Origin of the sequence: Pontibacter beigongshangensis, assembly GCF_014332515.1 — a bacterium.
In the GTDB taxonomy this organism is placed as follows: Bacteria; Bacteroidota; Bacteroidia; order Cytophagales; family Hymenobacteraceae; genus Pontibacter; species Pontibacter beigongshangensis.
This window is the reverse complement of sequence record NZ_VFSD01000012.1, coordinates 57672-115342: the sequence shown is the minus strand read 5'-3', so window position 1 is coordinate 115342 and position 57671 is coordinate 57672. Positions and strand designations below refer to the sequence as shown.

The 57671-nt window shown below is 49.6% G+C and carries 39 protein-coding genes (1 of these 39 only partly in view); 25 read left to right on the top strand and 14 right to left on the bottom strand.

The features are described 5' to 3' along the window. A protein-coding gene (locus FJM74_RS11345) for an Mrp/NBP35 family ATP-binding protein (RefSeq protein ID WP_187262717.1) crosses the window boundary here: on the bottom strand, nt 1–313 show its 5' portion. Its footprint begins 791 nt before the window's first position; only the first 313 of its 1104 coding nucleotides appear in the window; it begins with the start codon at nt 311–313; its stop codon lies off the left edge, out of view. A 193-nt stretch (nt 314–506) separates the two neighbouring features. Between FJM74_RS11345 and FJM74_RS11340 the strand changes: the two genes are divergently transcribed. The 11 genes from FJM74_RS11340 to FJM74_RS11290 all read left to right on the top strand — a co-directional run bounded on the left by FJM74_RS11340 (nt 507) and on the right by FJM74_RS11290 (nt 22126). Further along, nucleotides 507–998 carry an META domain-containing protein gene (locus tag FJM74_RS11340; RefSeq protein WP_187262716.1) on the top strand — a complete coding sequence of 164 codons (492 nt, stop codon included), beginning with the start codon at nt 507–509 and terminating at the stop codon, nt 996–998. Nucleotides 999–1573: 575 nt separating this feature from the next. After that, nucleotides 1574–3496 (top strand): DNA primase, encoded by a 1923-nt coding sequence (gene dnaG / locus FJM74_RS11335; protein ID WP_187262715.1) that lies wholly within the window; start codon nt 1574–1576, stop codon nt 3494–3496. A gap of 988 nt (nt 3497–4484) precedes the next feature. Further along, nucleotides 4485–5501: a GntR family transcriptional regulator gene (locus FJM74_RS11330; RefSeq protein WP_187262714.1), complete on the top strand. Its 1017-nt coding sequence runs from the start codon at nt 4485–4487 to the stop codon at nt 5499–5501. 749 nt (nt 5502–6250) lie between these two features. Continuing rightward, complete coding sequence (locus FJM74_RS11325) at nt 6251–8389, top strand: fasciclin domain-containing protein (protein ID WP_187262713.1); 2139 nt, start codon at nt 6251–6253, stop codon at nt 8387–8389. Nucleotides 8390–8426: 37 nt separating this feature from the next. Beyond that, complete coding sequence (locus tag FJM74_RS11320; protein WP_206684034.1) at nt 8427–11705, top strand: SusC/RagA family TonB-linked outer membrane protein; 3279 nt, start codon at nt 8427–8429, stop codon at nt 11703–11705. Between the two features lie 34 nt (nt 11706–11739). Further along, nucleotides 11740–13212, top strand: a complete 1473-nt coding sequence (locus tag FJM74_RS11315; protein WP_187262712.1) for a RagB/SusD family nutrient uptake outer membrane protein — start codon at nt 11740–11742, stop codon at nt 13210–13212. A gap of 17 nt (nt 13213–13229) precedes the next feature. Next, on the top strand, nt 13230–14909 hold the full coding sequence (locus FJM74_RS11310) for a fasciclin domain-containing protein (RefSeq protein WP_187262711.1): 1680 nt from the start codon (nt 13230–13232) through the stop codon (nt 14907–14909). Nucleotides 14910–15026: 117 nt separating this feature from the next. Further along, a complete protein-coding gene (locus tag FJM74_RS11305; RefSeq protein ID WP_187262710.1) occupies nt 15027–16475 on the top strand; it encodes a fasciclin domain-containing protein in 1449 nt (482 codons plus the stop codon). A gap of 20 nt (nt 16476–16495) precedes the next feature. Next, complete coding sequence (locus FJM74_RS11300) at nt 16496–19672, top strand: SusC/RagA family TonB-linked outer membrane protein (RefSeq protein WP_187262709.1); 3177 nt, start codon at nt 16496–16498, stop codon at nt 19670–19672. Between the two features lie 36 nt (nt 19673–19708). Then, nucleotides 19709–21445, top strand: coding sequence for a RagB/SusD family nutrient uptake outer membrane protein (locus FJM74_RS11295; RefSeq protein ID WP_206684033.1), 1737 nt, complete (start codon nt 19709–19711; stop codon nt 21443–21445). Between the two features lie 495 nt (nt 21446–21940). Further along, nucleotides 21941–22126 carry a CsbD family protein gene (locus FJM74_RS11290; protein ID WP_187262708.1) on the top strand — a complete coding sequence of 62 codons (186 nt, stop codon included), beginning with the start codon at nt 21941–21943 and terminating at the stop codon, nt 22124–22126. A gap of 198 nt (nt 22127–22324) precedes the next feature. Here the strand turns inward: FJM74_RS11290 and FJM74_RS11285 are convergent, their stop codons facing one another. From FJM74_RS11285 to FJM74_RS11255, 7 genes are all read right to left on the bottom strand, one after another. After that, nucleotides 22325–23650 carry an FGGY-family carbohydrate kinase gene (locus tag FJM74_RS11285; RefSeq protein ID WP_187262707.1) on the bottom strand — a complete coding sequence of 442 codons (1326 nt, stop codon included), beginning with the start codon at nt 23648–23650 and terminating at the stop codon, nt 22325–22327. 108 nt (nt 23651–23758) lie between these two features. Further along, nucleotides 23759–25042: a sugar isomerase gene (locus FJM74_RS11280; RefSeq protein WP_187262706.1), complete on the bottom strand. Its 1284-nt coding sequence runs from the start codon at nt 25040–25042 to the stop codon at nt 23759–23761. Between the two features lie 240 nt (nt 25043–25282). Next, nucleotides 25283–27409: a bifunctional aldolase/short-chain dehydrogenase gene (locus tag FJM74_RS11275; RefSeq protein WP_187262705.1), complete on the bottom strand. Its 2127-nt coding sequence runs from the start codon at nt 27407–27409 to the stop codon at nt 25283–25285. A 283-nt stretch (nt 27410–27692) separates the two neighbouring features. Further along, nucleotides 27693–28763, bottom strand: a complete 1071-nt coding sequence (gene rhaT / locus FJM74_RS11270; RefSeq protein ID WP_187262704.1) for an L-rhamnose/proton symporter RhaT — start codon at nt 28761–28763, stop codon at nt 27693–27695. Nucleotides 28764–29104: 341 nt separating this feature from the next. Beyond that, nucleotides 29105–29293, bottom strand: coding sequence for a hypothetical protein (locus tag FJM74_RS11265; protein ID WP_187262703.1), 189 nt, complete (start codon nt 29291–29293; stop codon nt 29105–29107). Nucleotides 29294–29325: 32 nt separating this feature from the next. Continuing rightward, nucleotides 29326–30735 (bottom strand): purine-cytosine permease family protein, encoded by a 1410-nt coding sequence (locus FJM74_RS11260; protein WP_194349989.1) that lies wholly within the window; start codon nt 30733–30735, stop codon nt 29326–29328. Between the two features lie 763 nt (nt 30736–31498). Continuing rightward, nucleotides 31499–32521, bottom strand: a complete 1023-nt coding sequence (locus tag FJM74_RS11255; RefSeq protein WP_187262702.1) for a helix-turn-helix transcriptional regulator — start codon at nt 32519–32521, stop codon at nt 31499–31501. A 117-nt stretch (nt 32522–32638) separates the two neighbouring features. On the opposite strand from FJM74_RS11255, the gene FJM74_RS11250 reads away from it, so the two are divergent. The 10 genes from FJM74_RS11250 to FJM74_RS11205 all read left to right on the top strand — a co-directional run bounded on the left by FJM74_RS11250 (nt 32639) and on the right by FJM74_RS11205 (nt 43434). Further along, nucleotides 32639–35644: a SusC/RagA family TonB-linked outer membrane protein gene (locus FJM74_RS11250; RefSeq protein ID WP_241739080.1), complete on the top strand. Its 3006-nt coding sequence runs from the start codon at nt 32639–32641 to the stop codon at nt 35642–35644. Between the two features lie 117 nt (nt 35645–35761). Then, a complete protein-coding gene (locus FJM74_RS11245) occupies nt 35762–37282 on the top strand; it encodes a SusD/RagB family nutrient-binding outer membrane lipoprotein (RefSeq protein ID WP_187262701.1) in 1521 nt (506 codons plus the stop codon). 445 nt (nt 37283–37727) lie between these two features. Continuing rightward, nucleotides 37728–38252 (top strand): hypothetical protein, encoded by a 525-nt coding sequence (locus tag FJM74_RS11240; RefSeq protein WP_187262700.1) that lies wholly within the window; start codon nt 37728–37730, stop codon nt 38250–38252. Nucleotides 38253–38324: 72 nt separating this feature from the next. Further along, a complete protein-coding gene (locus FJM74_RS11235) occupies nt 38325–38753 on the top strand; it encodes a hypothetical protein (RefSeq protein WP_187262699.1) in 429 nt (142 codons plus the stop codon). A gap of 347 nt (nt 38754–39100) precedes the next feature. After that, nucleotides 39101–39724: an acetate uptake transporter gene (locus FJM74_RS11230; protein WP_206684032.1), complete on the top strand. Its 624-nt coding sequence runs from the start codon at nt 39101–39103 to the stop codon at nt 39722–39724. Between the two features lie 103 nt (nt 39725–39827). Continuing rightward, the gene (locus FJM74_RS11225) at nt 39828–41069 is read left to right on the top strand and encodes a peptidase U32 family protein (RefSeq protein ID WP_187262698.1); all 1242 of its coding nucleotides are present in this window, start codon (nt 39828–39830) and stop codon (nt 41067–41069) included. Then, entirely contained in the window at nt 41069–41314 is a 246-nt protein-coding gene (locus FJM74_RS11220) for a ferredoxin (protein WP_187262697.1), read from the top strand. The genes FJM74_RS11225 and FJM74_RS11220 overlap by 1 nt, the downstream gene beginning before the upstream one ends. A gap of 217 nt (nt 41315–41531) precedes the next feature. Continuing rightward, a complete protein-coding gene (locus tag FJM74_RS11215; protein ID WP_187262696.1) occupies nt 41532–41744 on the top strand; it encodes a DUF308 domain-containing protein in 213 nt (70 codons plus the stop codon). Between the two features lie 493 nt (nt 41745–42237). Further along, the gene (locus FJM74_RS11210; protein ID WP_187262695.1) at nt 42238–42852 is read left to right on the top strand and encodes a hypothetical protein; all 615 of its coding nucleotides are present in this window, start codon (nt 42238–42240) and stop codon (nt 42850–42852) included. A gap of 123 nt (nt 42853–42975) precedes the next feature. Continuing rightward, a complete protein-coding gene (locus FJM74_RS11205) occupies nt 42976–43434 on the top strand; it encodes a hypothetical protein (protein ID WP_187262694.1) in 459 nt (152 codons plus the stop codon). A gap of 200 nt (nt 43435–43634) precedes the next feature. Here FJM74_RS11205 and FJM74_RS11200 read toward each other — a convergent pair whose 3' ends face one another. From FJM74_RS11200 to FJM74_RS11190, 3 genes are read right to left on the bottom strand one after another with little or no spacing between them, the layout of a single operon-like run. Further along, nucleotides 43635–44222: a LutC/YkgG family protein gene (locus FJM74_RS11200; protein ID WP_187262693.1), complete on the bottom strand. Its 588-nt coding sequence runs from the start codon at nt 44220–44222 to the stop codon at nt 43635–43637. Continuing rightward, entirely contained in the window at nt 44219–45613 is a 1395-nt protein-coding gene (locus tag FJM74_RS11195; RefSeq protein WP_187262692.1) for a LutB/LldF family L-lactate oxidation iron-sulfur protein, read from the bottom strand. Before FJM74_RS11195 ends, FJM74_RS11200 begins: the two co-directional genes overlap by 4 nt. Continuing rightward, on the bottom strand, nt 45610–46347 hold the full coding sequence (locus FJM74_RS11190; protein ID WP_187262691.1) for a (Fe-S)-binding protein: 738 nt from the start codon (nt 46345–46347) through the stop codon (nt 45610–45612). The genes FJM74_RS11195 and FJM74_RS11190 overlap by 4 nt, the downstream gene beginning before the upstream one ends. A 373-nt stretch (nt 46348–46720) precedes the next feature. Here FJM74_RS11190 and FJM74_RS11185 point away from each other — a divergent pair, with 373 nt between their 5' ends. The 3 genes from FJM74_RS11185 (at nt 46721) to FJM74_RS11175 (ending at nt 51790) form a co-directional block, all read left to right on the top strand. Further along, a complete protein-coding gene (locus FJM74_RS11185) occupies nt 46721–47590 on the top strand; it encodes an AraC family transcriptional regulator (RefSeq protein ID WP_187262690.1) in 870 nt (289 codons plus the stop codon). A gap of 621 nt (nt 47591–48211) precedes the next feature. Beyond that, a complete protein-coding gene (locus FJM74_RS11180; RefSeq protein ID WP_187262689.1) occupies nt 48212–50611 on the top strand; it encodes a TonB-dependent receptor in 2400 nt (799 codons plus the stop codon). Nucleotides 50612–50614: 3 nt separating this feature from the next. Next, a complete protein-coding gene (locus tag FJM74_RS11175; RefSeq protein ID WP_187262688.1) occupies nt 50615–51790 on the top strand; it encodes a PepSY-associated TM helix domain-containing protein in 1176 nt (391 codons plus the stop codon). A gap of 180 nt (nt 51791–51970) precedes the next feature. Here FJM74_RS11175 and FJM74_RS11170 read toward each other — a convergent pair whose 3' ends face one another. The 3 genes from FJM74_RS11170 to FJM74_RS11160 form a co-directional block, all read right to left on the bottom strand. Then, the gene (locus tag FJM74_RS11170; protein ID WP_187262687.1) at nt 51971–52270 is read right to left on the bottom strand and encodes a hypothetical protein; all 300 of its coding nucleotides are present in this window, start codon (nt 52268–52270) and stop codon (nt 51971–51973) included. 35 nt (nt 52271–52305) lie between these two features. Further along, nucleotides 52306–54117, bottom strand: a complete 1812-nt coding sequence (locus FJM74_RS11165; RefSeq protein WP_187262686.1) for a T9SS type A sorting domain-containing protein — start codon at nt 54115–54117, stop codon at nt 52306–52308. Nucleotides 54118–54739: 622 nt separating this feature from the next. Further along, entirely contained in the window at nt 54740–56185 is a 1446-nt protein-coding gene (locus FJM74_RS11160) for a glycoside hydrolase family 28 protein (RefSeq protein WP_187262685.1), read from the bottom strand. Nucleotides 56186–56589: 404 nt separating this feature from the next. Between FJM74_RS11160 and FJM74_RS11155 the strand changes: the two genes are divergently transcribed. Continuing rightward, complete coding sequence (locus tag FJM74_RS11155) at nt 56590–57552, top strand: Gfo/Idh/MocA family protein (protein WP_187262684.1); 963 nt, start codon at nt 56590–56592, stop codon at nt 57550–57552. The last annotated feature ends 119 nt before the right edge of the window (nt 57553–57671 follow it).

The window sequence follows — 57671 nt, the reverse complement described above, 5'->3', positions numbered from 1 at the left end:
AAGCCACGGCAATAATATTTTTTACGCCTTTCAGCACGTCGCCGCCGCCGGTGCGGCCGGAGGTAACGCGCGAGGTCATGTTCACGGTTACGTTGGCCTCCTTGTCTACCATGGTATGGATGGCGGTAATACAGGCATTGCGGATCAGGTCCTTCAGCGGACAGGCGGGCGTGGTCAGGATAACCGTGAAGCTGACGTTTTTGCCATCAACCTCTACTTGCTCAATCATGTTCAGGGAAACCAGGTCTTTTCCCAGATCCGGCTCCTCCACATAGCTGAGGGCTTTTAATATATCTTCTTTTGTAATAGCCATATTTTTGGGGCGACTTTCAACATGTGTCAGAACAAAGATACAAACAAAATTCCTGAAAGCATGACCAGAAGCTGTTTAATGCCGCGTGGTGCCGCTTTAACAAGAAGCAATATTTTTTTGCCCTGCTGATGCCTGGCTTGCAACCCTTTTCCGCCTTTAAGAATCTAATAAATAAACACTTCCTGACCCTGCTATGAAAAATACGCCGGTACTTTACCAGTTTAATGTGTTTGCGCTGCTGCTCTGCATTGCGCTCGTTACCTCGTGCCTCGAGATGGGAGATCCGGAGCTTAAAACCTCTGATGAGCTGCTCGGCAGGTGGTACCTGGTGCGGGTAGAGGAACCGGTTAAAACAGTGGCTCCCCCTGCCGACAGCCTGCAGGTATGGCTGGAGTTTGCCACGTCGGGGGGCAGCCTGGAGCAGCGTACGGGTGCTTCGTTTAGTGTGCGCGGCGAAAACCTGGTAAACCTGTATGCAGGCTCCGCTATTTTTAACAGTGCCGAGCAAGCCGGTAAACTGACCATCGGCAGCCTCGGCACGACCAAGCGCGGCGGCCCTGTGCGGCACATGGCCTTTGATGAGTACTACCTGCGGCTGCTGGAAAAAGCTGTCTCCTTCTCCATTAAAGACGATACGCTCCTTATCTGGACTGAAAATGAAGAGATGCTTCTTTTTGTGAGGTAGGGTTAATGTGCTGATGTGCTAATTACTAGATGGTTAAATGGCTGAATTGTTAAATGGTTGGTTTTTTAATTTGAAGGTTTAGGGATTTGAGAATTTGAAGATTTGGAAATTTGAAATCTGAAGATGTGGAAATGAATAAACCGTTACGACTAAGAAAAATCGCTGGGCGTAGTTTCTGACTACGCCATTTTTATGTCAGGTAGTCTCCAACTACCTTTGCTTCACAGAAGCAATAGGTACGCATTGCTAAATTTCCAGGATTATTTTTGACATCACAGTTTTGTGCTGCTCTGGCAGCGAGGATACTCGGAGGCTAACCGGTATAAAAAGGGCATAATTTCCGACTACGCCCGGCACCGAGGACGATGTTTTAAACATTCCTGCACTCTTACTTTCTGTAAATTCCTGGGGTAGGGGCCTATAGAATGGTTCCGATAAAAAAGGTCTACCATCTATAGCAGCAGCGGAGCCTCCGGAGGTCATTTTTCATTCAAATAATTCATCCATTACAAATTCACCCATTCACTCATTCACAATTAAACCCTTATCTTTGTAATCCTGCAAAAGAGTAAAGCATGTCCCTGATCCCGAAAGAAACAGTTGACCAGATAATGGCCCGCGCCGACATTGTGGAGGTGGTGGGAGAGTTTGTGTCGCTCAAGAAGAAGGGGCAGAACATGTGGGCCTGTTGCCCTTTCCACCACGAAAAGTCGCCGTCTTTCTCGGTTTCGCCGGCAAAGGGAATCTACAAGTGCTTTGGCTGCGGCAAGGCCGGCAACCCGGTGCAGTTTATCATGGATGTGGAAGGCACCAGCTTTCCGGAGGCGCTCAAGTACCTAGCCAAAAAATACGGCATCGAGATTCCGGAAGAAGCCCCCTCGCCGGAGAGCAGCCGCGAACAGAACGAGCGCGACAGCCAGTTCATCATCACCGACTTTGCCAACAAGCATTTCCAGCAGAACCTGCATGAGCACGAGCAGGGCGGCATCGGAAAAGCTTACCTGAAAGAGAGAGGGATTTCGGCCGCCATCGTTAAAAAGTTTGAGCTGGGCTACAGCCTCGACGCCTGGTCCGACCTGACCGACGCCGCCCTGAAAGCCGGTTATAAGCAGCAGTACCTGGAGGCGACCGGGCTTACCATTGTAAAAGACGACAAGCGCTACGACCGGTTCAGGGGGCGCGTCATGTTCCCGATCCACAATGTGTCGGGGCGCGTGGTGGGCTTCGGTGCCCGTACCCTCAAATCGAACGACAAAAAGAGCCCCAAATACCTCAACTCGCCCGAGTCGGAGATCTACCACAAGAGCAATGTACTCTACGGGCTGTACCAGGCGCGGCAGGCCATGCGCATGCAGGACATGTGCTACCTGGTGGAGGGTTACCTCGATGTGCTCTCGTTGCACCAGGGCGGCATCGACAATGTGGTGGCCTCGTCGGGCACCTCGCTCACCGATGGCCAGATCAAGCTCATCGGGCGCTACACCCAGCACATTACCGTACTCTACGATGGCGATGCGGCCGGAATAAAAGCCTCCTTGCGCGGTATCGACCTTATCCTGGAGAATGGGCTCAACGTGAATGTGGTCACCTTTCCGGAAGGAGAGGACCCCGACTCCTACATACAAAAAGTTGGCGATACGGCCTTTAAGAACTATGTGCAGCAGCAGGCGCAGGACTTTATCTCGTTCAAAGCCAGCCTCTATGCCGCCGATACCAAAGACAATCCTGTAAAGAAAGCCGAGGCCATCCGCGAGATTGTGGCCTCCATTGCCAAAATCCCGGATTCCATTAAGCGGTCGGTCTTTTTCAGGAGCTGCAGCCTTATTTTCGATATCGATGAGCAGGTGCTCGTGTCGGAGTACAACAAAATGCAGCTGCAGGACCGGCAGCAGGCACAGACTCCGAAAACCGGCAGCACCTATGGGCAGGAACCACCCCTGCCGCCAGAAGCCGAGCCACAAGAGAAGGAGGAGTCGGATACGGATGTGCTTAAACGCTACGAGCGCGAAATCGTGCGCATGCTGCTCAACTACCCCGACCGTGTGCTCGAAGAGGGCATCACTACCTGCCAGTACATGCTGGAACAGCTCGAGGACGTGGAGTTCCGGACGCCACTTTATGCCCGCCTGATGGAACTGGTAAAAGAGAAGCTGTGTGAGGAGAAGATTCCGGTGGCCGAAGACTTTATCAACTATCCCGACCAGGAGATAAGGGCAGAGGCGATCAGCCTGCTGTCGGAGCAGCATGAGCTGAGCCACAACTGGGCCACGCACCAGATCTTTGTGCCCCATGAGTCGGATTTGCTGCCCTATGGCGCGGAGCGGGCCGTGCTCCGCCTGAAGTGGCGCAATGTGCAACTCCTGATTAAGATGGAAATGGAAAAGCTGCGGCTGGTAACAGACCCCGAGGAGCAGATACGGCAACTCACCACCATCCGGTCCCTCAAATCCTTCGAAAACCAGCTCTGCGACATGCTGGGCATTGTCATTAACAGATAGCCACTTTTGATCCGGTCTGCTCCTCTAAGTACAGTCGGGTAAAATCTGTTGGGGAAACGGATCAGGAGCACCAGGGGCAAAGAAGGTATCTGCCGGCCGGTGAAATGTAAAATACCTGAGGGAGCCTGCTTAATTTCCTCACGCTCGTCTCCAGACACGCGTTTGGCCTTTAGGGAAGCGGGCAGGTTAAACTGCCAGGCATCCGGCAGCAGCAGGAATTAGCTCCGGAGGGGCATTTTGATTAGAATAATTGCCCTGGGACCTGACGAACCATTATCATCGAACCATTTTCACTGGAGCGCGAACTGTCTGTTTGTAATCCTGGCTTCTGCGCCTCCTCTTTCCGGCTGGTAATCCTTTTGCGGTTACCAGATAATAAAGCCAGTCTCCATTTGCTTGCCGTATGCGCTAAAAGACCCCTAGTTGACTCCGTATGAATAAGGTATTTATACTTAAATAATGCTATTGCACCAAAATCTGGCATTGATTGCTTTTGACCCGCAGGATGGTTAAATTTGGATCAGGCTACTTGTACATGCCTAAGTAAAAATAGCAAGCCAGCGTGTTCGGGTTATTCAGGATAAAAAATATTCTCCCGATCTTTATACCAAATGAAAAGGCATATGCGTCGCAACATGTCATGTAATCGATTGCTCAACACATGTTTACAGGAAACGGAAATTAGGGTAAACGAAAAATACCGTGCTGAGCCTGTGAATTCAATATAAAAATTAAAATAATAATAATTTAAATAAAAATTATTAAATTTAAGGCAATATTAAGGGTTGTTTTGTAAAAATAAACGAACAATCGTTTGTTAAGTGATAATTTTTTTTTTAATATGTAATCGATTGCGCAAAAGCTGGTTGTTGAGCGAAATTGAAGTGTACCAGCTCCTAAGTTCCTGATTTGTCTTTGGCGGGTCAGGGCTTTGTGTCTTTTGCAGGTCGGCATTTTAGTGTGTTTTATTTAACCGTATTCTATCCCCATGGAACTATTGGACCGGATTGAGGAGACGTCAGCAACTCCTAAGTATTTACAGGTTGTAAATGCAATTATCTCAGACATTGAAGCAGGGGTCTTGAAGCGTGGACATCGCATTCCTTCTATCAATGAGACAAGTGAAATGTACTACCTCTCGCGCGACACGATAGAGAAAGCATATAAGGTGTTGCGCAAGCGTGGGGTAATCAGTTCTGTAAAAGGCAAAGGCTGCTACATAAGCCACACCTTCGCCTCCGACAAGATCAGGGTGCTGCTGCTCTTTAACAAGCTGAGCGCCTACAAAAAAACAGTTTACTACTCGCTGCTCAAAAGCCTGGGCGAAGACGCTGTGGTAGATTTGCAGATACACCACTATGATGGCAAGATATGTGAGAACTTTATAAAAGAGAGCCTGGGAAAGTACCAGTACTATGTCATTATGCCGCATTTTTATGCCAATGTGGAGGCGGCGATGCAAACGATCGAAATGATCCCGCCTGAGAAGTTGCTGCTGCTCGACAAGAATATTGAGTCGTACGGAGGCGATTGCGCCGCCATTTACCAGGACTTTGAGCGCGACATAAGAGCTGCCCTGTATTCGGGAATCGACTTGCTGGCCAAATACAAAAAACTGGTGCTGGTTTACCCCAAAGAGGTTTCGTACCCGATTGAGATCGTGAAAGGTTTCCGGCATTTCTGCAGGGAGACTAACTTTGAGCATTCGATCATCAGCAACATGAAAGAGGAGCCGCTGGCTGCCAAAACAGCATATATCGTGCTCGAAGAATCTGATCTGGCCGACCTGATTACGCAAAGCAGGGCACAAAGCATGATGCTGGGCAAAGACATTGGGCTGATCTCTTACAACGACACTCCCCTGAAAAAAATTCTCGACAATGGCATCACGGTCATCTCCACTGACCATGAAAAGATGGGAGAAACAGCTGCCGCTTTAATAAAGCATAAGCTAAGAGAGAGAATCCACAATCCGTTTACATTAATCAGACGCAACTCCTTATAATATATGGTGTACTTCTACTAACCCGCTTTATTTAGAGTGAGTATGCAGGAGTGGCAGGTGCCGTTTGCCGGTGTCTGCCACTCCTTTTCGTTATGCCCTAGACTTCCTGCTCGGCAATGTCTCACAATTGCACAGGCAGCCTGGTTTAATTTTTAATAAGCTTTCTGTCAAAACCTTATCGTTTCAATGCCAGATTATGCGTTCTGATGAATTTTATGCGTAAACAGGACACTGCAGGATAGATAGCAGGTAACTATATAGTATTTTAGCCTTACGTTAAGAAGGAAAGCATTTGCACTAAAAGCAAAATGAATTTAATTCATAGTGTACTATCCTCCTGCTATAACCAAGATATTCTATCGCTTACCAAAATAGATTTTAACAGAGTTTACATTAACGCTTGCCTCCCAAATAGCAGATAACTCACTGAGTTTTCCTGCCGGGTATTGGTAGGTTCAGCTGCTGATGCTTGGCTTCCGAAGTGCCAGGGGCATGTAGGTATTGGGCGGCTGGTGCCCTTGTGGTGCTTTTATCCGAGGCTCCCTGTTTTATCTGAGTGCCTGTAAATTGCTTAGCCTATAGGCTTGAGCATAAATATGCCATGCCCGAAAGGAAGAAATAAGGCCTATTGTCATAATTATTATATAGTATTTAATAAAAAACTGATCGTTCTGAGTGATAAATTTCTACAAATCATAGTTATGGTTAAACCTCTAAAAGTCCTATTGTATTGCTTATCGTTACTGGTTTTGTTAACTAAGTGTGATACAAAAGAAGAATACTATGCCCCTCCTAAAACATTAGCGCCACCAATTTATCAGCAGCTTGAAGCAAGAGGAAACTTCACGCACTTTCTGGCCTGCGTAGACAAAGCCGGCTATAAGCAGTCGCTGAGCAGCTCGGGTTACTGGACTATTTTCGCCCCGACCGACGAAGCCTTCACGAAATACTTTGCAGCGAATGGCCTGGCGGGCATTGGCGCCATTGACGAGGCCAAGGCCCGGGAGATCGTAACCTATTCTCTGGTATACAATGCGTTCAGCAAAGAGAAATTGGCAGAATTTCAATCATCCATCGGGTGGGTGCCAGGACAGTCTTTCAAACGTAGAACGGCTTATTATTCAGCTCCTTACAAATCGAACATAGGAGGGCAGGAAGCATTTGTGGTTGCCAATAACCGCAACGGGTTAAACTATGTCACCGAAGATAACAATAATAAATACCTGCCTTATTTTATCGACTCCTACTTTGCGGCACAAGGCCTTTCTGAAGTCGACTACAAAACTTTCTATCCTAACACCCCTTATACCGGCTTTAACGTAGCCGATGCCGCTGTAACCGGTAGTGACCATAGCATCCGGGCAGAGAACGGTATGATTCATATCATCGACAAAGTGTTGCTGCCCCTGCCGAGCATAGATGAGTACTTAGCTACCAAGCCAGAGTACTCTGTGTTTAAAGGCCTGCTGGAAAAGTATGCGGCATCGTATGTTTCCAGCGCTGCAGCTACAGAAAAGTGGAACAAGCGAGGCGTGTCGGGTTCCGTATACCTGAAAACATTCCCGAATGTGCTTGCCTTTAACCCAGGCAATGAGAATTTTCTGAAGCAGATGGATAACGACGGGCAAAGCGACAGCTGGTCTATGTTTGTTCCCACCAACGAAGTGCTTACAAAATACATCAACGAAGTGCTGCTGGAGCATTATAACAGCCTGGATGAAATCGGAACGCAGGTGATCTATGACTTTATAAATGCACATATGTGGCAGACGGCCGTTTGGCCGAGCAAGTTCAGTACCACCACCAATTTTGTGGGCGAAGTGGCCAGATTCAACAGGGTAACCGATGTGGTAGATCCAAAAGTGCTCAGCAACGGCATGTTTTACGGCGCTTCCAAAGTGCAGGAATCCGACGCCTTCCACAGTATATTCGGTAAGGTTTACCTGGATCCTAAATTCTCGCTTATGAGCAGGTTCCTGCAGCGGGAATTGAGGAGTGCCGTATCTAATCCGAACGTACGTTTCACCATGTTCCTGCTTTCAGACGATGTGTTGAACGAAGCAGGCTTCACCTACGACAACATCAATAACACCTGGTTTTACAAGGGTTCAACCTCTGGCGTCATCAGCCCGATAAACCGCCTCGACCGCCTCATCAACTCTCATATCGCCATTACTATGCGCGGAGAGCTGGATAACCTGGGCAGTGAAGGAATTTACGATACCTATGGCGGCGAACTAATAAAATTCAAGAACAATGTTGTTTACGCTGCCGGAAACCTGGAGCCTGATCCACAGCAAGCACTGAACTCCAATGATCTTCCCCGAGTAATCGGAAAGAAAGAAGCGACCAACGGCATCGTATATTATTTGGATAAGCCGCTGCTGTCCGCTGAAACTGCCATTGGCCTCCACATGCAGAAGTACCCGCAGTTCAGCAGATTCTTTACTTACCTCGATAATTCTTCTATTTACAACAAAACAACAGGTGAGATTTTAGGGACCGCCTCAGGTACTTTTTATACCTACTTTATCCCGTCTGATGCTGCCATAGAAAAAGCCATTGCCGACGGAGTGCTGCCCGCCGACCCTGCCACAACGGTGGCGGCCGAAAAAGAGAAAATCAATAGCTTCATCCTCTACCATATCCTGAACCGGTTCTCGACCATAGCCGATGGCAAAGAAGACGGACTTCGCCTGGAGTCGGTTTACAAAACCATTACCGGAGATGTGACAGTCCTCCATATTACCAGTAAGCAGGAGGCCAAGCTCCTGCAGGTAACCGATATGAAAGGGCGTACAGCCACGGTGCAGAATGAATTCAGCAATATCATCGCCAACAGAAGCGTGATGCACCTAATCGACAATTACCTGCAATATGTTGAATAAATAATTTAGGAAGTAACGGACTCATTAGATATTGCTTATGAAAAATATTAATACCCTGATTTTTGGTTTACTGGTAGGTGCTGTTATGCTACTTAGTCAACAGGTGGCTGCTCAGGCGCAGGGTGGAGTGCTGCTACGGGGCACGGTAATCGATAAAAATACCAAAGAGGCGCTTATTGGTGTGATCGTAATGGAGATAGACAGCGAGCAGCGGGTGGTGACAGGTGTTAATTCCGACCTGGACGGTAATTTCGTGCTCAAGGTCTCCAACCCAAGGAACTTTGTCCGGATTTCTTATATTGGCTACCAGACCATAACACAGCCTATAGGCAACAACACCACCATTAATGTGCAGCTCCAATCCGACTCCAAGGTGCTGGGTACGGTAGAGGTGGTGGCGCAGCAAACCGTTAGCACCGGCATGCTGGAAATTGCCGAACGCGACCTGACCACGGCTATTTCCAGGATAGATGCCCGTGAACTGTCAGAGATTCAGGCGACCTCTATCGACCAGGCGCTTCAAGGCCGCCTGGCCGGTGTAGACATTGTAGCCAACTCAGGTGATCCGGGAGCGGGTATGGCGATCAGGATACGGGGTACTTCCTCCATTAACCAGGGGTCTGACCCACTAGTAGTGGTTGATGGCATGCCCTACGACATTACCATTTCCGATGACTTTAACTTTGCCACAGCCGATGAGCAGGGATATGCCCAGTTGCTTAACATTGCTCCTGCCGACATCAAAGACATTGCCGTACTGAAAGATGCAGCTGCCACAGCTATGTGGGGGCCGCGTGCCTCCAATGGTGTGCTCGTGATAAACACCAAGCGTGGTGTTAAGGGTAAGCCTACCATTAACTACACTTTTAAGGGAGTGGCCAGCCGGCAGCCCGATGCCATTCCGATGCTGACCGGAGACCAGTATTCTATGCTCATTCCGGAGGCATTCATGAACCGTAACGGCGTGCCGCTCAATACGAACACCGTGAAGGAGTTCCAGTACGACCCTTTTGATCCGGAATGGTATTACAACTACAGCAACAACACCAACTGGATAGAGGAAATAACCCGGACAGGTTACCTGCAGGATCATAATATTTCTTTACAGGGCGGTGGCGACAGAGCAAGCTATTTTGCCTCCCTTGGCTACAATAACCAAACCGGTACAACCATTGGCTCTGACCTGAGCCGGATCAACGCCCGTATTAACCTGGATTACAAAGTGTCTGACCGGATTCGTTTCCGCACCGACCTGGCCTACACGCACGTGGATAATAACATGAATTATGCCCCCGACCAGCGTTCGGTTGCCTACACCAAGATGCCGAACATGGCGGTGTATGAGTATGATGAGAATGGAGTGCTCACACCAAACTACTTTTCTCCTTTCCGAAATATTCAAGGAATATTCAGCCCGAATTCCAATCGTACAAGCTTTGGTACATACAACCCCCTGGCAATGGCAGAGGCTGGGAAGAGCAATAATGTGGGTGATCGTATCCGGCCGACATTTAACCTGCAATACGACCTGATTCCTTCCCGTTTGTTTACTTCTTTCGACGTAGCCTTCGATATTAACAACAGCAAGACTACCCGGTTCCTGCCGCAGATAGCCACAGGTTTGCCCTCTGATAATACAAACGTGAACCGGGCGGAGGACATAGACAATGACAGGTTTAATGTGCAAACAAAGACGAACCTGATTTATACTCCGGACCTGGGGCCTAACCATAGCCTGCAGGCGCTGTTTTCACTTCAGACCAATGACGATCGGAACGTGTCTTATGCAGTTACCACGGCTAACTCTGCCTCTTCTTATTTTACAGACCCTTCGGTGCCGGCCCGTATTCAGAACCCGGATTTACGCTTAGCCTCGGGAATGGCACAGAACAGAAGCGTGGGAGCTGTAGTGAATGCACAGTACTCTTTGTTTGACAAATACATCATTAATGCCGGCTTACGGGCAGATGGCAATTCTAAATTCAACGAATCGCATCGCTACGGACTTTTCCCTTCTATCTCTGGCCGCTGGCGTGTATCCGGTGAGAATTTTATGCAGGATGTGTCTCAGGTAAATGATTTCAGCTTGCGTGCCAGCTACGGTTCCACCGGCAACCCACCTAACAACAGCTATGCGCACTTTGCCCAATACCGCAGCTTCGACTGGAATTACATGGGTATCGCCGGTGTGTATCCTGTAAACATGGAGCTACGCAACCTGAAATGGGAAACGGTGATCCAGTCTAACTTTGGCTTTAACCTGCGTGCCTTCGACAACCGCCTCGAAATTGATGCGGAATATTATAAGAAGAGAACAAATGACATGTTCTTCCCTGGCCTTCAGATTTCATCTGTCTCAGGGTTCAACAGTGTAGACATGAACGTGGGCGTGATGGACAATGATGGATGGGAACTTATGGTTGGTATCACTCCCATCCGAAGAAAGGACCTTACCGTACGCTTCGACTTTAACGTTTCCAGAAACTTCAACATCATCCGGGAGATATCAGAGTACTACCCGCGGGAGAGAGGGAACATCGCCCAGAACGGCCAGTACAAGATTTTTATGCAGGAGGGTAACCCATTCGGGTCTTTCTACGGCTTCCGGTATAAGGGTGTTTACAGAGATGCGGAGTCTACCATTGCCAGAGACAAAGATGGGAACTCTATCCTGGATGCCAACGGAAATCCGATTCAGATGCTTTTCAACTACCCATCCATCGGGTATGAGTTTCAGCCTGGTGATGCAATCTACGAAGACATAAACCACGACGGTAACATCGACTACATGGATATTGTGTACCTCGGAAACGCCAACCCTAAAATCACAGGCGGTTTCGGTCCAAATATTACCTGGAAGAACTTTCGGCTGAATGTTTTCCTGAATTACAGATATGGCTACCAGATTATCAACCAGACCAAAATCAATACCGAGAACATGTCTGGCTACAATAATCAAAGCACAGCTGTATTGAGAAGATGGCGTTATGAAGGCGATGTAACGGATATGCCAAGAGCCTTGATCGGGCCAAACTACAACTCGCTCGGGTCCGACCGCTTTGTGGAAGACGGTTCCTTTATCAGGATCAAGTACATCACGCTGCGCTACAGCCTGCCGGTGCAGATGGCCGAAGTTATAAAGATGAAAGAGCTCTCCTTTTTTACAACTATCGAGAACCTGTTCACATTCACCAATTATACCGGCCAGGATCCTGAAGTGTCATATCGAGGCAACGACCCATTCCGCGTAGGTTACGACACCTCCATGACGCCACCGGTTAAAACACTGACATTGGGTATGAACGCCCGGTTCTAATAGAAATTATAGATCATACACAAGCCGTATTATCATGTATAATAACAAGATTTTAAGATTCGCGCTCATAGCCCTTGTATTTATTGCGAGTTCCTGCGATAAATGGTTGTATCTGGAGCCACAAGATGCTATTGTGCGACAACAGTTCTGGCAAACAAAAGAGCAGGCAAATGCCGCACTAATTGGTTGCTACTCCTCCTTGCTCGATGGCGACCTCGGGTATAAGATGTTTGCCTGGGGTGAGCTACGGGCAGACATGGTCACCCCAAACGATGCCGCCACCTTAGATGAGCGGGAGATCGTGGGTGGTAACATTCTGGAGTCGAACAACATTACCAACTGGCGCCCTTTCTACAAAACCATTAACTACTGTAATACCCTGATTGAGTTTGCCCCGCAGGTACAGCAATTCGACCCGACCTATAAAACAGAAACGCTGAACGCTGATATAGCTGAGGCGAAGGCAATACGTAGCCTCATGTATTTTTACCTGGTGCGCACTTTTGGAGAAGTGCCCCTGAAGCTAGACGCAACTGTAAGCGACGAAACGGGTTTTACACTGGCAAAGTCTTCCGAAGCCGAAGTGCTGCAGTTTATCATCCAGGATCTGAAAGAGGCAGAGATAAATGCTGTAACCAATTTTGGGAACAGCACCTGGAATAAGGGCCGCTTCACAAAAGCCGGTATTCAGGCGCTGCTGGCAGATGTTTACCTGTGGAATGAAGACTATGATGCGTGCATTGCCACTGCCAATAAGATCATAGACTCCGGGCAGTTTGGTTTAGTGGCCGGGAACACCTCCTGGTATCATACACTGTATGTAGCCGGTAATTCTCCTGAATCGATCTTTGAGATCCAGTATGGGGCGCAGCCACATCCTTTCTTCCCAATTATCAGAAATCAGCGCCGCTTTATAGCCGCTCCTCATGTGCTGGAAGAGCTGTATTCCATCGACTTTGTAAACCCTGATAATGCGGACATTCGGGCAGACGGGGCTTCTCTGCGGTCTGATGGGCGGATATGGAAATACATAGGTCAAAATTCCTCCGATCAACGCACAGATGTTGCTCCTTACCCTAACTGGATTGTATACCGCTATGCCGATGTATTGCTGATGAAAGCAGAGGCACTGGCACAAAAGGAACAAGGAGAGGAAGCCCTACAATTGGTAAACATGATTCGCACAAGGGCAAATGCACTCGAAGCTACCGAAAGAGGGGTAGAGTTCGACGATGTGAATGGTCTTACGGACTATATCCTGGAAGAACGTGCCCGTGAGTTTGCCTTCGAAGGCAAGCGCTGGTTTGATGTGCTGCGCAACAGTCGCAGAAAAAACTATGCCCGCCTGGACATACTCCTGAGTATGGTTACCATGAGTGCTCCCGCCGATCGCCAGCAAAGTATCCTGAACAAGTACCGCGATAGAATGAGCCACTATCTTCCCATTTTCCAGTTTGAGCTCCAGACGAATAAGAATCTTGTGCAGAATCAATTTTACGCCAAATAATTTAACCTCCTAGTTATATGAAGTTAACCATACAACATCCCAAAAGTTCGGCACTTCGGCTTCTTGGTTTGATCATGCTCCTGAGCGTTTTTATGATGCGGTGTAAAGACCCGGATCTGATCATATCTACAACAGACGATGTGAATATTACCGGGTACCTGGAGCGTTTCCCGGAGGAGTACTCTGAGTTCAGGAATATCCTTGACTTAACAGGCAATGCCAGTTTTCTGGCTGCTTATGGTTCTTATACCATCTTTGTTCCTCATAACAATGCCGTAAAACAATTCTTACAGGATAAGGGCAAGGCATCTGTCGATCAACTAGATGTAGAGGAACTGAAAGCGATCGTACGGTTCCACCTGATCCAAGATACTGTCTCCACCCAGTCGTTTACAGATGGGAAAATAACACAAGCCACCATGTATCATCAGTATCTGACTACTGGTGCTACAAACGTGAATGGCGAGTCTTTTATAACTGTGAACAAGCAGGCTAAGGTAGTGAAGAGCAACATTAGGGTCGGAAACGGTTTGATGCATGTGATTGACAGGGTACTGGAGCCAGCCAAACTTACGGTGGCGCAGATGATGGCTGCAAACCCGGCATATTCCATATTTACAGAGGCAGCCAAGGCAACAGGTTTTTACGACACGCTAAATATTCCCGCAACTGCCAGTACCAAACCCAGCCGCCAATGGTTTACAGTCATGGCAGAGTCTAATGCGGTACTAAAGGAGGCGGGTATAAACTCTTACGAAGACTTGAAAGCCAGGCTTTCGCATACGGGAGATCCTAAGAACCCATCTGACAGCCTCTACCTGTATATGGCCTATCACATTCTGCCTCGCAACAGCTATATTGCTGACTTAATCACCAGTGCTTCTCAGCCAACACTGGCCCCACTCGAAGTAATAACTACCCGTCGCGATGGCACCAGCCTGCTGATAAATGCGGATGAGTTGAACGGGGTAAGGGAAAAAGGCACTTCAGTGATTCGGGAGGAGAGCGACTTCTCTGCGACCAATGGCGTGCTACATGCTGTAACCGACCATTACCGCATTAAAATACGCAAGCCGATGGCTGTTTACTGGGACGTGACAGACCAGCCTGAATTGCGCCGTATGGCATCCGTATTCAGAAAACTGCCCGGAACAACCACCGTTATTCAGCCGGGGACACTTAGTGAAGTGACATGGCCTAAATCTACTATTAGCTATGTTACCAGCAACGACCCTCATGCCTACAACGACTATTTCCTGTTGAACATGCGGCCGGCGCAGGTGCCAAGTATAGATTTTACCACGCCGCTGCTGGTGAAAGGCAAATACAAAGTCTGGATCTGCTACCGCCGTGTAAACGCCAATGATATTCAGGCCTTCTTTAACGGTGATCCGCTGCCACGCCTCTTCGGCCTGAACCCGAACCCTGGGTATCCGTCTGGAGCCACCCCGGAAGAAGCTGAAGCGCAAGGTTTCAAAGCCTACACAGAGCCAATGGATGCCGGACGGTACATAGGCCGGATGGTTGGTATAATTGATGTAAAAACTACTGACCGTCATAAGTTGACTTTTGTAGGTTTGACAGACCGTGGCGGAAGTTCAGGTAACCCATTCCGGTTAGATATGATCCACTTTATACCGTTGGATATGGATCAGATCCGACCCCGGTTCGCACCGGATGGAACGCCGGTGTACTAAACTCCAGTTGCTTCCGCACTTGCCTGTATGGCAGTTATCATCAGGCCTGGTTGGTGAGCGCTTCCCCTGCCAGGCCTAAATAAACAGATCATCAATAATGAACAATAGGTGCAAATAATGATTTTTACGAAACGATATTCATTCATCCTGCTGGCCTTTGTGCTTACTGCCCTGGCAGCGTGCAAAGACAGATGGGAAGACCATGCCAAGCTGCACGATACTGTGCTGAAGGAGAACCTGATGCAGCCTATCGAGGGAAACCCCGATCTGAGCCGTTTTGCCGAGTACCTGAAAAAAACTGGGTATAACGAGTTGCTGGTTAGCTCAAAACTGTTTACTGTGTGGGCACCTACCAACGAAGCCCTGGCTAACATGGACCAGGCTGTGGTGAACGATGTTGAAAAGCTGAAGCAGTTTGTTGCGAATCATATCAGTTACCAGCAATATTATAGCTATAGTCCTAACCCTTCCATCCGGATTCAGGCCATTAACGGGAAATACCTTACCTGGGACCGTGTCCCATCTACTATAGAGGAGGCTTCCGTGGTAGAGGCCGATAAGCAATACAAGAACGGTGTGTTGCATGTTATAAACAAGGCCATGTCCCCTAAAATGAATTCCTGGGAATACCTGAATTCGCTACCTGTAGGGTTGAGGCAGAAGAACTTTATTAATGCGCAGAGCTTTAATTTCTTTGATCCTTTACAAGCCGAGCAGATTGGCGTTGACCCGGCTACAGGTGCTCCGATCTACAAGCCGGGAACAGGTGTAATCTGGCGGAACACTTACCTGGAACGTGTTCGGGATATTATGCACGAAGACTCCCTGAACACCTTTATTGTCCTTACGGATGAGGCCTTCGACCAGGAGTTTAACAAGTTAAACAGGTTCTATAAAACCTCCACCGAGGATAGCACCAACCAGCTTACCTCCTGGAACCTTGTAAAGGACCTGGCATTTAAAGGCCTGTACACCCGCGATAACCTGCCCGATACCTTGACATCACTTTTCAATGTGAAGGTGCCTGTCGATAAAAATGCGATTGTTTCTTCGTACCGCACCAGCAATGGCATTGTGCACGTCATGAACAAAGTAGACTTCAGGATTGAGGATAAGATGCAGCCAATTGTTATTGAAGGAGAGTCAGCCGTTCGGCCAGCTGATTTCTCTTCCAGCCAGGTTAACTCTCGCATTCATTACCGTTTCCGGCCAAATGCATCTGGCAACCACGATCTGCGGGTATATGACCATGGCACCAACAATGGGTTCTGGGTTCGGTACCGGATTCCCGGATTACCTGCCGGCACTTACCGCTTTTACATGAAAGCTGTTAAGGATTTCGGCACGGCAGACCTTACACAGCGGCTGGCCATCGGCGATCGTACGCAGACCACTACGTTCCCGAATATTGTGATTCCAATGAACCATGAGGAAGAAGTTTTCCTGGGTGAACATTCAGTTGACAGTTTTGGGGCCTTAACCATGTATGTGGTCAGCAACAGTGTGTCAGGTGCCGACCTTAACCCGATTGTGGTGGATTATATAAAACTGGTTCCTGTCTTATAATATTTTAAAGCAAGACTATCATGCATACATACATAAAGAAATTTGGTGGACTGGCTATTTGTTTCGGACTATCTGTTTATGCACCGGCGGCACTGGCGCAACAGGCCGATTCAGTGGCAGTAAGAGTCGTGCAGCAGGAAGGGCAAACAATTTCGGGTGTAGTGCGCCATGCGAACACAGGTGCACCTTTACCAGGTATAAGCATATCGGTACCCGGTTTTTCTTCCGCGTTCACCGATGATAACGGGGCCTTCACCATAAAAGTACCCTCCGATAAGGCGACCCTTACTATCTCCGGGGATGGTATTCAGCAAAAGCAGGTACCTGTTAAAGGAAGAAGTAACCTGCTGGTTGCCGTATCAGAAGCCTCAGCCAATTCTATCTATAACCAAGCCTACCTGCCAAACAATCAACAATCCCTCAACACGACCACCAACTCGGTGGTGACGGTAGGAATGCCAAACAAATGGGGACGCTCGTTCGAGACGCCGGACAGTTACCTGCAGGGCCAGATAGCTGGTGTGAATGTTGTAAGGCGATCAGGTACTTCCGGCATTGGAGCGAATATGTTTCTACGGGGCTTTTCTTCGCTGAACGGGACAAACCAGCCGCTTGTTATCGTAGATGGCATGATCTATGACATGAACGACGACAGTAATTCCCTGATCAATGGCTTCTATACCAACCCGTTGGCGCACATTGATATCAAAGACATCGAGAATATTACCTTTATTAAGGATGCTGTTTCCACCTACGGTTCCAAGGCTGCCAACGGTGTCATGCTGATTACAACTGCCTACGCCAAAGACCTGGCCACCCGTATCGACTTTTCGGCGTTCGGCGGGGCAAACTTTAGGCCAAGCGCCTTGCCGGTACTGCAGGCAGATGATTACAGGCTATACCTGGCCGACGTACTTAAAACCGGTGGCTTATCCGACTCTGATATTCAGGCACTCCCATTTATGAACGACGATGCAACGAGGCCCGGGTACTATAGTTACCATAACAATACCAACTGGCAGGACCAGGTGCTCCGCAATGGGATCAATAACAACTACAACCTGCGTGTGACTGGCGGTGACAATATTGCCAAGTATGCGCTTTCGGTTGGCTACATGAACCAGAAAGGGATTGTGGACGAGTCAAATTACGACCGCTACACGACACGCTTCAACGGCGATTACCAGATCAGCCCTAAGTTAACAGCCAGCTCCCGCCTGGCGTTTACGTACAGCGAAAACAAGGTGCAGCAGGAGGGCCTAGAGCATAAAACCAACCCGCTTTACCTGGGCCTGGTAAAGTCACCGTTGGTAAACACCAATGTGATCTCCGACGAAGGAGTTAGGTCGCCTAACCTGACAGATGTAGATGTATTCAACATCAGTAACCCCAGGGCGCTTATAGAGAACTCCAACTTCCTTAACAATAACTATCGCTTCTTCGGATCGGTATCGGCGGGTTATGCCTTCAAGCCCAACCTGAACCTGAGTACCATGATCGGGATAACATATGATAAAGTGAGGGAGAGCACCTTTATTCCCAGAAAAGGAGTGCTGGCTGATACGCTGAGCAACGCGGTGGTATATAGCCGCATGGGTAGCCAGTTACAGCGTCTGTTCTCGCTTTACAACGATACAAAGCTGTCGTATGGCAAAGAGTTCAACAATATACATGGGTTTAAAAGCAACCTGGGTGTGCGGTACAGCTATAACCTGAGGGAGCATGACTTTGGGCTTGGGTACAACTCTGCTACTGACGAGCTTCAGACCATTGGCATGGGGGTTAATGCCCTGCGCAGGACCGGTGGTGGCATCGGGCGCTGGAATTGGCTGAACTACTACGCCAATGTAGATTACCAGGTCCTCAACAAGTACTTCCTGAACGTGAACGTGGGGATAGACGGCTCTTCCCGCTTTGGAAAAGAAATTGATGGTGCCCTGAGCATGTTTGGCTACAAATTTGGCGTATTCCCATCGGTAGGGGCAGGCTGGCTGATTTCTTCTGAGAATTTCATGGCCAACATAGAAGCAATTGAGGTGCTGAAGGTGCGCGCCAGCTATGGCCTTACCGGCAACGATGATATTGGCAACTACTCCTCCCGCCAATTGTACGTGTCGCAGAACCTGTTAGGCATGCAAGGAGTTGTGCGTGGCAATATTGCCAATCCGGCTTTGCAGTGGGAAACAAACCGCAAAATGAACGTGGGCTTCGATCTGGCCTTGAAGAATGAGCGTGTAGGCCTGAGCGTGGATGTTTACCAGACCAAGACCGACAACATGCTGACCTACCAGCCAGTGGCTAAAATAACAGGCTTTGAGTACATGCTGGCCAACAGCGGTGCCATGGAAAATAAAGGTGTGGAGGTAGCCCTAAACAGCCAGCTGTTAACCGGCGCCTTAAAGTGGCAGGTAGGTCTAACTTACGCGGCCAACCAGAACCGCATTACGGCACTGCCTACCGATAACATGACCACAAATTTTGCCGGCGCTACTATCCTGACCAGAATCGGGGAGCCGGTGGGCCTGTTCTATGGCTATAAGACCAATGGGGTTTATGCTACAGATGCCCAGGCCGATGCCGATGGTTTCAGGACGAAGCTGCCTGATGGTTCGCTTGTTCCGTTCAGAGGCGGCGATATCCGCTTCACCGATGTAAATGGCGACAAGGAGATCAATGACAACGACCGGGTAATAATCGGAAATTCTAATCCTGATTTCTTTGGCATGTTCTCGAACAGGCTGGAGTTCAAACGCTTTTCGCTGGACGCCCTGGTAACCTTTAGTGTGGGCAACGACATCTACAATTATACCCGCGCCCAGTTAGAGTCGATGAAAGGTGCTGAGAACCAGTCAGAGAATGTATTGAACAGATGGCGCACCGAAGGGCAACAGACCGACGTGCCACGTGCCAACTGGGGAGACCCTTTAGGGAACCACCGCTTTTCAGACCGTTGGATAGAGGACGGTTCTTACCTGAGACTGCGCACGCTAACCATTGCTTACCAGGTGCCGGTTAAAACCAAGATCATCAAATATGCCAACATTTACATGACTGGCAACAACCTCCTGACCCTTACCAAGTACCTGGGCTACGACCCGGAGTTCAGCGGTTCATCCGATGTAAGGTTGCAGGGGATCGATACCGGTCTGGTGCCACAGTCGCGGTCTTTGCTGGCTGGTGTAAGGTTTGGGCTCTAGTAGAAAATTTAGTTAATTCTAATTTATTATCATCTGATGAAAAAGATATTATTCAAATCAATGAGGCGCGTGTTTCCGGTGCTGTTGGTCAGTTTGAGTTTGATTTCCTGTGAAAAGATACTGGATGTGAAACCAGATGATGCGCTTCAGTCAGAACAGTTTTACCAGGATAAGTTCGACGCTGATGCAGCTGTAATCGGGATCTATGGTAAGTTCCTTGGCTTGGCCGAGCATTATGTGGTGCTCAACGAGCTGCGGGGCGATTTGATGGAAGTGACCCCATTTGCCAAAGAAGACATGGTGCAGCTAAGCAACCATACGGTAACTCCAGAGAATAAGTACGCCAATCCGCGGCCGTTTTATGAACTGATCGTGAACTGCAACGACGTGCTCACCAACTTCGACCGCATGAAGGTAGAAAGTAAAATATCGGAGGCGGAGCATGCCGAGCGTTACTCAGACATAGCCGCGTTGCGCAGCTGGCTTTACCTGCAGCTGGCCATACATTACGGCAATGTACCCTACATTACCGATCCGCTGGCAAAGATCAACGATGTGAAAGACCTGTCGAGGTTTCCGGTGCTTAACCTGGGCGAGATGGTGCAGGAACTGATCAGGGTTATGGAAGCGCTGCCATACAAAGAACAGTACTCGGAACTCAACACCATGAACCGGGTAATTGATGGCTATAACACCAACAAGTACTTTATCAACAAGAGGGTGTTGATGGCGGACCTTTACCTCTGGAACAACGATTACCGCAAGGCAGCCGAGCAGTATAAGCAGGTAATGGAAGGCCCGAATGGAAATGTGAACATCTTTACCTCCTATAAAGTAACCTGGGCCGATGTTGCCACTAACAACGACCTGACCGTGGGCTACCTGCGATATGCTGAACAGGATACCCGCTCGCTTGTGGAGGACCCTAACAAAGGCTGGAGATCGATGTTTATGCGCACGCCCGACGCCATTTTTAACTGGGAGTGGATCTGGTATATGCAGTTCGACAGCCGGTTCGAGCCTAAGAACCCTTTCGTGAAACTGTTCTCCAACACAGGCGGCGACTACCTGGTAAGACCCACAAAACATGCCATGGACATGTGGAATGAACAAGAGCAGCTGAATGGTTTCCCGTGGGACCAGCGTGGGCGCTGGACCTGGAAGATGCAGAATGGCCAACCGGTTATTATGAAGCACATCTATAACTATAGCCCGCTGGCTCCGCTGGAAACCACTGGCAAATGGTTCCTGTACCGGGCCGCGCTATTGCACCTGCGTTATTCAGAAGCCGCAAACCGCGATAACCAACGGAAAATTGCCTGGGCCTTGCTGAACCACGGTCGTACTGCTTACGAGGATGCCAACATCTCCGATATCTACCAGAAGCATGAGACTTTTCAGCCTTTCCCGTATGACTTCAATTTCCGAAACGCCAACGTAGGCTCGCTTGTGATTCGGGAGCCTTGGCACCAGAGTGCCGGTATTAGAGGAAGGGCAAACTTAAGGCACCTCGAAATGCCAGAGAACAATACTGACCAGGACTCAATACTGTACATAGAAGAAAAGCTTGTGGATGAAGCAGCCTTAGAGCTTGCCTACGAAGGGAACCGCTGGAGCGACCTGCTACGGGTGGCCAGGCGCCGAAATGACCCAAAGTTTCTGGCTGACCGGGTATATGCCAAGTTACAAAAAGCCAACGACCCAGGTGCAGCGGCAGCGCATGCGAAGCTGATGAATCCAGCCAATTGGTTCCTGCCGTTCCGTTGGGAGTAAAGTTATGTTGGGTATTTATATTGAAAGGGCTTCCAGAACATGGAGGCCCTTTTTCTTGCATTCTGGTACAGGGCGCTCTAACTTGAACTATCGAAATTATTCTAATCAAAATGCCCTTCAGGAGCTTTTTTTTCCTGGTGATCCTGCTCTCAATTGGTTCATAAAAGATTAATTTTTAGAAATTAGCGACAAGAACAGAGCCCTTGTGCAGCACCATTAACAACAGCCTCCGGAAGGCCATTTCCATTCGAATAATTTGAAATTAATTGTAACACGCTTTCAGATACTCGTGTTCAAAAGCATTTATGCCACTTTCTGCTGATTAGCTTCCGTTATTGCCAACAGCCGTTAACCTCTAGGAGCAGCGGCCAAATGCTCTGAAAGGGCTTTTTGATTAGAATAATTTGGAATTATCACAGTTCTGAAGCTGCTCATCAACCTTGCGCAGCCATATGCGTTTTTAAGGTATCGAGTTTAACTTAAACAAACCCAACTATGGATAGATTAGAATTAAAAGGCCGCTGGAACGAGATAAAAGGTAAGGTAAAACAAGCCTACGGCGACCTGAGCGATGATGATCTTCGCTACGAGGAAGGCAAAGACGACGAACTATATGGCCGCCTGCAACAAAAGACAGGTAAGTCCCGCGATGAAGTAATTAAATGGTTAAGAAGTTTGTAATACAACTCATCTAACAAAAAAGGAAGTCCTGCAAAGTGCTTCCTTTTTTGTTAGATGAGTTGTATAGCTCCTGGTCAATTATTCTAATAAAAATGCCCCTCCGGAGCTAACCCGGACTGCTGCTGTTGCTGCACGTTATGCTGGCCCATACTGGTTCGAGCGCTGCAAGCCTTTGAGCAGCATGCAGGGAGCATTAAACTAGAATGCATCCATCACCAGGGCTGCGCCAAGCGCAGTACCCTGTGCCGACTTACCCGCTTTCATGCGCAGGTTGGGGAAGGTTTTTTGTAACAGCGCCATAAAGATCGGGTTTTTGCTAAAGCCGCCATCTACCAGCAGTATGCTGAAATTGTTGGTGTCTCCTTCAGCGGCCAGCAGAATCGACGGTATCTGCTGTTCTGCGAGTTCAACCACCAGCTGATGATAAGCCTCTTCATAAGAATTGTACAAGGCCAGGTCCAGCTCTATCTGCACGGCGGTGGCAATCTTGTCTTTCACCAGCACTTCATTAGCGGCGTCTGGCGACGTGCTACCCCCGAAGTTCTCAATAAGACTTTCGTTGTAAGCTACCTGCTTAAAATAATCGGCGGGTTTCTGGTAATGCTCGGCCAGTAGTTTTACCTGTACTTCGTGGGCGTTGCCGATAAACTTGCGCGATGCCTTCACCGGGTTTCCGGTATAAGTCAGGTATTGCAGGCAGTCCTGTTTCAGTTCAGCAATGGTGAGGTGCTTTTTGGCAAACGGATTTAGGGTTATTCCCCAGGTGCCTGTAGAAAGCAGCAAAAACGGCTCCTGGTACTGCTTCAGGTACGGGATCAGGGCGGAGGAGCTGTCGTGGAGGCCTAACCCTGCTTTAATTACTTTTCCTCTGAACGTAATTTCGGTCGGCTCACTGTGCTGGCGCAGGGGCGGAAACAGCTTGTCTAAGCCTTCTGCCCTAACCCAGTCGTGGTACGAGTTTTTCTCGAAGCTCCACAAGGCGGTATGACAGCCCAGGCTGGTGTAGTCAGTCGCCATTTGCCCGGTAAACAGAAATGAAATATACTGTGGCAAGTGTATGGAGTGTGCAATCTCACGGAACACATCAGGTTTGCCGTATTTTAGCCAATAGAGTTGCAGGCCTGAGTTCAGCATGCCCAGCGCAGGCGAAGAGGTTTGTGCCGCTACCAGCATTTTATCGCCATAGGCTTTATAAAACTGCTCTTCCAGGCCCAGCGGGAATGGTTTCAGGTAGTTGTATAAGGGCGTAATCGGCTCCCCTTGGCTGTTCAGGTGAACCAGGCTGGCACCATAGGTCGTAAAGTTTACGGCTTTTACATCAAAGTTCGTATCTGCCTCCAGGGTTTGCCAGGTACTGCGGAGCCAGTTGGCCAGCGCCGTTAAGTCCTCCCCGCTATCCCCATCGTCGTCTGTTATCTCCTCAAAACTCGTTTCTTCATCTTTAATGATCTGGTAGTTCTGATCAAACAGAAGGAATTTCTTATTTGTCTTACCAATATCAAATACTGCAACACAAGGCACCATAACTTGCTAATTAATAATAAAAAGAAAAAATCAACCAGCCAGGGGCAAGCTCCCGGCTGGTTGAAATATAGAAATAATCTTTACGTAAGCTTTTGCTTAAGACAGAAATTACAAACCGGTAGCAAAAGATTTTGCGCCACGCTGGCTCACCATTTGCTCCCTGATTTTAGACTCACGGTAGAAACCTACCGGGTTCAGGGTTGCACCTGCCTGCTGACGTGCTTCGGCCAGTAAAGGCCTTACATCGGTGCGGTAAGCATTCTGCATAATTTCCTGCGCCAGGGTCGCATCATTTTCTGCCTGTGCTTTCTCTAACGCCGGACGGTCTATGATCAGTGCCTGTGCGTACGCTATTTTAATCGCCTCCACCGACTGCAGCAGGTCTTCCAACGGATCTTTAATGTTGTGGCTCGCGTCGATCATCCAGCTAAGCTCCGGATTTTTAATTTCGGGGCTCGACATACCTTCTACCAGTTCGTTGAAGATCAGGAACAGCTGGTAAGGCTTAATAGAACCTACTGTCAGGTCGTCGTCGCCGTACTTGGAGTCGTTGAAGTGGAAACCACCCAGCTTGCCTTCCATCAGGAAGCGCGACACGATCTGCTCGATGTTGGTGTTTGGCAGGTGGTGGCCCAGGTCCACAAGGCCAACCGCTTTTTCGCCCAGCTTGTTGCAGAACAGGAGCGAAGTGCCCCAGTCGGCGATCACAGTAGAGTAGAAGTGCGGCTCGTACGGTTTGTATTCTACCAGCACTTTCCAATCGGCAGGCAGCTCGGCATAGATTTGCTGAATCGAATCTAACGTTCGTTCAAACATGCGCCTGAAATTTTGCTGGCCCGGGAAGTCGGTGCCATCAGAAAGCCAGATCGTGAGGGCCTTGGAGCCAAGCGCAACGCCATGGCGGATTACCTCTATGTTGTGCTGAACAGCCTGGTCGCGCACGCTTTTGTCGGTGTGCGAAAGAGAGCCGAACTTGTAAGATTCTTTCTGGTCGGCCTGATCCTGGAACGTGTTGGAGTTTACGGCATCAAAACCAAGTTCAAAAGAAGAAGCCAGTTGTGTGATGGCTTTAGGGTCTTTCGGAATATCCCAGGGAATGTGCAGGGAGATAGAGTTGCTGGATTGGTTAAGGGCATGCAGCAGGCCTACATCTTCAATCTTTTCTTCGAGGCTGCGGGGCTCACCGCCGCCTGCAAAGCGGCCAAAACGCGTGCCACCTGTGCCTAAGGCCCAGCTCGGAATCGCGATCTGGAAAGCGGCAATTTTCTCCAGTATAGTTTTTACATCATGTCCTTCATCGCCCAGTACAGCAGAAAGACCTTCAAATTTCTTTTTATGCAACGATTGATTTGCATGGTTATGCTTCTCAATCAAAGATTTGTCTAGAATCATAATTTATATGAAGTCGGTGATAACTCGTGTAAATAAAAAAAGCAGACGGTTGTCCGGGTGTGGCTATTCTGTTTCCACGTCCGATACAACCGTCTGCTTTCAGACTATTCTTAGTTGGTGTAAAGACAAATTCACTTTCATAAATCTACAGATGCAATATAGAGGTTCCTGAGCTGAAAACCCATATACCGGCACCTAATAAATTTTGTACCTAAAATGCCTTGCTACGCGTGTATCAGCTTATCGCAGGAAAGCTGCCGGAACACCACCATCTACGTTCAGCACGTTGCCTGTGCTCTTGTTCATCAGGCCGCCAACAAACACAAACACAGCATTTGCGATGTCTTCGGCCAGAATCTCTTCGTTCAGCACCGTACGCTTGGCATAATAAGCCGGAAGTTCTTCGATGCTGATGCCGTACGCTTTCGCACGGCCTGCAGCCCATCCGCTTCCCCAAATTTTGCTGCCACGAATTACGGCGTCCGGGTTAACCACGTTCACACGGATCTTGTCGGGGCCAAGCTCGGCAGCCAACAGGCGCGACATGTGCATCTGAGCTGCTTTGGCAGTACCGTAAGCCACGTTGTTCGGGCCTGATACGATACCGTTCTTGCTGGCAATGTTCACGATGTCGCCACCGGTAGCCTGCTTGCGCAGCACTTTTACAGCTTCTTTCGATACCAGGAACTGTCCTTTTACCAGCACGTCCTGCAGAATATCGTAATCGGCCTCAGTTGTGTCTGTAATAGATTTAGAGATAGAAAGACCGGCGCAGTTTACTACAATGTCTACACCACCAAACGCAAGGTTTGCTTTCTTGAAGGAGTCAACAATGGCTTGCGGGTCTGTTACGTTTACTACGGCCGTGGCTACAATGTCTTTCGAGAATTTGCTTTCGAATTCAGCTTTTGCTTCTTCCAGTGCTTCTGCGTTCATGTCGGTCAAAACTACGCAGGCACCTTCCTGGGCCATTTTCTCAGCAATGGCTTTGCCTATACCGCCAGATGCTCCTGTTACCAGCGCAATTTTACGCGACAGGGCTTTCTCCTTTGGCATACGCTGCAGTTTCGCCTCTTCCAATAACCAGTACTCAATGTTAAAGGCCTCCTGCTCCGGCAGTCCCTGGTATTCAGAGATGGCCTCAGCGCCTTTCATCACGTTAATGGCATTGATATAGAATTCGCTGGACACGCGGGTTGTCTGCTTGTCTTTGGCAAAAGAGAACATACCTACACCTGGATAAATAATAATAACCGGGTTGGTATCGCGGATAGCCGGGCTGTTGTGGTGCTTGCTACGCTCATAGTAAGCAGTGTAATCGGCACGGTAGGCTTCGAACTGCTTTGCAATCTGTGCTTTTACAGCTTCTGTGTCCGAAAGATCAGCGTCAGGAGCCAGGTTCAGTACCAGCGGACGGATTTTTGTGCGCAGGAAGTGGTCCGGGCAGCTGGTACCAAGCGGAGCCAGTTTGTCCAGGTCGTTGCTGTTGATGTATTCCAGTACGCGCTCATCGTCAGTGAAGTGGCCGATCATGCGGTTCTGGCTGGAAGTGAATCCTCTCAGGATCGGGATAAGCGCACTGGCTTTTTCCAGGCGCTCCTCTTTTGGCAGCGACTCTATTTTAGCACCACCAAAAACAGGGCGGTTCTTGCCGAAGTTTTCGTTCAGGTACTCAGAGGCACGCTCAATGGTATCCAGGGTGTTCACATAGCTTTCGTATGCGGTGTCGCCCCAGGTAAACAGGCCGTGGCTTCCCAGGATCAGGCCCGTAATGCCCGGATTCTCCTGTACTGTTTTCTCCAGCAGCAGACCCAGGTCGAAACCAGGCTTTTGCCACTTCACCCAGGCCAGTTTACCTCCGAAGAGTTCTTTGGTTATTCTTTCGCCGTCTTTAGAGGCAGCAATAGCAATGATAGCATCCGGGTGCAGGTGGTCGATGTGCTTGAATGGCAGGAAAGCGTGCAGCGGCGTGTCGATAGACGGAGCTTTGGAGTCGAGGTCGTAGATGCAGCGGTTAAACAGCGCCACCATCTCATCTTCGTGCTCCAGGCCACGATACACGTTTTTCAGGCTGTGCAGCTTCTCCAGGTAAAGTCCTGCCAGGCCACTCTTCTTCAAAGTACCCAAGTCGCCGCCGGAGCCTTTCACCCACATCACGTCCACGTCATTCCCGGTAAGAGGGTCTTTCTCAACTGTTTTGCAGCTGGTATTACCACCGGCATAGTTTGTCAGGCGCAGGTCGGCGCCCAATAAGTTAGAGCGGTAAATCAGTAATCCAACTTGATCATCGCCAAAAGACTTAGCAACCTCCTCATCCCAAAGGTAACTTACGTACTTATAATTTTTCGTGGCTACAGAGTTTTCCATCGTTAAATTTGTATGTTTTCTATTAAAGCTTTTGTGTCATATTCAGCAGGGTTAGAGAATAATGACCCGGTAAATGAAATTCAATTCTTAAAAATATAACAAACGGTTTTTTTTTGTATCCTGTGCCATCCTGTCATCAAGTTTTCATTTATTAATAAAAGAAAACCTAAAGCTTACCATTACGAAATAAAACACCAGGATATATTAAAACTATCGCAAGTTAAGGAAAAAATATTTTACTAATGAATAACAAATTTATAAATGGATACAGCAAGACTGTCGGCTATTCCGCCAGGTAGTTCCCGTATCCAACAACTACCGTAGAGAGGATAACTGTAGATATACCTAGAACGATGGCGAACATTGTTTTCTTGCTCGCGCCTTTCCACTCTTTCAGGTAGATACCCCAAAGGTTGCTGATGATAATGATGAAGGCCATGTGGAGGGTCCAGCTGGTAAAGCCAACCCCCGATTCCGCGAAGAGACTTTCGCCCATGCCGTAAAAAAAGAACTGCAGGTACCAGGTAATGCCGGCAACAGCCGAGAAAAAGTAGTTGCGCAGTAGCGGTGTCTGCGGGTTGGTGTAGTCGGAGCCCGTTTTGTTTCTAAAATTGAGGTACACGCACCAAATAAAGTTCGACGTTAGGCCTCCGAGCAGGATAACCACCAGCACCGGGTTGTTTTGCCATAAAGGGTCGATGCCAGACGCTACTGTGGCTTCTGCTATGGGTTTTCCGGTGGCGTAGCCAAAGGCCATAAACGCACTCAGGATGCCCGAAAATGTGGCCACCAGTATGCCCTTCGAGAAATTGAATTCCTTGATGCTTTCCTTTTTCTGCTCATCAGGCATCTCCTTCTCTTTCATGATACCTGCCTTGCCGCAGATGGCGATACCCACCAGGCAAAGGAAAACACCAAATAAGGTTACTTGGCCTGAAGTGGTGCTAAATATCTCCGTGATCGTTTTTTCGTTGCCCTGGCTGCCAAAGATTTCATAGAAGATAGGCGGGATCAGGGTGCCGAAGGCCGAGCATAAACCCAGCGCAATCGCCATGCCTAGCGACATGCCCAGGTAGCGCATCGACAGGCCGAAGGTCAGGCCTCCTATGCCCCAAAGCAGGCCCATCATGTAGGTATATAATAGGGTGGAGCTTTCGGCATTGGCCAAGACTTCCGTATAACCGGGGGCCGTGAGCCAGGCGCCCAAGGGCGGCACCAGGAGCCAGGAGAAGATACCACCCACGATCCAGTAACTTTCCCAGGACCATTTTTTTACTTTGCTATAAGGGATATAAAAACTGCCTGACGCGGCACCACCTATAAAGTGGTAGAGGAGACCTAGAATAACTTGCATGTACGGAATAAATAATTTGTAAATTTTTATGCTTGTGCTGGCCGGCATTTTGAGGAGCCAACGGGAATCTTCCTTTGTCTATCTTCGGAGATGGCTGTTGGCTCGCCTTGACCCGGCCTTTGTTGTGTCTTACACCCGAAAAGGGGGTGTGATATAAAAACGTAGTCCTGGTCTCGCACCTGGCTTACCTGTAGATTTCAGGATTCAGAGTTGCGGACAAAAGGAAAGGCTAAGATAAATTCTTTTTTTGTAGAATTTAGCTTAGCCTTCTTCAATGATAATTAAGTATTGCAATATGTTAAAATATTATAAAGCAAAGCTGGTTCTGTTATAACCGATGTTTAGCTTTCGGCCTCCTGCTCATTTTGGGTGTTCAACCAGAAAGGGGCCGACAAGAACCACATGATCATGCCGGCTAGCATCAGGTTCTTGTGGAAGTCTAGTTCTATTTTCCCAAGGAATACGAGAACCGATGGCACCACCGTCAGGAGCAGACCCAGGTAAGAGATAAGTTTTAGTATAGTATGCATGATGCGTGAGGTTATGAGGATAAAGTAAGCGGTTAGACAATACTTTTGGCCGAGATGCTGGGCTCCGGTTGCAGGCTGGCCTTTTTCTGATACAATTTACTGAGCACAACATAGAGCGTTGCTGCAATAAACCAGCCTGGCAGACCTAGGAAGAATATATCGACGTTCTGGAAGAAGTTGAGCGACAGGCAGATTGCCAGTGTGCCTACCCATGTTACGGCGGCGGCTATGTTAAAATGTGTGTTGGTTACACTGGCATAGTTGCTCCTCATACCCAGCCTCGGAATAACCCAGAAATCGATGAAGATAATGGCACCCATCGGCATCAGCACCAGGCCATAAAGCGCCACAAATCCGAGCAACTGCATGACCAGCGCCGGAAAGAAGGCGGCGATGGTAGTTACTAAACCCACGATCATGGTCACTTTCCAGCGCTTCACCCTGGGCATGATGGACTGTATGGCAAGGCCGGCGCGGTATATGGTGGGGTTGGCGGTTGTCCAGCCGGCGATCAGCACACAGGCGGCTCCTGCAATGCCTGCACTGGCATAAGCGATAGGGCCGGGAGGTACCTCGCCACCGGCAGCTGCACACAAGATGCCCGAAGACATCCAGGCCATGAGGTGCCCGATAAACATGCCGGTAGAAGAGGCAAAGCCATGATACCATTTTTTGGCGTAACGCAGAATAGACAAATCACCCATACCAATGTGCATGGCCATGTTCGCAAACCAGGCAAAAAACATGACGTGCCAGAAAGTAAATTTGGTATAGCCTTCCACCGGCACACCGGTCCAGATCCTGGTCTGGGCCACTTCCCAGAAGCTGCTCAGCGAGGTAATGCCCAACTGTGGCATTACGGCAAAGGCAGCGGCCACAAAGATCAGGATCATCCAGGGGGCGCACACATTGGCGAATTTCGAAATCTGCTCATATCCTAAAATAGCCACTGCGGTAATAACAGAGCCCACAGCGAGTACCGTTACCACCCACCCGATGCTGCTCGGGTACAGATCGTCGAGGCCAGGCATGGCAATGTTAAACGGAATACCGACTGCCGTAGCGGAGACTGCAATCATAGAACCAGCCAGAAAGCAGAACATCAGGGCGTTTACGATATTGTAGCCTGATACCAGGTATTTTCCGCAGATTTTCTCTAGTTGGTAGTAAAGCGTAAGCCTTACCCGCACGGCAATAGGAGCACACAGGAAGGCCCAGCTCAAAACGGCCAGCAGGTTTCCGATCAACAGCCCGGTAACAAGATCAATGGCACTTACGCCGTGAACCACAAACAAAGGGCCGATCACAAATTCGGTTCCGGCAATATGCTCTCCGGCATACATGCCCACAAAGCTTTTCATTCCTTTAAGCTTGCTCTTGGGAATCGGTTCCCGCTCATATTCGTTTATGGCGTCTAACTGTGTAGCCAGTGTCTTCTTCATGTTAATTTTGGCTGTTGAAAAGGTGATGTTAATAAATTAAACCGTAGTGCTCAGTAGATATTCAAACTAATGTTAGTTAAAAAATATATCTAACTGCCCTCTTATCCAATGATTCTTGAGATGTCATTATGGGTTGAATAGCCTGTAAGGTCAGTTCAAGTTGAAAAATAAGGAGAAAAAAGGAAGCGGGTATCCGGTAGTGTCCTGTGCCCGATCAATTTCTGGCCTTGCATAACCTGGGATCAGGCTGCCACAGCCCTCCGGAAGCTCATCTTGTAGGAAAAATAAGGCTTCTATTTCCCGGATTTTGCGCTGGTGCGAGCTGCCAGCTCGCACTTTCATACCCCTGCCTTTCCAGAAGGGGCCAAAGCAGCTTGTGATAGATCAATTCTTTTAGGCTGTAGCCTGAAGGAACATTTGGCACGAGCTGCCAATTTGAACCAGCGAGCTGCTTTTCCCTACAAGATGAACTCCGGAGGGGCATTTTGGTTCAAATAATTTGGTGCTTGATGGTTTAGTGCAGATGTGCTCTTTTTCCGATTTGGAAATTTGAGGATTTGGAAATCGGAAGATGCATAGAGTAGCACCAGTGAACTCCTCAGTGTTAACTCTTAAAGAGTCCTGCGTCTCACGTCCAGTGTCTCGTGTCCCGACCAAGCCTCTGGAAGGGCATTTTGATTAGCATAATTGCTCCCGGCACCTTCGAACCTGGCCTTTCTGTAGCACGACTAAAATCCCCAGATCAGCCATTTAGCCATTCCACCTAAGACACCTTGAGTTTGTTGGGCGGGAAACCGAAGTGCTTTTTAAAGGCGGAGGTAAAGTGGGTGGCGTGCTTGTAGCCCATCAGGCGGGCAACTTCGGCAATTTTGGATTCGCCCTGCAGCAGCAGCTCCCGCGACTGCTCCATTTTATGCTGATGCAGGTAGCCGTACACCGTGGTGCCAAAAATTTCCTTAAAGTGCTTTTTGAGGTTGTACTCGTTGGTGCCCACCTGGTGGGCCAGGTCTTTGAGCGTGAGCGGCGCTTCGAGGTTGGCCAGCACAATGGCCTTTGCCTGTTGCATCTTCTCCACATCTTCGTCTTTCAGTCCTTCCGGGGCGGCAGGCGCCACGGACTGCCCTTGCTGGTCGAGCTGCAGGGCCAGCAGTTCCACTACCTTGGCCTCGGCAAAAATGCATTTGCAGTGGCCACTGAACTGGCAGTTCAGGATCTCGTAGAGCAGCGCAATAATCCGGGGGGTGAGGGGAAGGTTGCTGCTGCTCAGCTGCCCAAATTTGTTCTGGGCCACGGCATGCTGAAAACTCATGTAAAGGGGGTGGCTTGCGGGCAGGTACCGGAAAAAACTGTCGGTGCTGATAAAAATATCGAAAAACTCGGCTGCCGCCTCCTGCGGCCATTCCACCTCCACCCGCTGGCTGGGGAGCAGGTACAGGTTGTGCTGGTGCTGCCTCAGCTGGATAATAGGTTTGCCCGAAGCGGACAGAGTGTAACTCCTATTATTATGGAGTGAGAAAGCCATGTGCACAAACGGGGCCTCGTGCTCCAGCACCAACCTGGTGGAAGGCAGGAAGCAGCCGGAAGTGTGCCTGAAATAGGCTCCTTTAGAAAAGTACTCATACACGCGGCCCGTTTCGCCAACGGCGTGGGTAAATCGTAGCGAGCTGTCGGCACTAACCCTGAACAGGTTCCGGAAATGCCAGATAGTGTGCTGTGCTGTGGCTTCGGGGGCAGCTACGGCCGAAAATTCTCCCTCTGGCGTTACAGATTTTCCTTTGTGCGTCATGGTTATATCCTTGCGGGGCTATATCTTTGCCAAAGTTAGATTATTTAGACTAAATTTAAATAACATATTTCAACTTCCTACTATACAATAATGCATAAACTACTTATTTCTTTTTTAATGCTATGTTTAGCTGTAGGAGCCTTTGCGCAGGAGCGGACCATTACAGGTAAAGTGGCTGAAAAAGCAACTGGTGAAGCACTGCCCGGTGTTACCGTCCGGGTTAAAAATACGTCCCATGCCACCACCACCGACTCCGAAGGTAAGTTTGCCATCCATGCGCAGGCTGGCCAGGTGCTGGTGTTCTCCTACATCGGGTATTCGATGCAGGAACTGCCGGTAATGCCAAAGACCCAGACAGCCAACATTGCCCTGGAAGTAAACAGCAATAACCTGGCAGAGGTGGTGGTGACTGGCGCGCTGGGCATTAAGCGCTCCGCCAAAGAGTTGGGTACCTCCAGCGAACAGTTCGACACCCAGGAACTGACCCAGGGGAAAGTGGTGAACCCCGTGCTGGGACTGGCCAGCAAAGTGTCGGGCCTGCGCATCAACATGTTCGATAGCAAAGTGGACCCTGATGTGCAGGTGAACCTGCGCGGCATCCGGTCGCACACCGGCAACAACGCGCCTTTGTATGTAGTGGATGGCGTACCTATTCCGGACATCAACCGCCTGAACCCGAACGACATTGAAAGTGTGAACGTGCTGAAAGGCGCCAACGCTGCCGCTATCTACGGCTCCGACGGTGTAAACGGCGTGCTCATGATCACCACCAAAAAAGGAAGAGCAGGAACACAGGCCATTAACTTTACCAACACCACCACCATAGAGCGGGTGAGCCGGCTGCCCGAGCAGCAGCGCGAGTTCGGTAATGGCATGAATGGCGTGTACGACCCCTTGCAGTACCAGTCCTGGGGCCCGCGCTACGACGGAGAAATGAGGCCGATAGGACCTAGAATGGCCGATGGCAGCACCTGGCAACTGCCTTATGCCGCCGTGAAAGACGGGCGTAAAAACTTTTTCGACACGGGCATAACCACGCAAAACGACCTTTCCTTTGCCGGAGGCGACGATAATTCCACCTATTACTTTTCGGTGCAGGATGTGCTCACCAAAGGCATTGTGCCCGGCGACGAAAACAGGAGAACAGGTGGCCGCTTTAACGGTTCCCGCAGCTTTGGCAGGTTAAGCACATCGTACAATCTGAACTATGTGTTCAACAAAAACGACGTAACGCCAAGCGAGCCCTGGTCTACCGTGTACCGGTTGCCGGCCAACATTCCGGTGGAGCAGGCAAGCGACTGGCAGAACACCATGTATGCCAGCCCCGATTACTGGTTCAGTGCCAATCAGTTAAACCCGTACTTTAATGCCGCCAACCGCCGTGCCGTTTCCGACCAGCAGACATTTAACGGGAACATTGAGCTGAACTACAATGCCGCTCCCTGGCTCGATATAATTTACCGCGCCGGGGTTTACAGCCGCAATACCGACTCCAGGGCGACCATCGGCAAATATACCTACACCACCGCCGGCCGCACCAACATACCAGGCAGCGTGAGCGATGGCTCCGCCAACTTCCGCAGAATAAACAGCGACCTGATCCTTAACTTCCAAAAAGAGTTCGGCAGGTTCAGCACCCGCTTGTTGCTAGGAACCAATTTCAGAACAGACCAGAGCAAAGGTGTAAATCTAAGCTCCTCCGCGCTGGTAGTGCCAGGCTTATACAACCAGGACAACCGCACTGGCCAACTAGGCGGCAGCTCTGAGATTATCCAGGACAGGAGAGTGGCTGGCTACGGAGAGTTTACGCTTGGCTACAACGATTACCTGTTCCTGACCATGACCGGCAGGCAGGAGTCAGTGTCGGTGCTGAGCCCTGAGAACCGCGATTATTTTTACCCGGGCGTGAGCGGCTCCTTCATCTTTAGCGAAGCAATTAATAGCCTGCGCAACAGCAACCTGCTTTCTTTTGGTAAGGCGTATGTATCTTATAATAAAACAGGCAACGTGGTGGTGAGCCCGTACCAGTTGCAGAACGTGTACAGCCAGAGCAACGGCTTCCCTTACGGCAACCTGCCCGGTTTCAGCCTTGGCACTTCTGATGCCAACCCCGATCTGAAACCGGAGTTCGTGAAATCGTTTGAAGTGGGCACGCAGCTGAGCTTCCTGAGCAACCGCCTGAATGTGGGAGCCGCTTTTGTGCACGCCAAAACAACAGACGGTACCATCGAGGCCGATATTTCGGCAGGCTCCGGCTTTACGTCGGCCTGGGTAAATGCCTTTACTGCCGTGAACAAGATCGTGGAATTAGATATCAGCGGCGACATTATTCATAACAAAGACCTGGTGTGGAATGTAGGGGCCAACTTTACCTATATTAAGAGCGAAGTGCAGGAGATCTATGGTGATGTGCAGCAGCTGTTCCATTTCCGCCAGAACTACCTGATCGTGGGCAAGCCATACAACAGCTACATGTTTACCGACTATGGCCGCGACCCGCAAGGCCGCATCATCATTAACCCGGCCACTGGTAACCCGGCCAATACCTCCGAGCTGTACTACGGTGGCACCGGCACACCGCCTTACCAGATCGGCCTGAACACCTCACTTAGCTACAAAGGCTTTAACCTGGGAGCCCAGTTCGACTGGCGCAAAGGAGCCGTGGTATACACCGAGGCAGCTGCCCGCATGATTCAGGACGGCACCAGCCCGCTTACCACACAATATGGCCGTCAGCCTTTCGTGATCCCGAACTCTGTCATTGAAACTTCGCCGGGTGTGTTTGTGGAGAATACCGAGATCATGACCCAAGGCGACCGCAACTACTTTGCAAACTATGTAGCCAACGTGCAGTCGAACTACGCGGTGAGTGCCGACTTCTTCAAGCTGCGGGAGCTGAGCCTGAGCTATACGCTGCCTGCCACTGTGCTGGCCGGTCAGCGCGTGCTGAAGGGTGCTACCATTGGGTTGGTAGGCCGTAATTTGTTCTCGATCTGGTCTAAAGACAATATCTACAACGATCCTGAATTTGTGTATGCCGGTGGCAGCAGCGAAGGTTACATGAGCTGGCGTCATTTGCCACCAACACGCGTGGTTGGTATTACCCTGGGAGTAACCCTGTAAAGTAGCTGCAGTGGCAGCCCATGAGTCAGGAATTATGCTAATAGAAATTGCCCTTCCGAGCCTCCTGATCCTGCTGTTGCTGCTCTGTTATGAACCATTATTTCTTTTTAAATCAGAATGAAAAATAACATAAAAATAGTTGCTCTTGCTTTTGCCACCATGGCCATAACCGCCTGCGATAAGTTCATGGATGTGAATGTGAACCCCAATGCCCCGGTAGATGTGCCCGTTGATCAGAAGCTGCCGAATGCCCTTGTTAAAACCGTGCACCTGGAAACCGGCGCCCTCAACCAGTTAGGAGCTGTCTGGACAGGTTACTGGGCCAAAGCCACCGACGGGCCAGGTGTTACGAGCCTGTTCCGGCTGGAGGAAACCTATGGCGTAGAGGCCATGTCGTTCGACCGCGACGGTCGGCCGATCTGGGAAGACTCTTACACCACACTCGTGAATTACAAAGACATCGAAACGCAGGCCACCGAAAGCGGCGACCTGGCCTATGCAGGCATCTCCAAAATTATGCAGGGCTGGCATTTTATGCGCCTGGTGGACCTGTACGACAACGTGCCTTTTTCAGAAGCCCTCCGCGGAGGTAAGTATGCCACACCACGCTACGAAGACGGGCAAACTGTATATGAAGGCTCCATTAACCTGATAACCGAAGGCATCCAGAACATAAAAGAAGCGCCGGATTTGTCTAAGAAGCCAGGTGCAGACGATGTGATGTTCAAGGGTAACCTGACCCTGTGGATAAAGTTTGCCAACACGGTAAAACTGCGGGCCCTGTTGCGGCAGAGTGAGCTTGGTAACACAGCCTATATAACAAGTGAGCTAGCCAAAATTGAGCAGGAGGGAAGCGGTTTTCTGGGTGCTGGTGAAAGTGCGCTCGTAAACCCCGGCTACCAGGTGACGGCAGGGCTACAGAACCCGTTTTGGGAAACCTTCTACAAGAATCCTGTTGGCGCACTTACCAGCGGCTACAACACCTTGCGCCCGACCGAGTTTGTGGTGGCACAGTACCAGAACCGTCTAGATCCGCGCCTGGCTAAACTTTACAAACCAGTTGGTACAACCTACAAGGGCGTGCCGCTGGGCCAGGTTTCCGGATCGGACTATACCATGAGCAAGACATCGGCTTTGTTAGGTCCCGGCGAAAACGGAAATCAGCCGGCTGGCCTCCTGAAGAGTGCGCAACAGCCATCGGTGCTCCTTTCATCATTCGAGAGTCTGTTTCTGCAGGCTGAAGCCGCTGAAAGGGGTTGGCTGCCCGGTGCAAAAGAAAAGTATGAGGCGGCTATCAAAGAGTCGTTTATCTACCTGGGTGTGGGTGCGGCAGAGTTTACGGTTTACAATGCCTTGCCAGCCGTAAATTATACGCTGGCTCCAAACAAGATCGAACGCATTATTGAGCAGAAATGGCTGGCCCTGAACAGCATCAGCAGCATAGAAGCCTGGAACGATTTCCGCAGACTGGGTTACCCGACAGGCATGCCGCAGTCGCTGCAGAGCCCCTCGCCCGACCCCAGCTTCCGGCCAAAGCGCCTGACGTACCGGCAGTCGGAAGTATACACCAACCGTGAAGAAGTTGCCAAACAAGGACAGATAGACCCCTTTCAAAATGGTGTGTTCTGGGATAAATAAGTACAACCTAAAACTATGAATGATGAAAAAACGCCGTTGCCTAGCAGCGGCGTTTTTTTATTCATACCTGGCGGGTTTAGTAGAATAAGCAGCAGCAGCAACAGGAGCAAATCCTCCGGAGGGTCATATTTATTTGAATAATTGCGCGGCCGGAAGTAATCCAACTGCCGGAGCCTCTAAGCAGCCAGAATATTCATGGAAAGATAGAAGCAAGGAGTTTGAATTACGGCAGGAAATTATAGTTTTGTTCTTAGAATATTTTTTAGGAGAAGTGCCTATGATTTGCTTAATTGTAAGACTTAAGCCATGGTTAATATGGTACCTGCTCTTTTATACTTGATAAGCAGGTAAACCACCTACGCACATAGTGCAGATAAGCGTAGGTAGGGGAGCTATTACGTTTGTCTGCGAGTTGGCAGGTATCACAATTATGAAAAACAGCAGTATGATTAAGAAAGTACACATTGGCTTGTTTGTTTTCTTGCTTCTGAATCTGTTGCTTTCAGTTGTGCTGGACTTGGGGTTTGATAATAGACTGATGTTCATTGTTAGGGTGCTTATATATGCAACAGGAGTTTTATTATTCTGTCTTACCATCAAAAATAGAAGCGCCACAACTTACTATTCGTCTTTGTATATCCTTTCGCCAATCGTTGTGTTCGTCTCATGGTTAACTGACGGAATCTTAGGTGCTTTATTAGGTTCTATGTTCTTTGCTTTCTTTGCTCCACCGGACACCATTGTTCAGAATGACAATTACCAAATCAGAAGTCAGTACACGGGATTTTTAGGTGGTTGTTGCTCGTACAACTTGTATGAAACTAAACTTACCTTGTTTGAAAAGAAAATTGGAGAGTTTAGGGCAGAGCGCACTTCAAACGAGATAGCTGATTTAAGAATTCACGGTGGTCAAGCAGTAGTATACTATAAAGAAGAACCAACTGACTCAACCTTAATTCAGATAAAATAAAATGACCTCTGCCAACAAGACCTATAGTGCATAAACGCACCATAGCAAAGCCGTTGGCGTGTATTTGAAAGTATGAATAACAGAACAAGCCTTTTAATAATTTCGCTGTTGCTAATGCTGTCATCGTGTAGCAGCAGAGAAGACTATAGTAGTTTCATTTCTGAAGATACAAACAAGTACAATAACCAAATAGCCTCTGCAATAGATGTTAATGAAGCTTGGGCGACAACTCCATACCTAATAATAGGAAAGTTGTTCGGTCCCGAATATCGTACTGAAGGAAATTCAGGATTTTCTCTAGAGCAGACTGAAATATCAAACGAGCATATTAGGATTATAGTTACTCAGGAAGGCTTATTAGATGACTCTGTTCATGGAGAAAAAAGGATTATTGAATTTAAATATAAAGCCAATAGGTGGGTGATTGACAACATCAAATTGGGTTTTAAGTGTCAATCGGGAAGGGGACAGCAGAAGTACTCGGGAGAACTTTGTAGTTAGAAAACAGTCCGTCGCAGGGTTTATACCTAATACATCGGCTGACGCCTCGCATCTGCTATACTAGTCCGTTAACACGAACCTGACTGACTAGGCTAAAGTTTTACTAGGAGGAATGGGTGTGGTGTATCAGATCTGATTGAGAACTAATTTATAGGTTGTAAGAGAGGAAGAAGAAGCAGCTGAGATTTCGCAGGATGTTATCAGGCTTCCGAGTTCTATCAAGCAATAAGAAATTCACAGGCAAAACTGTTTTATGTCATTTTTAGCGGCTATACCAGAAGCTATATTTGTGGGCCGGATAGCAATAGTGCTAAAGGTGATCAAATAAAAAATAACAGCTTTCTCCCGTGAGCAACATTTCCAACATCAGGGTCATCGACTCTACCTCCAACCCTGCGCCCCTGGGCTTACTCGGGTTCGGCCTGACTACCGTTTTATTAAACCTGGCCAACGCAGACTTTATTCCCTTAACCGGCATGATCATGGGGATGGGGATCTTTGTGGGCGGTATCGCCCAGATTTTCGCAGGCTTAATGGAATGGAAAAAGAATAATACCTTCGGAACTGTCGCCTTTACAGCCTATGGCTCTTTCTGGATTGCCCTGGTTGCTACCTGGGTACTGCCCAAAATGGGACTGGCCGAGCCTGCCGATCCTGTGTCTATGGGCTGGTTCCTGACCTTGTGGGGTTTGTTTACCTTCGGCATGTTTATCGGTACGTTCAGGTTGAGCCGGGCCCTGCAGATTGTGTTTGGTACGCTGGTGCTGTTGTTTGCCCTGCTGGCCCTTGCCGATTTTACAGGTAGCCACCAGGTGAAGCTGCTGGGCGGCTATACCGGAATTATATGCGGACTGAGCGCTATCTATACCTGCCTGGCTCAAATCTTAAACGAGGTGTACGGCAAAGAACTGCTGCCGCTCGGCACTGTTCAGGTGCTCTTAAAAGAAAAACGGTCGCTTCAGGCGCATTAAACTACAAACACACCGGCACCGCCATCTCTCTGCCCCGGGCGGGAACTGCCGGGTAAAACTACCCGCAGCTACTGCTCCTGCAGGCGGCAGGTGTATCGTTTAGATGATGGATAATCCCAAAGTTGAAATTTTAGCCCCTGCGGGCTCTTACGAATCGTTGAGTGCCGCCCTGAAAGCCGGCTGCGATGCCGTGTATTTCGGGGTGGAACAACTCAACATGCGGGCGCGCTCCTCGTTCAATTTTACAACCGACGATTTGCAGGAAATAAGCAGACGGTGCCAGGAGGCGCAGGTAAAGGCTTACCTCACCCTCAATACCATTCTGTATGACCACGACATCAGGCTGATGAAAACAATTGTGGACCAGGCCAAAGCCTGCGGTATTTCAGCCATCATTGCCTCCGACCATGCCGTAATGGCCTATTGCCTGAAGATCGGGATGCCGCTGCACATCTCCACCCAGGTAAATGTGACCAACATCGAAACCGTAGAATTCTACGCCACTTTCGCCAATGTGATCGTATTGTCGCGTGAGCTGAGCCTGCGGCAGGTAAAGGAGATTACCCGCGAAATTGAACGCAGAAATATTACAGGGCCATCGGGTGAGCTGGTGCGGATAGAGGTATTTGCACATGGAGCCCTGTGCATGGCTGTTTCGGGCAAGTGTTACCTGAGCCTGCACTCCCACAATGCCTCTGCCAACCGGGGCGCCTGTATCCAGAATTGCCGCAAGCAATACCTTGTTACCGACAAAGAAGACGGCATTGAACTGGAAATAGACAACGAGTATATTATGAGCGCCAAAGACCTTTGCACCATCGGGTTTCTGGATAAGCTCCTGGAGGCAGGCGTACGCATCCTGAAACTGGAAGGCAGGGGCCGCTCCGCCGATTACGTGGACACCGTTGTCAGCTGTTACCGCGAAGCAGTGGAGGCGATACAGGAGAGCACCTATACACCCGAAAAAATTGAAGCCTGGACCGGCAGGTTGGCAACCGTATACAACCGCGGGTTCTGGGACGGGTACTACCTGGGCCGCAAAATGGGAGAGTGGAACGATTCGTACGGATCAAAGGCGACCGAGAAAAAGATTCTGATCGGGAAAGGCATCAAGTATTTCGGTAAGATTAAAGTAGGCGAGTTCGGTATGGAATCGCACGCGCTGAAAAAAGGTGACCAGATCCTGATTACCGGCCCTGCTACAGGCGTGATCAGAACCACGGTGGAAGAAATGCGGGTGGCTGATGTGGTGGTGGAGCAGGTGGCTAAAGGGGATGTTTTCTCGATGCGCGTGCCGGACACGATCAAGCCTAATGATAAACTCTACAAAGTGGTAAAAGCGTAATGTTCCGGATCTTGTTTCAGCGGGCAAAATGCATCGGCTGCAATGGCTGTGTGGAAGCTGCCCCCATGCGGTGGCAGGTGTCTAAGAAGGATGGCAGGTGCAACCTGGTGGAAGGAAAGGAAAAGAAAGGCATTTACCAGGTACTGGCCGGCATGGACGAATTTGCCCTGAATCAGCAGGCCGCCGCAAACTGCCCGGTTAAAATTATCCGGCTGGAAGTGGTAAAAGCTAAACACCAGCCATAAAAGCAGCAGCCTCTGACCACGTAACGGTCAGAGGCTGCTGCTTTTTGTGTGTATAGGGTCTTTAGCAAAGTCCGCCACTTTAATTCGCCTGAAAGCCACAGGCAAATCTTCTGCCAGGCCGGTTCCGGTCAGGAAAAGGAAGATCATCGGGATGAGAAATTAAAATATAGCTATTTTGCAGTAGCATACGTAAGCACAAAAAAACAACTGATTAAAAATGAGAATACTCGGAATAATTTTGATTGTTTTAGGAGTGCTTGCCTTCATCTATACAGGCTTTAGCTACACCACCAAAGAAACTGTGGCAGAAGTAGGCCCTATAGAAATAAATGCTGACAGAGAACGCACCTTAAGCTGGCCCCCAATAGTAGGAATAGTATTGGTGATAGGAGGGATTGTGATGGTGGTGGCAGACAAAAGAGGGCGGTAAGTCCTCATCGAAGCCAACAGTATCATAGCGAAAGCATGCCTTTTCACGAGCAGCAGCAGCAGCAGCAGCAGCAGCAGCAAACACCTCCGCAAGTCCATTTTCATTACAATAATTCATAGCTTCTCAAGTCGTTTTAAATTCTTCCGGCAGCGAAGCGCTGTTAAAAACCGGCTCAGAGGATAGCTATGGTAGTTTATTAAATTATGGACATAAACCTGTCAATAGTTTTTTCATAAGATATGCACTGTAGTACTCGTCCAATTTGATTATTAGAAAGGTTTGAGGCTTGTAAAGCTGCCTGATAGCTTATCTTTCATAATTTCTAATTTTGAATTTCTAATTTTTAATTTGGAGGAACATTAGTGAAATAGTACCTGCCTGAGAAAGACCTATCAACAAAAACTTCAAAGTATAACTACCTGCGCGCAAGACCCGGATTAGAAAAAGTTTGGGTAGTTAAAACTGGTGTCCGACAAATTTAAAACTAAAGAGCATGAAAACCATTGTTTTACTGCTGATCCTGCAGGTTGTATTTTTTGGCTGCCAGTCGCCAAGCGCTGAAACAGAACTGTCGGAAAATACTTTTCCGGCAGAGCCTGCTACACCTGTAGCACAGGCTGCTGCGACAGGAGAAAATACGGAATACCTGGACTGGCGAAGTCTTCGGATTAACGGGAAATATCCTTTAGTTACCACCGTAAAAAACATGGATGGACTTCTGGGGAAGCCAGATAGCGTCAATACCATTGACTGGAACGAAACCTGCTCATCAGATTTTAGAAACGAAAGCTCGAAGCTTGCCTATTACAGTGCTTATCTTTTTGAGCTGTTCGACGACTCCCTGGATTTTCAAAGTGTCGACTTCCGAAAAAATAAAAACGTGTTTTTGCAGAGCAATGACCTAAAGCTAAACGCTGCCACTACATTGGAAGAAATAAAAAAACGCTTCCCGAACGCGGCTCAAAACATGGAGAAAGTGAATGTTGATGAAGTTGGTGAAGTAGAAACTATTTCGTTGCCGCCTTCCAGAGACTATTCGGACGGCCAATGGCTGCTGATGTTTCAGGAGGGAAAACTAATAAGGATAGATGACTGGTTCCCGTGTTAAAGCTGTACGTGCCAATTACCAGTGTAGGGCATTTATGCCGCCTTATAGCCAGTTGCCAACTATAACCCTGAAATAAAAAATAGCAACCACACCAGGGCCTCATGCAACCAATCATGTCTGTAGATGCTCGTTAAAGAAAAAGGTCTGCAAATGAAAAAGCATTGGATAGTAATAGTTATTTCAGTATTTCTATTTAGTAGTTGCGAGAAAGATGAAGTTATTCCTTCAGGAGAATTAACTGGCAAGTGGCTGTTTGTAGAATCATATCACGGCTACCTGAACGGTGGGTCCTTTGCCTGGCAGCCTATTTTGATGAAGGATTCTCATTATCTGGAATTTTTGCTGGACGTGAAGTATATAAAGCAGGAAAACTCCAACGGCGCTTTTCAAAAATGCACCGGAACTTTTAATTTATTGCAAGACAATGCACTTGAGGTTTACGGCGACTGCCAAACAGTGCCTGAACGAGGAAAAATAAGTGAATTAACATCCAAAACGCTGATTATTGATTACCAGGGCAGGGAAGGGGTTGTCAGAAATAAATACGAAGCGGTGAATAAGTCTTTTCAATTTTCAGATTAAGCAAATACAAACCTTTAGGGGACCTTACTTACAGCAGCAGCAGCAGCAGCAGAAAAGCCTCCGGAAGGCCTTTTCCATTAGAATAATTCTAAAATAGAAACCCCGGCAGGTGCTATAGTCCTGCCGGGGTTTCTATATGGCTCTCACAACTTACCAAGAAGACTTGCGTCCTGTGTCTTGCTACTTATGTCTTGTAATAACTACTTCACCAGAAAAACATGTGCCCGTTTAGGCCCATGCGCCCCAATTACCAGCGACTGCTCAATGTCGGCGGTGCGGGAGGGGCCGGAAATGAAGGCTCCGAAACCTGGCGCTGACACATCGAGCCTGGCATAGGCTTCGTGCATGTTGTTTACCACGTCTTTCTCCGATACCACCAGCATCAGGTGCTCTGTTATAAAAGGCAGCACACGAATGGGTAAGTGCTCCTCGCTTACCCAAACGGCGCCATTCTCGGCTACAGCCAGGGTACCCTGCACCACAGCCATCTCCAGATTCGAAAGCGTATGGCCGTCTTCTATCGGGCCACTCAGTTCCTGGCCAAAGCCAACGCCTTTCACCGTGTTCAGCACCCGCTCCGGCGACTCGTAATGCTTTTTCAGGTACGCGCCGATGGCGCTCAGATCGTCCACACGCATCACTACCGTGCCTACAGCTTCTGCTATGCGCACATACTTCTCAAGGCATTCGGCAGCCGGAAGCGGCGGAAAACGTAGGGCACCTGGCAGAGGTGCTGCGGCAGGCTTGTTGGCTTTTACTTGCTTTAATATGCTTTCCCGGCTACTCATGATTTCTTCTTGTTTTTGATGTACCACTCTCTGAAACTCTCTTTCGGTGCCTCCGGCATGTCGCGCTGCTTAGCCCAGGGGTTTACGGCTTTGATGTTGGCCAGCCCTGGAGCGAGGCGCATCATAAACCTGCCGGATTTACCTGCCATCCTGAACATGGTCGGGTTAGAGAGCACGCTGGCCATAACTTTCATGCCTTGTGTTTTGCTGCTCGGTACATAACCCTCTTTGGCCAGCACCTGCCGCCATTGGTACAACTGGTTATGAATGTCGATCTTAACGGGGCACACATTGGTGCAGGAGCCGCATAGGGTAGAGGCAAAGGGCAGGTCAGCGTTCTTCTTCATGTCCATGTTAGGAGCCAGAATAGCGCCGATTGGGCCGGAGATGGCATAATGGTAGCTGTGGCCGCCACTGCGCCGGTACACGGGGCAGGTGTTGATGCAGGCCCCGCAACGGATGCACTTAAGCGAGTTGTAGAAATCTTTGCGACCCAGCTGTATGCTTCGGCCGTTGTCTACCAGCACGATGTGCATTTCCTGGTCGGGCCTTGGCCGGTGGAAGTGGCTGGAGTAGGTGGTAATGGGCTGGCCGGTGGCGCTACGGGCCAGCAGGCGTAGGAACACGCTCAGGTTCTCGGCTTTCGGGATGATTTTTTCGATGCCCATGCAGGCAATGTGCACTTTGGCGAGGTGCGCGCCCATGTCGGCGTTCCCTTCGTTGGTGCACACTACAAAACCGCCGGTTTCGGCAATGGCAAAGTTCACGCCCGTAATGGCCAGGTCGGAGGTCAGGAATTTCTCGCGCAGGTGCTGGCGGGCAGCTTCGGTGAGGTAAGCCGGGTCAGAGGCGCCCTTCTCGGTGCCCAGGTGTTTATGAAACAGCTCGCCTACTTCTTCTTTGCGCTTGTGGATGCAGGGCAGCACGATGTGGCTTGGCGGCTCCTGTGCCAGCTGCACTACACGCTCCCCCAGGTCAGTATCGACCACATCAATGCCGTTATCAGCCAGGTAATCGTTCAGGTGGCACTCTTCGGTCAGCATCGATTTGCTTTTTACCAGCTTCTGGATGCCGTGCTTCTGAATAATATCCAGCACGATGCGGTTGTGCTCGGCTGCATCGGCTGCCCAGTGCACGGTAATGCCGTTTTGTTTGGCGTTCTGCTCAAACTGCTCCAGGTAAGCGTCCAGGTTACCCAGCACGTTCAGTTTTATCTGGGAGGCGGTTTCGCGGAGCAGCTCCCACTCAGGCAGCTGCTTGGAGGCCACATCTCTTTTCTCGCGGATAAACCAGAGGGCTTTGTCGTGCCAGTTTACGCGCTCCTCATCTTCCATGAACTTGTCTGCCGCCTTGGCGTGGTCGGTAGGGGCAATGTATGTTGAACTACTCATAATTGGCCGTTTAAAATTTCTGCAATGTGTAACACTTTTACCGGACTTTTCTGGCGCTTCAATATGCCTTCCATGTGCATCAGGCACGACACGTCGCCGCCGGTAATGTACTCGGCACCATGCTCCAGGTGGTCCTGCACCCGGTCTTTGCCCATTTTTACCGATACAGCCTCTTCCGTTACACAGAAGGTGCCACCAAAACCGCAGCATTCGTCTTTGCGGTTCAGCTGCACCAGCTCAATGTCTTTTACCAGGCTCAGCAGAAAACCGGGCTTGGAGAAATCAGGGGCGTTCAGCTCCGACATTTGGGAAAGGTACAGGCCGCGCTGCCCGTGGCAGCTCACATGGAAACCTACCTTGTGCGGAAAGCTCGCCTGCAGTTCTTTTACCTGCAGCACATCGGTCAGGAACTCACAAAGCTCGTAAATCCGGCTCCGGATCTGGTCGGCTGCTGCCTGGTTCTGATCGTCGTGCAGGTGGTCTTTTATATGCAGCACGCAGCTTCCGGAGGGGGCCACAATGTAATCGTAGCCTGTAAAGTTCTTCACAAACAGGCTGTCGCAGCCCTGCGTGTAGTGCGAGAAACCAGAGTTCGCCATGGGCTGGCCGCAACAGGTTTGCTGCAACGGGTAATCGACCTCCACACCCAGCTTCTCCAGCAGTTGGAGTGTAGCCACAGCCACCTGCGGGTAAAACTGGTCGATGTAACAAGGTATAAATAAACCTACTTTCATACGTTAGATACTAGATGCTGATTTTAGATATTAGATTCAATGGGCTCGTGCCGTTTCTTTGCTGAAGCAAGCTTGCGGCTTGTACCTCCAATTCAAAATTTCAATTTTTTACGGGCTAAAAGTAACGGTACGCAACTGCCATAACCGCTACTTTACCTGCAAGTGCAAAGGTTTTCAGTCAATCAAATTCAAGGTAAGCCTATTTGAGACAAACCTCAAGTTAATTTTAGATTTTGCCACTCCGCACGGGTTTGGCACGATCTACAAAATTCGGGAATTAATTAAATCCTGTTTACTTATAGATTAACCTATTTTGATAGTATATTACCATCTTATTTACAGCTGTTGCAGAAATCAAGTTAATATTTGCCAAATGAAGCCTATTTTGCTGAAAGTGGATGTTGCCCCGGAGCAATCGTTTAAAGTAAGAAAAAATGTAAACCCGCTCTTCTATAACCAATGGCACTACCATCCGGAGCTGGAACTAACGTTTATTCAGAAGGGCAGCGGCATCCGGTTTGTGGGCGACAATATCGGCAACTTCCGGGAGGGGGACCTGATCTTGCTGGGAGCAAACCTGCCGCACTTCTGGCGCAGCGACGAAGAAGGTGCAGACAAAGAGCAGGCGCAAAGTTGCCAGGCCCTGGTAGTACAGTTCCTGCCCGACTTCTGGGGAAGCCCTTTTATGAACCTGCCGGAACTGGCCGTTGTGAAAGAGCTTTTTCAGAAAGCTAAGCGGGGCATACGCATTACCGGAGAAACGCAGGAGGAGGTGAGCGGACTGATGCAGGCACTAAACACGGTGTCGGGGTTGGAGCGTATTCTGCTGTTGCTGCGCATCTTGCAAACCATTGCGTACTCCGCCCAGACAGATTTTCTCTGCAGCAGCGGCTTCCACAGCTCCCTGAGTGAGGCCGAGACAAAGCGCATGGCCGATATCCATACCTACACGCTTGCCAACTTCGCTTCCAAAATCAGGCTGGAGGAGATTGCCGCATTGGTGCACCTTACACCAAATGCTTTCTGCCGCTACTTCAAAAGCCACACCCGCAAAACCTATTCCCAGTTTCTGCTCGAAATTCGGGTGGGGCATGCCTGCAAACTGCTCATGGAGGGCAAGCTGCCCGTGGGCCAGATCTGCCTGGAAAGCGGTTTTCAGAACTTCTCCAACTTTAACCGCTACTTTAAAGCCATTACCAGACTTACCCCGCAGCAGTACCAGCGATTGCACCGGCCTGGGTAATTGACACGCAGCAGCAGAAAAGCCTCTGGAGGGGCAAAAGCATTAAAATAATTTAATTGCTGGCTGCTCAATGGCTTAAATGCTAACTGGTTGAGTTGCGAATTTGAACATCCGAAGATGAACCAGAAAGCACCATCTCCGGCATCGTTTCCGACTACGCCCTTTTTATGTCAGGTAGTCTTCAGTTACCATTGCTCTCCAGAAGCAAAAAAGACACTTCCTCCATGTTCCGACTTTTCTATTCAGCCATACCGTGCCAGTCGCTGCTTCAGGCAGCGAGTTTGATTTGAGAATGCGGAATTTCGCAGTTTGAAAATTGAAACAAGCCGGAGAATATCAGACAACTCCTATTCCTCCCAATTTACTTGTCCTGATCCAAAGGTTTTATGTCTTAAAACCTGATACAGGCAGTAAGCAAATAAAATCTGACCTCTAGTTGCAGGCGTCTTAATGACAAGGCTGTACTATTCAAAAAATTGCCGATCACCTGGCTAGCCATAACCCTCACGAAATTATTTTAAGTTTATTTAGACTAAATCTAAATAACTCTTGCCTGGTACATTATCCCTTTTCTATATTTGTCGCTATTTAGAATAATTCCAAACTACTTAAAAAAAAACTATGATTCACATCTTTCTCTTCTCCAGGAGAACAGCTAAGCCGTTTTTGGTGCTGCTCTTCCTGTTATTCTCCGGATCTAAAACAATAGCACAGCAGGGAGCTGTGGCCGGGCATGTGGCCACAACCGATAGCCAGGCTGCTATGGGCGTGGGTGTGGCGCTGAGAGGCACTACCGTAGGCACCACTACAGATGCACAAGGGAACTTTGCCATCGACAAAATAAGACCCGGCACCTACCAGCTGGTGGTGTACCTGGTAGGGCTGGAGCCGCAGGAGCAGCGCATTGCGGTAGAGGCACATAAAACCACCCGTGCCGATTTCGTGCTGCGGGAGAGCGCGACACGGCTTCAGGAAGTAGTGGTGCAGGGCACCCGCAGCCAGTTTAAAGCTGATCTGCCTTCTGCCACGCTCCGCTCCAGCACGCCGCTGCTGGAAACACCTCAGAACATTCAGGTAATAACGGAGGGCCTGCTGAAAGGCCAGCAATCGTTTGATATGTCGGAGGCGGTAGCTCGGAACGTGAGCGGCGTAACGGCGCAGGAGCATTGGGGCAACTATACCCGCCTGAACATGCGTGGTGCACGTATCGCTCCTTTCCGCAATGGCATGAACGTGGAGTCTACCTGGGGGCCGCTGTCGGAAGATATGTCGTTTGTGGAGCGCATCGAGTTTGTGAAGGGGCCGGCCGGTTTTATGCTGGCTAACGGCGACCCGGCCGGGTTCTATAACGTGGTGACCAAAAAGCCCACTGGCGTAAATAGGAAGGCCGTAACCTTTACCTTTGGCAGCTTTAACACCTACCGCGCCACCGCCGACCTGGATGGTACCCTGACCACCGATGGCAAACTGCAGTACCGCCTGAACGTGATGGGGCAGCTAAAAGACTCCTGGCGCGACTATGAATACAATAACCGCTACTCCATTGCGCCGGTGCTCAAATACAAGTTCAGCGACAGAACATCATTAACAGCTGAATATACGCACCAGTACTCCCGTATGTCGGCCATCGGCTCGGCCTATGTGTTCTCGGCACGGGGCTACAAAGACCTGCCCCGCAACTTCACCATTGCCGACCCGGACCTGGAGCCATCGGATATGCACGACAACAGCGCCTTCCTGCTCTTTGAGCATCAGCTGAACAGCGACTGGAAACTGACAGCACAGGCAGCTTACTTCCGCTACAACCAGGTAGGGAGCTCGCTTTGGGTGAAAAGTGTAGACGAGAACGGCGATATGCAGCGAACCACCAGCAGCTGGGATGCGCAGAACAACAGCAAATTCGGGCAGGTTTATATAAATGGCACTGTAAAGACCGGTACAATTACGCACCGCATTCTGGGAGGCCTCGACTATGGCGACAAAGAGTACCTGGCCGACTGGAATCAGTACTTTGAGTTAGACCAGAATAGACCGTTCAACATTTACAAGCCAGTTTACGGATTTGCGGAAAGTGGTGTACCTACGTTCGATCGAAGCAAACCGTTAAGAGAAAGGGCCGGAGGCAATATGCTGTCGCAACGCTATGGTGCCGTGTATGTGCAGGACGAGCTTGGCTTCTTTGAGAACAATCTGCGCCTCACGCTGGCCGGCCGCTACACCAAGGCCCGAACGCAACAGTATGCCACAGTTATGGAGAATGAGAAACTTTCCCCGAGAGTGGGTTTAAGCGCCTCCCTGAGCAGCAATACCTCGCTCTATGCCTTATACGATCAGGCTTTTATCCCCCAGAATGGCGTGCTGGCTGATGGCGGAAAAGTGAAGCCGATAACAGGAAACAACCTGGAGGTGGGCTTTAAGCGCGACTGGCTGCATGGCCGCTTCAACACGACTGTTTCTGTTTACCAGATCACCAAAAACAACCAGCTGGTTTCGGACCCGAACAGCGATCCATCGCAAAATTTTTCGCTGCAGCTGGGCCAGACCAAAACGCAGGGCGTGGAACTGGATGTGCGCGGTGAGCTGGCAAAAGGTCTGAACCTGATGGTTAACTACGCCTACACCGACTCCGAAATCACAAAAGATACAGATGCCAGCCGGATAGGCCTGAAGGTTTCTGGCTATGCGGAGCACGTAACCAATACCTGGCTTACCTACACGCTGCAAAAAGGGCCATTGCAAGGACTTGGTTTCTCCGGTGGTTACCAATGGCAGCTTAACCGGTTCCCGTGGTTTGTGGCAGACGGCACGCCCGGTGGCCTGCCCGACTATTTCCGCTTAGATGGTGGCTTGAGCTACCAGTTAAAGAAAATTAGCCTTGGCCTAACCATCAATAACCTGCTGGACGATTACCTCTACGCCGGCTCCCCTTACGACTTCGATTACAATGGCTCCCTGGATGGCTACTACTGGCAAACTGAGGCACCGCGCAATTATCGTGTAAGTATCGGCTATAAATTTTAAGCGATGACATTCAAGAAGATAATTGGCAAACTGCACCTCTGGCTCGGGTTTTCATCCGGGCTCTTGGTGCTATTCCTGGGCCTCACTGGTTGTATACTGGCTTTTCAGCGGGAGATCGAAGACATGACACAGCCGTACCGTTTTGTGGAGCAGCAGGAGTCAGTCAAACTCCCGCCATCCCGGCTCAAAGCCATAGCCGACGAGCAGGTGCCGGGCAAGCACGCCCATGGCGTGAGCTATGCCAACGGCATGTCGGCTCAGGTATCGTATTTCAGGCTGGAGGCGCCCGCCTATTATTATATAGTGTACCTCGATCCGTACAACGGAGAAGTGCTCAAGGTAAAGGACATGGACCAGGATTTTTTCAGGTTTATGATCATGGGGCATTACTACCTCTGGCTTCCGGCTCATATCGGGCAGCCCATTTTAGCCACGGCCACCCTGGTTTTTGTGGTAATGATGCTAACCGGGCTGGTGCTCTGGTGGCCGAAAAACAAAGCTGCCCGCAGGCAGCGCTTCGGCATAAAGTGGGGTGCCAGGTGGCGAAGGGTTAACTACGATGCCCACAACGTGCTGGGGTTTTATATGACCTGGGTTGCGATCTTTATTGGAATGACAGGCCTGGTGATGGGGTTTCAGTGGTTTGCCAAATCGGTGTACTGGGCTGCAGCAGGAGGGAAGCAACTGGTGGAGTTCTATGAGCCCGCTTCCGATACCACAGCCAGCATCCCGGACATCACCATACCGGCCATGGACAGGATCTGGATGAAGAAATACCCGGAGATAGTTGGCACAAAAGCCAGAATGGAGGTGCATGTGCCGGAAGAAAAAGCATCGTCGATAGAAGTGGCTATCAACCCGGACCCCTCCACCTACTGGAAAGCAGATTTTATTTACTACGACCAGTATACCCTGGAGGAAATTCCGGTAACGCACCCGTATGGCCGCTTTGCTGAAGCCAGTGTAGCCGACAAAATCATGCGCATGAACTACGACATACATGTGGGGGCGATAGGTGGGATTGTCGGTAAGGTCATTGCCTTTTTCGCCAGCCTGATCGCAGCCAGCCTTCCGGTAACCGGAGCTATGATCTGGTGGGGAAGAAGAAAGAAACAGAACAAATCGGGGACACAATCACCGGTTAAAAAGGCTGCTCCTATAGCAGTGCAGGCAGAATAAAGAAATCAGCTAAGTGAGCAAGGCATCAGGATTACTCCAGAAAACCTGCCCGGCCATTCGAGGTGCTCACCCTGGTATATAGAAGAGTGAGAGAAGGCTCCGGAGGGCCATTTTCATTGGAATAATTTGCCTGTGTTTCACTTGATGCTACGCGCATTCAAATTAGTTTTGGTGCCACAATTATTCGAATGAAAAAGGCCCTCCGGAGCTCATCTCGTATGGAAAAGCAGGTCGCCGGTGCGAGCTTGCCGCTCGTGCCAAATCTTCCTTACGGCTACAGCTAAAAAGAATGGATTTATAAAAAGCTGCTTTGGCCCCTTCTGGAAAGGCTTGATAGGAAAGTACGAGCACCAGCCACTGTAACGCCGCTGCAGCAGGACTTCTTGCAAGCTGGCGCGTAACATCATTTTCTAATTTGGCGCAGTACCAGTAGGCATCTTGGCAAAAAAAGAGCGGGTGCAGGAAGATAACTTCCTGCACCCGCTCTTTTTGTTAGGGTAGCTAAGCTACAGCTGTTATTGCGTCACCAGCATTCTGCGGGTAAGGCTGGAGCCGTCGGCGCTCAGTTTGTAGAAGTAGAGGCCGTTGCTCAGGCTCTTGTTCAGTTTCACTTCGTAAGTGCCGGCTGCCTGGTTTTCGTCAGCCAGGGTGGCTACTTTTCTGCCAAGGGCATCGTACACTTCCAGCGCCACGTAACCAGACTTCTTGATTTCGTACTGGATGGTAGTGTTAGTAGAGTTGCTGAAAGGGTTCGGATAGTTCTGGCTCAGGCTGAAGGTTGAACCAGCCACTTTGTCTTCGATGCTGGTTACTACACCTGGCTCCACCAGTGTTGTAGGTACCGCAAGGCCGGCAAGGCTGTACACGGCGTTTCTCCACAGGGTCAGGTTTTCGGCCGTCATGTTGGTGCCGTTGTCTCTGCTGATGGCGCCAAAGTTCATGCCTACCATGATGACTCTTGCTTTTGTTACCTCAGAGCCAATAGTAGTTCCGGCAGGAATATCGTTGATGAATACCGGAGTTCCTGTAGTTGCCAGTCCTTGTACGTTTGCCAGCAGCGTGTTTTCAGCAGAAATCACTGTGTTGTTGCTGAAGTTGAGGCCTTTCCACAGGGCTGTTCCTTCCGGAACGCCACCATTGTCCAGGGCACCTAACTTGAACATCGCTACCTCGCCAGACTCAGCAAACTCAAAGCCGTTGAAAAGCTCATTCTCGCGGCTAGCAGCAGGCACCGTGAAAGAGAGCACAATGCTCTCGGCTGTGGAAGCCTCTACGCCACCACCTGCCGTGCCGGCTGCAAAGGCTCTGCCACCGTTAAGGGCATAAGTCTTGTTATAAAGCACAGGCTTTGTGAAATTGGCCAGGCCAAGAGCGCTTCCAGGTCTCAAAATTGCTCTGCCACCGCCAATAGACTCCTGCACCACTACCGCGTCAAAGGCAGCCATGTCGATTTCTGTTGCGGCCGAATTAGCTTCATCGGCAGTTAAAGCTCTAACTGTCAGTTCGATGTTCTCGTCTGCCTGCAGCATTTTAATGATCGGGTCTTCAGTGACAGGGGAGGCAGTTTCTGCCATAGTTTTGGCTTCCGTCACATACAGTACCTTTTTAGTTGCTCCCGGCTCCTCGTCGCCTGGATCTTCACCGTTGGCTGCAGCGGTTGTGCCAGCGATGGTAACATTGCGCAGTACCAGGTATTTTCCTGTTTCAACCTTATCTGAGGCGTGCATCCATGGATAAAACCGAAGGTAGAAGGTCTCACCGTTGTTTACTACTACATCCAGTTCTTTTGAGATTGACTTAAAATCGTCTCTGGTAACAATATCACTTGGGTTTCCTTCATTATCTACGTTTCCTGTTGCGCCTGCTACCTGTATAGGAGTAGCAAATTCAGCGTTGGTTGAGTAGAATACTTTTGTTCTAAAGGCACTGGAAGAACCTGTAGAGCCGATTTCATAAGCCAGGGAGTTCAGGTTAAATGTCTGACCTTCTGCCGGCGTCACAGCAAACTGAATGTAGGTGTCTGCAATGATGTCGGTCTGGTTTGCAGGGAATTGTGTTCCTGCTTCACCTTCGCTACGCTGGTAACGGAGAGTGTTAAGCAAGGGATTATCAGTAGTGATATACCCATTCGCTTTCATGTTTTGGAGCGACATCACGCCGGTAACTGCACCGGTGTTCGTTACTTCTGCCCCTGTATTGGTACCTTCAGTAGGCTTTACAAAGGTCCATTTCGCCGAAGCAGCAGGCGCTGAATCCTGCGCAATAGCAACGTTAAATAGGCAGCATAGCATGAATACTGCTCCGAGTAAACTGTAAATTTTTTTCATAAGGTATTGTGTTAATATTAAAAGTGTTAATTGAAATAAAACAAAATGACAAATTGTGCAATCGTTGGCATAAATATGGTTAATTAAAGTATTACTTGCAAGCGTTAGTTAGTATTATTTTGAAAAATATATATATAATATTTTGCGATGCGGATATTGAATACCGTGTTGTTTATACGCTTTAAATTAGATCATGGATTTAAATTAAGGCGCTTAGCAAGCTGAATATCAATATCTAATAACAGATTGTTTTTTTATTAAATGTCTTTTTTATCTCATAATTCCCTGCCTGGCCCTCAGGAATTCCACCATCCTCATTTTTACTGCATCCTGTGCGTAGGATATTAGAGAGAAGAACTGTTATGCTGTGGCAGGTTGTTCTCGCCGTGACAGTAACACCTTAAAGATAAGGCGGATTGGTAAAAGACAAAAATGGCTTTCGATGAAATTGCACTTGTAACCATAAGATAGTGAGGCGATTCGGTAAATCGCATTTTGGGCTTAGTTCACCATGCCTACATTTTTGTAGTGCGTAAGTTTACTGGAAGCAGGCTCCTTGCAGGCTGCTACACTCGTCTGCAACTATAGTTTAGAGCTGCTTATGCTATCCTGTTTCCTGGGTTTATAAGGCAACTCCTTCACTTTCTTTTACCGTTATCTCACTGTTGTCCTTGGTCGTGATCCGGAAATTCTCAAATGTCCAGTCTTTGGCGTGGCTTATCTGCCCGGCCGTGTTGGCTTGTATGGTTATATCCTTGAAATGGAAATTCTCGACCAGCGACTCCTTGATGCCAGAAGCCGCCAGCGCCTTGCGGGCATCTTTTACCCTGATATCTGATATATAGATGTTGCGGAACTTCGGAATACCTCTTTCAGCCGGCACCACGGGTGTCAGCATGGTTTTCCAGTGCTGGGGCACCGTTTCCAGGCTGTAGCCTTCGGGCAGGGTGGAGTAGCTGTAGCTGGGGTTCCAGTTCATCGATACTTCTATCGGGGTGCCCACACTGTCCATCTCGATGTTGTGCATGTAAATCTCCTCCACGGTGCCGCCCCGGGTAGTAGCCGACTTAAACCGGATGCCCACACCGGTGCCTTTTGCTTTCAAGTTATAAGCCACCACGTGTCGGATGCCTCCGGAGGTTTCGCTGCCAAAGGTTATGAGCCCGCCGCCAGCCCTGGAGACGCAGTCGCGGATGAGCACATACTCGGTGGGGCGGTTCACGCGCAGTCCGTCCCAGTCGCGGCCGGACTTCAGGCAGAAGTTGTCGTCGTTGCAGTCTATGTCGCTGTTCTGCACCAGCACATAAGAAGAGGAGTCAATGTCGATGCCGTCGGTGCTGGGGCCGTGGCCGTCTATGTTGTTCTGTATCACCACGCCATCTACGGTAACATGGTCGGAGTAGAGGATGTGGATGGTCCAGAAACCGGCCTGCTTCATGGTAATGTCTTTTATGGTCACGTCTGATGAGCGGGAAACGAGCAGCGTGCGCGGGCGCTTGGCATCATAGTCCACGATCCAGCGAAGGCCTTTGGGTTGGTACTCCTTGCGCATTTTCCAGTACATGTCCCAGAACGGCTTTCCCTGGGCATGCACCACGCCTTCGCCGGAAATGGCCACATTCTCCTGGTCCAGCACATTGATCAGCGCCGACGGCCATGGCATTTCGATTCCGGCCACACGCGTGTCCATGTCGGGGTAGTCGGCCAGGTTCTGGCTCCCTAAAATCTCCACGCCTTTATCTATGCGCAGGTGCACACCCTTTTTGAGGTAAATAGAACCGGTCAGGTACCGGCCCGGCTTAAAGGTTACCAGGCCGCCACCCTTGGCAGCGCAAGCGTCTATGGCTGCCTGTATGGCTTTGGTGTTGAGGGTGCTGCCGTCGTTTACGGCGCCGTATTGCGTAGCCTCGAATACTGTTTTACCGGAAGGTATGTTTTTGGCCCCTACCTCTCTGAGCCAATCCAGTTGCGGAAGGCCCTCCACTACCGGTGCACTCGTTTTTTGACGAGCACAGGCAGCCATGAGCAGGGCAAGCATAAACAGAAAAACGAAACTATTCTTTATCATTATGTTAATTATAAAGCTTTCAAAAATAAGTGGCCTCAGCAGGAAGCAGGTTGGGCAGAAGCCTAAAGTCTCCGGGCATTGCTGCCTGGTTGAGCAGCTAATGTAACACTTGTTTGGTTTATCGTGCAACCTGCTGTAACCTGTGTCAGGCATTTAAATGCGGCTTTTGCTGCTGTGGCAGTCAGGGAGATCCGGAAAATATTGCGTCGCTTGCGTGGTTTCCCGCTATGTGGTGGAACGTCACTGTTTATAAGCTACGATGGCAGGAGCAGCAAAGCCTCCGGAGGTCGAAAACCATTGAAATAATTGCTGAAGCCTTTTCTCCTGCCTTCTCGTTTTCTGCGGAGCCTACCTTTTGATTATGAGGAAAGGAATTTTAACTTAGGGCGATCAACTACAACACTATGCAAACAATACGCTGGGGAATAATTGGCTGTGGCGATGTGACGGAGGTAAAGAGCGGGCCGGCTTTTCAGAAAATAGAAAACTCCGGGCTGGTAGCCGTTATGCGGCGCGACGGCTCCAAAGCGCAGGACTATGCCAGCCGGCACCGGGTAGCCCGCTGGTACACCAAGGCCGAAGATCTGATAAATGACCCGGAGGTAGATGCTGTGTACATTGCCACCCCGCCCGGATCGCACGCCGCCTACGCCTTGCAGGTGGCCGCTGCCGGCAAACCCGTGTATGTAGAGAAGCCCATGGCGCTGAACTATAAAGAGTGCCGCGAAATGCTGGCGGCCAGCCAGCAGGCGCAGGTGCCGCTGTTTGTGGCCTACTACCGCCGCTGCCTGCCCTCGTTCCTGAAGGTGAAGGAGCTGGTAGAGGCCGGGGCTATTGGCGACATCCGTTTTGTAAACATCCAGCTCTCTCAGTCGCCTAAACCTAACCTCGACTGGCGTGTGCGCCCGGAAATAGCCGGCGGCGGCTTATTCTACGACCTGGCCGCTCACCAGCTCGATTTTCTGGACTACCTGCTGGGCCCCATCGAGGCTGCTTCCGGCCAGTCGGCCAACCAGGCCGGGCTCTATGCTGCCGAGGACATTGTAACGGCGCAGTTTCGTTTCCGGGGTGGCGCACTGGGCAGCGGGGTCTGGTGTTTTAGTGTGGCTGAAGGGCAGCAGAAAGATACCATTGAAGTAGTGGGCAGCCTGGGTGCCATCAGTTTCCCGAGCTTCAGCAACGACCCGGTGGTGCTGTCTGCCAAAGCAGGCGTGCAGCAGTTTAAGCTCCCGAACCCGGCCCACGTGCAGCAGCCACTTATCCAAACCATTGTAGATGAACTGCGAGGCGCGGGCAAGTGCCCCAGCACCGGCGAATCTGCCGCCAGAACAGCCTGGGTCATGGACCAGGTCATGGGGCGGGGGTAAGGCACGGGTTCTTTATTTTCATATTTGGAGATTTGAGGATGAATGATTTACAGGTTTAAGGCTGTAGAGGTGAAAGAGAAGTGCAGCGTTTTATAAAAGACGTTGGGCGTAGTTTTCGA

Coding starts and splice junctions, on each gene's coding strand:
- FJM74_RS11340 (WP_187262716.1), top strand. CDS start 507: ATGAAAAATACGCCGGTACTTTACCAGTTTAATGTGTTTGCGCTGCTG.
- dnaG (WP_187262715.1), top strand. CDS start 1,574: ATGTCCCTGATCCCGAAAGAAACAGTTGACCAGATAATGGCCCGCGCC.
- FJM74_RS11330 (WP_187262714.1), top strand. CDS start 4,485: ATGGAACTATTGGACCGGATTGAGGAGACGTCAGCAACTCCTAAGTAT.
- FJM74_RS11320 (WP_206684034.1), top strand. CDS start 8,427: ATGAAAAATATTAATACCCTGATTTTTGGTTTACTGGTAGGTGCTGTT.
- FJM74_RS11315 (WP_187262712.1), top strand. CDS start 11,740: ATGTATAATAACAAGATTTTAAGATTCGCGCTCATAGCCCTTGTATTT.
- FJM74_RS11310 (WP_187262711.1), top strand. CDS start 13,230: ATGAAGTTAACCATACAACATCCCAAAAGTTCGGCACTTCGGCTTCTT.
- FJM74_RS11305 (WP_187262710.1), top strand. CDS start 15,027: ATGATTTTTACGAAACGATATTCATTCATCCTGCTGGCCTTTGTGCTT.
- FJM74_RS11300 (WP_187262709.1), top strand. CDS start 16,496: ATGCATACATACATAAAGAAATTTGGTGGACTGGCTATTTGTTTCGGA.
- FJM74_RS11295 (WP_206684033.1), top strand. CDS start 19,709: ATGAAAAAGATATTATTCAAATCAATGAGGCGCGTGTTTCCGGTGCTG.
- FJM74_RS11290 (WP_187262708.1), top strand. CDS start 21,941: ATGGATAGATTAGAATTAAAAGGCCGCTGGAACGAGATAAAAGGTAAG.
- FJM74_RS11285 (WP_187262707.1), bottom strand. CDS start 23,650: ATGGTGCCTTGTGTTGCAGTATTTGATATTGGTAAGACAAATAAGAAA.
- FJM74_RS11280 (WP_187262706.1), bottom strand. CDS start 25,042: ATGATTCTAGACAAATCTTTGATTGAGAAGCATAACCATGCAAATCAA.
- FJM74_RS11275 (WP_187262705.1), bottom strand. CDS start 27,409: ATGGAAAACTCTGTAGCCACGAAAAATTATAAGTACGTAAGTTACCTT.
- rhaT (WP_187262704.1), bottom strand. CDS start 28,763: ATGCAAGTTATTCTAGGTCTCCTCTACCACTTTATAGGTGGTGCCGCG.
- FJM74_RS11265 (WP_187262703.1), bottom strand. CDS start 29,293: ATGCATACTATACTAAAACTTATCTCTTACCTGGGTCTGCTCCTGACG.
- FJM74_RS11260 (WP_194349989.1), bottom strand. CDS start 30,735: ATGAAGAAGACACTGGCTACACAGTTAGACGCCATAAACGAATATGAG.
- FJM74_RS11255 (WP_187262702.1), bottom strand. CDS start 32,521: ATGACGCACAAAGGAAAATCTGTAACGCCAGAGGGAGAATTTTCGGCC.
- FJM74_RS11250 (WP_241739080.1), top strand. CDS start 32,639: ATGCTATGTTTAGCTGTAGGAGCCTTTGCGCAGGAGCGGACCATTACA.
- FJM74_RS11245 (WP_187262701.1), top strand. CDS start 35,762: ATGAAAAATAACATAAAAATAGTTGCTCTTGCTTTTGCCACCATGGCC.
- FJM74_RS11240 (WP_187262700.1), top strand. CDS start 37,728: ATGATTAAGAAAGTACACATTGGCTTGTTTGTTTTCTTGCTTCTGAAT.
- FJM74_RS11235 (WP_187262699.1), top strand. CDS start 38,325: ATGAATAACAGAACAAGCCTTTTAATAATTTCGCTGTTGCTAATGCTG.
- FJM74_RS11225 (WP_187262698.1), top strand. CDS start 39,828: ATGATGGATAATCCCAAAGTTGAAATTTTAGCCCCTGCGGGCTCTTAC.
- FJM74_RS11220 (WP_187262697.1), top strand. CDS start 41,069: ATGTTCCGGATCTTGTTTCAGCGGGCAAAATGCATCGGCTGCAATGGC.
- FJM74_RS11215 (WP_187262696.1), top strand. CDS start 41,532: ATGAGAATACTCGGAATAATTTTGATTGTTTTAGGAGTGCTTGCCTTC.
- FJM74_RS11210 (WP_187262695.1), top strand. CDS start 42,238: ATGAAAACCATTGTTTTACTGCTGATCCTGCAGGTTGTATTTTTTGGC.
- FJM74_RS11205 (WP_187262694.1), top strand. CDS start 42,976: ATGCTCGTTAAAGAAAAAGGTCTGCAAATGAAAAAGCATTGGATAGTA.
- FJM74_RS11200 (WP_187262693.1), bottom strand. CDS start 44,222: ATGAGTAGCCGGGAAAGCATATTAAAGCAAGTAAAAGCCAACAAGCCT.
- FJM74_RS11195 (WP_187262692.1), bottom strand. CDS start 45,613: ATGAGTAGTTCAACATACATTGCCCCTACCGACCACGCCAAGGCGGCA.
- FJM74_RS11190 (WP_187262691.1), bottom strand. CDS start 46,347: ATGAAAGTAGGTTTATTTATACCTTGTTACATCGACCAGTTTTACCCG.
- FJM74_RS11185 (WP_187262690.1), top strand. CDS start 46,721: ATGAAGCCTATTTTGCTGAAAGTGGATGTTGCCCCGGAGCAATCGTTT.
- FJM74_RS11180 (WP_187262689.1), top strand. CDS start 48,212: ATGATTCACATCTTTCTCTTCTCCAGGAGAACAGCTAAGCCGTTTTTG.
- FJM74_RS11175 (WP_187262688.1), top strand. CDS start 50,615: ATGACATTCAAGAAGATAATTGGCAAACTGCACCTCTGGCTCGGGTTT.
- FJM74_RS11165 (WP_187262686.1), bottom strand. CDS start 54,117: ATGAAAAAAATTTACAGTTTACTCGGAGCAGTATTCATGCTATGCTGC.
- FJM74_RS11160 (WP_187262685.1), bottom strand. CDS start 56,185: ATGATAAAGAATAGTTTCGTTTTTCTGTTTATGCTTGCCCTGCTCATG.
- FJM74_RS11155 (WP_187262684.1), top strand. CDS start 56,590: ATGCAAACAATACGCTGGGGAATAATTGGCTGTGGCGATGTGACGGAG.